Raw genomic sequence first — 42,390 nt, forward strand, 5'->3', positions numbered from 1 at the left:
CCCGCGCGGCCCTGGCTCTGGTCGACGCGAGCGATGCCCGCGCGCAGGCCGCCGCGCGCACCATGGCCACGGCCGAGGAAACCTATCGCCTTGCCCGCATCGCCTACGAAGCCGGCAAGGCCCCGCTCATCGAATTGCTGGCCGCCCGCCATGGGCTGGGTGTCGCGCGCGGGATCGTTCTCGACGCTGCCGCCGCCCGGCTCGACGCCCGCGCCCGTCTCGCCCGCCTCCAGGGCGTCACCATCACCGGAGAACCGGTCCAATGAACGACAGATCCCGCCTCTACACCGGTGTTGCGGCCGGTCTCCTCGCCGCCGCCGGTATCGGCTTTTCCGCCGCCCGCCTGACCCAGCCTGTCCCCGCCGTTCCTGAAGAAGACGCCGCGTCCGAGGCCGTCCCCAGCGACAGCCTGGCTCTCTCCACCAAGACCATCGCGCGCTCGCAGATCACGGTCGCTCCGGCTGCCGCTGGCGCGCTCGACGCCGCCGTGTCCGCCCCGGCTACCGTCGAAGCCACGCCCGACGCCGAAGCGCGGCTGACCGCCCGCGCGCCGGGCACGGTTTCGCGCATCTTCAAGCGCATCGGCGATCCGGTCCGGGCCGGAGAGACGCTGGCTCTCGTCGAAAGCCGCGACGCCTCGCAGATCGCGGCCGAGCGCTCGGCCGCTTCGGCCCGCGTGACACTGGCCCACCAGCAGGCCGAACGCGAACGCGCGCTTCTCGCGCAGGGCGTCTCACCGCGCGCCGACTACGAAGCCGCGCAGGCCAATCTTGCCGTCGCGCAGGCCGAGGCGCGCAGCGCCAGTGCCGCCGCCGGAGCCGTGAATCTTGCCAACGACGGCCGTTCAATTGCCATCGTCAGCCCGGTCGCGGGGCGCATTACGGCGGCTCCCGCCAGCCTTGGCCAGTACGTCGCACCCGAAACCGAACTGTTCCGCGTGGCCGATCCCGCCCGCCTGCAGATCACCGCCAGCCTTCCGGCGCGCGAGGCGGCGCGCGTGCGCGCCGGTGACCGGGTGGAACTGACCATCGGCGATGGCGAGACGATCGAGGGCCGCGTGCGTTCAAGCACCGGGGTCGTCGACGCCACCACGCGCGGCGCCACCCTCGTCATCGACCCGCAGGGGGCAGGCAGCCGCCTCGCGCCCGGACAGCTCGTCCAGGCGCGCATCTTCGCCAGCACCGCAGCGGCGAAGAGCGGGGCCATGGTTCCTGAGGATGCGGTTCAGACACTGGGAGACCGCACCGTGGTCTTCGTGCGCACCAAGACCGGCTTCAAGGCGCGCGACGTGCAGATCGCCGCGCGTTCGGGCGGGCTGGTGTCCATCACTAGCGGCCTCGCAGCGGGAACGCCGATCGCGACCACCAACGCCTTTCTCATCAAGGCCGAGATCGAGAAGGACAGCGCCGAATGATCGCCGGTATCCTCTCTTTCGCGGTACAGATGCGATGGCTCGTCGCCTTCCTCACCGTGCTCGTCGCAGGCTTTGGCGCCTGGCAGATCACCAGGCTGCCGATCGACGCCGTGCCCGACGTCACCAACCGGCAGGTGCAGATCAGCACCTTTGCCCCTTCGCTCGGCCCGGTCGACATCGAAAAGCAGGTGACCTTCCCGGTCGAGACCGCGCTGGCGGGCATACCCGGCCTCGAGATGACGCGCTCGTTCTCACGCAACGGCTTCAGCCAGGTCACGGCCGTGTTCACCGACGCGACCGACATCTACTTCGCACGCCAGCAGGTCACCGAACGCATCGCGCAGGCCAGGGACAGCCTGCCCGCCGGGGTCCAGCCCAACCTCGCCCCGCTCAGCACCGGGCTTGGCGAAATCGTCTTCTACTCGGTCGCCTTCCGCCATCCCGATGGCAAGGGCGCGCCGATCGCCGACGGCAAGCCGGGCTGGCAGTCGGACGGCAGCTATCGCACGCCCGAAGGCGAGCGGCTCACCACGCCGCTCGCCAAGGCCGCCTACCTTCGCACCGTGCAGGACTGGGTGATCCGCCCGCAGATGCGCACCGTGCCGGGCGTGGCCGGGGTCGATTCGAACGGCGGCTACGTCAAGCAATACGTCATCGAACCCGATCTCGCGGCGCTCGCCACATATGGCCTTTCGATCACCGAACTGGCCGACGCGCTGGAGAAGGCCAACGTTTCGGCCGGTTCGAACTACGTGCGCCGCGCGGGCGAAAGCTTCCTCGTGCGCGCCGATGCCCGGCTCCATTCGATCGAGGACATCGAAGAGGCCGTGGTGGCGACGCGCGGCGGGATACCCGTGCGCGTGCGCGATGTCGGCGATGTCGTGATCGGCGGCGCGGTGCGCACCGGCTCGGGCAGCCTGATGGGCTCCGAGGCGGTCATCTCCACCATCCTGATGCTGACCGGCGAGAACAGCCGCATCGTCGCCACGAACGTTGCCGACAAGCTTGGGGCGATCAACAAGACCCTGCCGCCCGACGTGTTCGCGCAAGCCGTCTACAACCGCTCCAAGCTGGTCAACGCCACCATCGCCACGGTCGAGAAGAACCTCGTCGAAGGCGCGCTGCTGGTCATCGCCGTGCTGTTCCTCATGCTCGGCAATATCCGCGCCGCGCTCATCACCGCGGCGGTCATCCCGATCACCATGCTGATGACGGCAAGCGGGATGAACGCCCTCAAGGTCTCGGGCAACCTGATGAGCCTTGGCGCGCTCGACTTCGGGCTCATCGTCGATGGCGCGGTGATCATCGTCGAAAACGCGCTGCGGCGGCTTGCCGGACGGCAGGAGCACGAAGGGCGTCTGCTCACCCGTAACGAACGCGTGGAGGAGACCACGCTGGCCGCGCGCGAGATGATCCGGCCGACCGTCTATGGCCAGCTCATCATCTTCCTCGTCTTCGTGCCGCTGCTCACCTTCCAGGGGGTCGAAGGCAAGACCTTCTCGCCCATGGCGATCACTCTGATGGTGGCGCTGGCCGCGGCCTTCGTCCTCTCGCTGACCTTTGTTCCGGCGATGATCGCCATGGTCATCACGGGCCGTGTCGACGAGACCGAAGTCAGGCCGATCCGCTGGTTCAAGGCGAAGTACGCGCCCGTGCTCCAGCGCGCGGTGGACCGGCCCGTGCCGTTCATCGCGGGTGGTGCGGGCGTGTTTTTCGCAGCCGTGCTGAGCTTTGGGTTCCTCGGCGAGGAGTTCATGCCCCAGCTCGACGAGAAGGACATCACCGTCACCAACTTTCGCATCCCCTCGGCTTCGATCGACCAGTCGACGCAGATGCAATTGCAGATCGAGAAGGCCTTGAAGACCCTGCCCGAAGTGGCGCTGGTCTTCTCCAAGAACGGCAACGCCGATCTGGGAACGGACCCGATGCCGCCAAATTCCTCGGACACTTACGTCATTCCCAAGCCCGAGAGCGAATGGCCCGACGAGGTCAGAAGCAAGGCGGACATCCTGCGCCGGATCGAGCAGCGGATGAAGCCGCTGATCGGCAATCGCACCGAAATCCAGCAGCCGATCCAGATGCGCTTCAACGAACTGATCGCGGGCGTGCGCTCGGACGTCGCGATCAAGCTCTATGGCGATGATCTCGACGCCATGACGGCTGAGGCGCGGCGCATCGCCAAGGTCCTGCGCACGATCCCCGGCGCCGCCGACGTCAGCGCCGAACAGACCGATGGCGCGCCGACCTTCGACGTCCAGATCGATCGCCAGGCCGCCGGGCGCTACGGGCTTGCGGTCGAAGAGGTCGCCAGTACCGTCGCGGCGGCACTGGGCGGGCGCGAAGCGGGCCTGCTGTTCGAAGGAGACCGGCGCTTCGACGTCGTCGTGCGGCTGCCCGATACCAAGCGGGACGACCTCGAAACGCTGGGCGCGATCCCGGTCATGCTGCCTAGCCCCGACGGCCCGGTCGCCCGCTCGATCCCGCTGCGCGAGGTCGCACGCTTTCGCTACACCCAGGGGCTCAACCAGATCAGCCGCGAAAACGGTAAGCGCATGGTCGTGATCCAGGCCAACGTGCGCGGACGCGATCTGGGTGGTTTCGTCGAGGACGCCCAGGCGAAGATCGGCACCATGGAACTTCCCTCCGGCATGTACACCGCCTGGGGCGGCACCTTCGAGAGCCTCCAGTCGGCCCGCCTGCGCCTGCTGATCGTGGTGCCGATCTGTTTCGTCGCGATCTATGCCCTGCTGACGATGGCGCTCGGCGGCTTCCTGCCCGCCGCCATCGTGTTTTCCGCCGTGCCAATGGCGCTGGCCGGCGGGGTCTTCGCGCTCCTGCTGCGCGGTATCCCCTTCTCGATCACGGCGGCGGTCGGCTTCATCGCCCTGTCCGGCGTTGCGGTGCTGAACGGACTGGTGATGATGAGCGCGATCCGCAGGCACCGCGAGGAAGGGGCGACACCGGCCCTGGCCGTGGTCAACGGCGCCATGGAACGCGTGCGCCCGGTGCTGATGACCGCGCTGGTCGCCTCGCTCGGCTTCGTGCCGATGGCGCTGGCCACCGGCACGGGGGCCGAAATCCAGCGGCCGCTGGCCACCGTCGTCATCGGCGGGCTGGTGACCTCCACGATCCTGACCCTGCTGGTGCTGCCCGCGATCACCGCCTGGACGGCGCGCCGGACCACCTGCGGGCACGGCTAAAGCGCAGCATCTGCTGCAAAACCGCAAACAACGGAACAAAATCCTACGCATCCTGCCTAGGCTCGCCCGGCGACACCCTTGCCCGATCGACCAACGGAGTCCTTCCATGCGCCTCAAGCTTGCCCCCCTCGCGCTGGCCCTCACCAGCCTCGTCCTCCCCCTCGCCAGCGCCGATGCGCACAGCATCTGGTTCGAACAGCGCGCCTACCAGCTGGTCATCGTCTACGGCATCGGCGCCGACGATCTCGAGACCGTCAAGCGCCTGCCGATGATGCAGGACATCAAGGCCTACGATGCCGACTACCAGCCCATCGCCGCCAAGGCGCGCGCCTTCGGCCCGGCGGTCGTCGTGGATACCGACGCGCAGGCGAGCGTTGCCACCGCGGTCATGCCCTATGGCGTCTGGTCGCGCGTGGGGGACGGGGAATTCGAGAAGAAGACGCTCGAGCAAATGCCCGACGCCACCGTCTCGACCAAGAACATGAAGTACGCCGTCTCCATCCAGGGCACACTCGCCAAGCCGATGCCCGCGCTGCCCGACCAGACGCTGCAGATCGTGCCCGTTGGCCCGATTCCGGCCACGCTGGGCACCGCGATGACCTACAAGGTGCTGTTCGAAGGCCATCCGCAGGCGGGCGTCAGGGTCATCAACGACCTCGTCACCGATCCCGATGCCACCGAGGTCCAGACCGGTGCCGATGGCACCGTGACGCTGCCGGTCCGCAACCAAGGCCTCAACGTGGTGCGCGCGGTCTACGAAGGGCCGACCGACAACCCGCGCCTCTACAAGCAGATCGAGCATAACGCGACGCTGTCCTTCGCGCTGTCCCACAAGCCGGAATGACCGCCCGAACCATCCTTCCCCCCTTCTTCTGCGGAGCACGATCCATGGCCAAGCACACCCTAGCCGCCGCTGTTGCCCTTGCCGGCCTCTCGCTCATCGCCCTGCCCGCCAGCGTGCAGGCCCACGGCGTGACCAAGCCGCAGCACGGCGGCGTCGTCCAGATGAACGGCGAGACGCTGTTCGAGCTGGTGCGCGAGCCGGGCGGCACCTCGCTCTACCTGATCGACGAAGACGAGCCGGTGGCCGCCTCCTCGATGAGCGCGAAGCTCGACATCAGCAACCACGGCAAGAAGTCCGAAGTCCCGCTGACGCCGGGCAAGGGCAACCAGTTCTTCAAGAAGGGCCTGACGATCGCCGCAGGCAGCAGCGTGGCGGTGCAGGTCGTCGATAAGGCCAGCGGCGTGCGCTACGGCACCACCTTCCTCATCAAGTGATGCCCGCGCGCGATGCGGGCCGCCGGGCGGCCCGCATCGCGCCCGCATCGCCCTTGCACGGGGGCTGCCATGACACCCAAGACCATCGGCCACAGAACGCTCGCCGCGCTGGCGACGCTGCTCGCCGGATCGACCCTGGCCGCAGGCGACGCCCTGGCGCACGGCGTCGCGCAAAGCGACAAGGCCTTCATCATCGCCAATCCGGGCCTGAACATCATTCCCTACATCTACCTTGGCGCGAAACACATGGTGACCGGCTACGATCACCTGCTGTTCCTGTTCGGCGTCATCTTCTTCCTGTACCGGATCAAGGACATCTGGGGCTACGTGACCCTGTTCGCGATCGGCCACAGCACCACCCTGCTCGCCGGTGTGCTGTTCAACATCCACGCCAACCCCTTCGTGATCGACGCGATCATCGGGCTTTCGGTCGTCTACAAGGCGCTCGACAATCTGGGTGCCTGGCGCCGGTGGCTCGGCTTCCAGCCCAACACCAAGGCCGCCGTGCTCATCTTCGGCTTTTTCCATGGCTTTGGCCTGGCGACCAAGCTGCAGGACCTCATCGCCTCGCGCGACGGCCTGTTCGCCAACCTCGTCAGTTTCAACCTGGGCGTGGAAATCGGCCAGCTGATCGCGCTTACCCTCATCCTCATCGCCATGACCGCCTGGCGCCGCACGTCCAGCTTCCAGCGCAGTGCGCTCGTCGCCAACGCCGTGCTGATGTGCGCCGGCTTCATCCTCACCGGCTACCAGCTCGCCGGCTTCTTCTCGGAGCAGACCGCATGACCGTTGCAACCGCCGAGCGCGATGGCCGACGGGAGGGCCACCTGAACGCTTCCAGCGCCTCGTTGTGCAAGGCCGTCCTGGGCGCGGCCGGTGCCGCCGGTGCGATCCTCGCCCTGTTCGTCCTGCCCGCCGAATGGGGCATCGACCCGACCGGGTTCGGCCGGGTCCTGGGGCTGACCCGGATGGCGCAGACCGGCGAAAACGACGAGAGCGACAGTCCCCAAGTCAGCGCACCCGCCGGAATGACCCTGACCGTGCCCGCGCAGACCAAGCTGACGATCGAGGCGCGCGAAGCGCTGCGCCGCGACGCGCGGACCCTGACCCTGCCGGCGCACTCGGGCGTGGAGATCAAGGCCCACATGGCCAAGGGCGATCACCTGATCTTCGAATGGAGCTCGACCGGCCCCGTGCGCATGGACATGCACGGCGAACCCAAGGGCGGCAAGGACGGCGAATTCACCTCGTTCTGGAAACAGAAGAAGATGACCGGCGCCAAGGGATCGTTCACCGCGCCCTTCGACGGCACGCACGGCTGGTACTGGCGCAACGGCGGCGAAACCCCCGTCACGATCCACCTGACCACCGCCGGCTTCTACAAGGACCTGTTCGAACCCGCCGAATAGCCGCGCCCCCGATCCACCCGGTGCGCCACGGCGCCCAGCCCCAAGCATCACAGGAAAAACCATCGCGATGAAATTCATCTCCGAAGAGCAATCCTCTGCCCTCATCACCCATGAACTGGCCTACGCCGCCGCCCGCGAGGCGTTGGTCGCGGCGGTGGAGGAGACATCGACGGTCTTTCCCGCCGTCATCGCGCACGGCTCGCAGGCGCACAACCGCTTCACCGTCAAATCCGGCGCGAGCGCCGATCTCGCCGGGCTCAAGGTCGGCTCGTTCTGGCCGGGCAACCCCGCCCGCGGGTTGCCACGGCACAATTCGATCACCCTGCTGTTCGACCAGGACGAAGGCCGGATCGCATGGGTGATCGAGAGCGGCACGGTCAACGCCTACCGCACGGCCGCCGTCGATGCGGTCGCCGCCGACCGGCTGGCGCGCGCCGATGCCTCCACCCTGACCCTCTTCGGAGCCGGAAACCAGGCGTTCTACGAATGTCTCGCGGTTTCGCGCGTGCGCCCGATCCGGCAGGTCCTGGTCGTGGCGCGCGATCCCGCCAAGGCGCAGGCCTTCATCGCAAAGCTCCGCGATGCTGGCCTCACCGCCAGCGCCTGCGCGGCGCAGGAGGCCTGCCAACGGGCGGACATCATCGTCACCGCCACCCCCGCGCGCGCGCCGCTGTTCGACGCCGAATGGGTCCGGCCGGGTACCCATGTCGCGGGCATGGGCTCCGATGCGGCGGGCAAGCAGGAACTGCCGAGCGCCCTGTTCGAGACGGCCTCGCTCTATTGCGACCTGCCCGAACAGGCGCGCGTCATCGGCGAATTCCAGCATTTTGGCGGCGATCCCGGCCGATTGACCGCGCTGGGCGCGGTGCTCACGGGCAAGGCGCCCGCGCGTACCAGCGAGAGCCAGATCACCGTCTTCGACAGTTCGGGTATCGCGTTGCAGGATCTCTACACCGCCCGCCATCTCATCGCGGCGTTCCAGGCGCGGAACCCGTAAAAAAGGGCGATGCGCCGGGCGGCCTGCCCGGCGCATCGCCCTTCCCGGTTTCCCCTGCGAGGGACCTTTAGAGCATTTTCCAGTCAGGTGGATTCACCTGGCGGTTCAGAAAATGCGTCAAAACAAAAGTCTAGAGCGGTAGAGCTGATGCAATCTGATCGAAAACCGCTCTAGAGCATTTTCCAGTCAGGTGGATTCACCTGGCGGTTCAGAAAATGCGTCAAAACAAAAGTCTAGAGCGGTAGAGCTGATGCAATCTGATCGAAAACCGCTCTAGAGCATTTTCCAGTCAGGTGGATTCACCTGGCGGTTCAGAAAATGCGTCAAAACAAAAGTCTAGAGCGGTAGAGCTGATGCAATCTGATCGAAAACCGCTCTAGAGCATTTTCCAGTCAGGTGGATTCACCTGGCGGTTCAGAAAATGCGTCAAAACAAAAGTCTAGAGCGGTAGAGCTGATGCAATCTGATCGAAAACCGCTCTAGAGCATTTTCCAGTCAGGTGGATTCACCTGGCGGTTCAGAAAATGCGTCAAAACAAAAGTCTAGAGCGGTAGAGCTGATGCAATCTGATCGAAAACCGCTCTAGAGCATTTTCCAGTCAGGTGGATTCACCTGGCGGTTCAGAAAATGCGTCAAAACAAAAGTCTAGAGCGGTAGAGCTGATGCAATCTGATCGAAAACCGCTCTAGAGCATTTTCCAGTCAGGTGGATTCACCTGGCGGTTCAGAAAATGCGTCAAAACAAAAGTCTAGAGCGGTAGAGCTGATGCAATCTGATCGAAAACCGCTCTAGAATTCGGCGACCTCGATCGCGGCCCCCCTGGCAAAGCGCGAGAGGTGATAGGGCCGCGGATCGACGATCGGCTCGGCCCCGCTGGCGATGTCGGCGATCAGATGCCCCGACCCCGGCCCGATGCCGAAGCCATGTCCGCTAAAGCCCGCAGCGAGGATCAGCCCGGGAACCTGCGGCACGTCACCGATGACCGGCACGCCATCGGGCGTGCTGTCGACATAGCCCGCCCAGGACCCCACCGTCGGCACATCGCCCAGCGCCGGGATCAGCGCGCTGGCCTTCTTGCGCGCCAGCCTGACCACGCCCTGATCGACTTTGGGATCGAGAATGCGCATCGCCTCCATCGGCGTTGGCCGGTCGAGCGACCAGCGCGTGCAGCTCTCGTGACCCGACATCAGCCCCTCCAGGCCGCCGGGCGACAGATTGCGCCAGCGCCGCGCGAACATGGGCAGGAACTCGCGCGAGAAACGGAAGAACTGCGGGGTCACATCGACCCGCGCCCGTCCGCTGACGGCGAGCGTGTGGCACCCCTCGCCGCGCCGCGTGATCGAGACCGACTTGCTGTAGAAAGCGTCGGGAATGTCGAGCGCGCCGGTCGCCACCGCCACGATCGACTGACGCACCGCCGCCTGGGGGAAACGCACCCCGTACTGATGGCAGAACGAGGAGGCCCAGGCGCCTCCGGCCATGATCGCGATCGGCGTGCGGATCGTGCCCTTTTCGGTCACGACGCCGCTCACCGCGCCCCCGCTCGTCTCCAGTCCGCGCGCCGCGCATCCCTGGTGGAGCGTTCCGCCCAGCGCCATCAGCGCCTTGGCCGCAGCCGGGGCGGCCAGTCCGGGGTTGGCAATGCCATCGGTCGGCGACCACACGCCCCCCTTCCACGTCTGTCCGGTGAAGTGGCCGCGCCGGGCCGCTTCCTCGCCGTTCAGCATATAGGTCTCGACACCCACGGTCCTGGCGAACTGGCCCCAGCGGGTCCAGGTTTCCAGCTCCTCCTCGCTGTTGCTGGCGTAGAACAGCCCGCAGCGCCGAAAGCCGGTATCTTCGCCCGTCTCGGCCGCGAAGCTCTCCCACAGGTCGAGGCTCTTGGTCGAAATCGGCAATTCGCGCGCATCGCGGTTCTGCTGGCGGCACCAGCCCCAGTTGCGGCTCGACTGTTCGCCGCCCACCACGCCCTTTTCGACCAGCGCGACACGCAGGCCCCGCCTGGCAAGATAGTAAGCCGCAAAGCTGCCCGCGATGCCCGCTCCGATGACCACGGCATCGGCGTCATGGGGCAGTTGCGGCGAGGATTCGATGAAGCGCAGGGGCGCAGGCATGATCGTTTGACCTTCTCTGTTCGTCGTAAGCGGTCAGGCGAAACCCAGGATCGCCTTGGTTTCCAGATATTCCTCGAAGCCGAAGACGCCGTATTCGCGCCCGTTGCCCGATTGGCGATAGCCACCGAAGGGCGCGCTCGCATCCCAGGCCGGGTGGTTGATGTGGACCTGCCCGGTGCGGATGCGCAGCGCGATCGCGCGGGCCTGCGCCAGGTCGGTGCCCTGCACATGGCCGCCAAGGCCAAAGCGGGTATCGTTGGCAATCGCCACCGCCTCGTCGAGATCGTCGTACGCCAGGATGCACAGGACCGGGCCGAAGATTTCCTCCTGCGCGATGCGCATCGCGCTATCGACATCGCTGAACACCGTGGGGCGCACGAAGAAGCCCTGCGCCAGCTCCTCGGCCAGCCCCGCAGGGCGGCCCGGACCGCCGCAGACCAGCCGCGCGCCTTCCGCCATACCACCGGCGATCATCGCCTCGACCCGCGCGAACTGGGCGGCGTTGGCGATCGGACCAAGCACGGTCTCCTCGCGGGCGGGATCGCCGATCACAATCGCCTCGACCGTTGCCCGCACGATCGCTTCCACCCGCGCCAGTTCGCCGCGCGGCACGATCATGCGGGTCGGCGCGCTGCACGACTGGCCGACATTGCGAAACGCGGACATCACGCCCAGCGGAACCGCCGTTTCGAAATCGGTATCGGGCAGCATGAGGTTGGGCGACTTGCCGCCCAGTTCCTGCGTCACGCGCTTCACGCTGGGCGCGGCGGCCTGCGCCACCAGCACCCCGGCGCGGTTCGAACCGGTGATCGAGATCATGTCGATGTCGGGATGTGCCGCCATGGCCGCACCGATCTCGGCCCCGGTGCCGTTGACGAGGTTGAAGACCCCGGCCGGAGCGCCCGCATCCGCCACGATCTGGGCGAACAGGAGCGCGCTCAGCGGCGAAAGTTCGCTCGGCTTGAGCACCACGGTGCAGCCCGCGGCCAGCGCCGGAGCGACCTTGGCGGTGATCTGGTAGAGCGGCCAGTTCCACGGCGTGATCAGCCCGCACACCCCGATCGGCTCGCGCACGATCGCGCTCGTCCCCTGCAGGGTGAGGAACGGATAGCCGCGCAGCACGTCAATCGCGGTCTGCACGTGGGCGGCGGCAAACGGGACGTGCGCCGCGCGCGCGTGGCTGATCGCCGCGCCCATTTCCTGTGACAGCGTGCGGGCCAGCGGTTCGGCGCGTTCGAGGATCAGCGCGTGGATCCGCTCGAGCAGCGCCAGCCGGCTTTCCACGCTGGAAGCGGCAAAGGCCGGAAAGGCCGCGCGCGCGGCGGCGACCGCCCGGTCAAGATCCGCAGCCACCCCGGCCGTGACCTGGGCAAAGGCGCGTCCCGTCGCCGGGTTCACCACGGGCAAGCTCTCCTGGCCGCTCGCCGCCTGCCAGGCGCCGTCGATATAGGCCGCATCGCGCAGCCCCGCGGGCAATTCGGCCACTTGAATGCTCATTTCACGAGATCCTGATAACGGTAGTAAGCGCCGACGAACGGCAGGAACCACGGCGTCCCGAAATAGCCGGGGATCGCGGGCCAATCGAAATCGGCCCAGGGATTGAGATCGGCCCGACCATCGAGCACCTCGGCCATGATCGCGCCCATGTAGGTCGCCATGTGGGTGCCATGGCCGCTGTAGCCCATCGCGTAGAACACGCCCTCGCGCTCGCCCGCGCGGGGCAGGCGGTCGCGGGTCATGTCGACCATGCCGCCCCAGCAATAATCGATCCGCACCCCGGCAAGCTCCGGGAAGACCTTGCCCATCGCCGCGCGCAACACCGCCCCGCTCTTCGCGTCCGACGCCGGATCGGACCGGCTGGAGAAGCGCGCCCGCCCCCCGAACAACAGGCGGTTGTCGGGCGATGTGCGGAAATAGTTCACGAAATTGCGCGTATCGGTGGTGTTGCGCCGGTTCGGCGTGAGGCGATCGAGCAGTTCGACGGGCAAAGGCTCGGTCGCGATGAGGTAGGCCCCGACCGGCACGATACGCCGCCGGAACCAGCCCAGCGGACCGATCCGCGAGGTCCCTGTCGCCAGCAGCACCTGCTGCGCCTCCACGCTGCCGTGCGGGGTCGTGAGCCGATGGCCGCGCCCGCCTTCAAGCTGCGCCATCGCGATCATCGGGTTGTTTTCGTAAATCCTCGCGCCATGGCGCACGGCCGCTTCGGCAAGCCCCTGGCCAAACAGGCCCATGTGCAGCGCCGCGCTCTTCTTGAACAGCATGCCCCCGAAATAGCGGTCCGAGCCGATCTCGGCGTGCATGTCCGACGGCGCGACCATGCAAGTATCGGGATCGACTTCACGCGCGAGCAGTTCCTGCGCGCGGGCGATCTTGTCGTAGTGGTGCGGCTTGGCCGCCAGTTTGAGCTTGCCCACGCGCTTGAAATGGCAGGCAATGCCTTCCGCCTCGATGATCGCCTCGACCATGTCCACCCCGGCATCGAAGGCGCGGTAGAGCCGGTTGGCGCGGTCCGTCCCGAGCGCGGCGGACAGGCTGGCATAGTCCTGCGCAAAGCCGTTGTTGCACATGCCCCCGTTGCGCCCCGAAGCCGCGCTGGCCACGCCTCCGGCCTCCAGCACCACGACGCTGGCGCCCTTCCTGGCCAGCGCCAGCGCGGCCGAAAGGCCGGTAAAGCCCGCGCCGACGACGGCAACGTCGAAGCGCCCTTGCGGCTCCCCCGCCTGCCCTGCGGCAAACGGGATCGCGGTATCGAGCCAATAGGGCTTCATCTGCATTGACCACACTCCATCGCGTTTCCCCTCGGCCCGCGGCGAACCGTTACCAGCCCCGCATCCGCGGCCAGATGGCGGACACCGCGTGGCCGCGCCCTTCGACGATGCGATAGGCCTCGTGCTGGGCACCCGTCGCGCAGGCGTGATTGGGAAGAATGCGCACGCGTTCACCGATCGCCAGTTCGGGCAACGTCGCCTCGCTGCCCGCCCGCAGCGCGATGATGCCATGCTCCTGGCTGGCATCGTCAACGATCAGATCGGCAAAGGGCCTGCCCTCGATGTCGCAGACGAGACCATAGCCCTGATCGACTGGATGGCGCTGCGTCCCCCGATCGCGCGACAGCGCCATCCACCCCGCATCGATCAGGATCCACCCCTTTTCCGGGCGATGGCCGATCACCGTGGCGAGAACCGACAGCGCCAGATCGTCAATGGCGCAGACCCCGATGCCGTGCATGACCAGATCGAAGAACATGAAGACCCCCGCGCGCACTTCGCTCACCCCGGTCAGGTCGCGGGCGAAATGCGCCGTCGGAGTGGAACCGACGCTGACCACCGGGCAGGCATGCCCGGCATCGCGCAGCCTCCGGGCAGCCTCGAGCGCGGCATCGCGTTCGGCATCGGCCGCTTCGGGCAGGCCTATGCCATCGCGGCAGGCATAGGATTCGCCCGCATGGGTCAGTACGCCGCGCAAGCTGACCCCGCCGGCCTTGAGCCTATCGGCAATCGTGACAAGCCTGGGATCGGCAGGCAGGAGGCCGCCGCGATGGCCGTCGCAATCGATCTCGATCAGCACGCCCGGCATCGCCTCGCCACCCCTGGCATGCGCGACGAGCGCGTCGGCCTGCTCGGGCGAATCGATCAGTACGCCAAGGTCCACACCCCCGGCGACCAGCGCGCAGGCGCGCGCGATCTTTTCGGGCGCCAGACCGACGGCATAGGTGATGTCGGTAAAGCCGCCGCTCGCGAAGTATTCCGCCTCAGCCAGGGTCGAGACCGTGATCGGCCCCGTGCCTTCTGGAAACAGGCGGCGCGCCACATCGAGCGACTTGGCCGTCTTGACGTGCGGCCGGAAGGCGACGCCCAGATCCGCCAGCCGCCCGCGAAGGCGCGCCACGTTGCGGTCAAGCCTGGCGCTGTCGAGGATCAGGGCGGGCGTTTCGACCGTCTCCAGTGACGGCGCTGCGCCCTGCGGAAGATCGGTAGTCACAAAGGCAGTCATGCGAAGTTATCCCAAGAACAAGAATGAAAAGCCGGCCGATCAGCCGAGCGATTGGTTGGAAAGGGCAAAAAGCCGTGCCTCACCCCGGCTTTCGGGCGGCGGCCCCAGGCTCATCGCGGTCACCGCACCCACCTGCGGCAGGCCGATCGCCTCGAGCCAGGGCGACAGACCGCTGGCGCGCGGCACGTCGATGCGCACGAACGCGCCTTCCAGCCCTTGCGCCAGCGCCGCGATCAGGGCCTGCGCCGCCTCGGCGTCGGGCGCGACCACCGGCCCGATCACCCAGCCACGCCCCCACGCCCGGCGGCAGCCATAGCCACACACCGCGCCCGCGCGCTCGATCACCTGGAATGCGCCAACCGCCGCCAGCGCTCCGACCAGATTGTCGCGCTCCATCGCGCTGGCATCGCGATCCAGCGCGCGCAGGATCGGCCAGTCGGCCGCCTGCGGATCGCGAATGCGCCAATCCTTGGCCGGTTCGGGCGCCGGGCCGAGCACGGCCTGATGCTGGTGGACCGCGCCATACGGCACGAAGCCAAGCCGCGCATAGAGGGCATAGCCCTCCTCGGTCGAATTGAGCACCCGGCAACGCCCTGCGGTCTGGCGCAGCAATTCGCCCATGAGGGCCGCGCCAATACCCTGGCGCTGGGCCTGTTCGGCGACGATGATCATGCCGATCGCGGCAACGTCGTCACCGTAGGGCCACCACAGCGCGGTCCCGCACAGCTGCCCGTCCCGCACAACGGCAAGGCCATGCCCCAGCTCGAGCGCGAAGGCCCAGTCCTCGAGCCGGTAGGGCCAGTGCAGCGCCTGCGACAGGCCAAGCGCCTGACCCAGCAGCGCATGGTCCAGCGGCTGGACCGATACCGGCTGCGATTTGCTCGACGTTTCCATGCCTTGCGCCCCTGACTATGCCGACCGGTTCTAACCCCGGCGCGGTGATGTTTGCTGCCGCATTCAGGGGATGTGCCGCATAAAATGCCGAAGTCATCCCCTGTCGCGAACAGGCCCGGTCAGAAGTACTTCAGCCAGGCGATATCGCGCCGCCGCTTCTTGAGCCGCGAGAACCAGGCCGTGGGAATGTAGAGCGGAACGATCAGGCCGACATACCAGGCCAGCACCCAGCCGTAGCTGCTGACGCCGAACAGGGTGTCGTGGTTGGGCCCGAAGATGGCGAGCGCCGAGTGGTAGAGGATGCGCAGGACGCTGAGATGGAACAAGTAGAAGAACATCGGCGCGCCCCCGAAAATGGCCAGCTTTTCGGTCAGCCAGCCGCCCTGAAGACGTTCGAACAGCACCAGCAGCAGGCAGCCCAGCCCCAGCGTGGGCATCAGGAAAAGCAGCGAGGCGGGATATTTGGTGAGCGAAATGAACCCCAGCGCCGTGCGCAGCGGATCGCCTTCGACCACCGACCAGGGCTTGTCGCCATAGCCGTTCATCGCGCGCAGCACGACGAAGGCGACCAGAAGCCCCAGCCCCAGCTGAATCAGGCGGCGCTGGCGCGTGGCTGCGGGAACATCGGACACGAACCAGGGGCCGATGCCATAGCCAAGCACCATCACGCCGATCCACACCAGGATCGGGTAGCTGGTCTTGATCTGCAGGCCCGCCACGAACGGGAAGATCGCGTTCTGGTGCAGCTCTGCCCAGAGGGGAAACAGCGCATCGCCCGGCGCAAGCTGGATCGGATCGAGCAGATTGTGCCCGCATACGATCACCAGCCCCAGCCCGATCAGCGCCGGGCGCGGCAGGCGGATCAGCGCGGCCAGGATGATCATGCACAAGCCAATGCACCAGATCACCTGCAGCCACAGCGTGGGCTTGGCGATGCCCCAGTAGAGCGGCGAAAGGAAGAACACCTCGATCGCCATCAACAGGAGCCCGCGCTTGAGGAGGAAGCGGGTGGTCTCCTCGATCGTATGCTTGCTGTGGAAGAGATAGACGCCAAGCCCGGTCAGCGCAACGAAGATCGGCGCACACAAACTGACCAGGAAGCGCGCGAAGACCACGATCGGCAGCGAGACGCGCACGTCCATCGGGTCCTGCACGGGAACGTAGAGGAACCAGGTCTCGCGGATATGGTCGAGCAGCATGAGGACCATCACGAAGCCGCGCAGGGCGTCGATGTTCTGCAGGCGTGCGACCGCCTTGACCTTATCGGTGACGGTGCGCCCATCCACCCCCGGCTGGCGTGCGCTATCTAACGGAACGGCGGCGCTGGCGACCATCTTGAACCCCTTGCAATGGACGAATAACCATGAGCGTCCATTAAACGCGATCCCGCTGGCAGGATATACTGTATCGTCGATGGCCACCGTCGGGACCTGCGAAAGATGCGCCGGGTTTCAGCAAGAAATGCTGCCGGCACAGCCCCGGCGCCCGGACGCCGCGATCGGGCAAGCGGGGAGTCCGGTGCGCCGCAGGTGCGGGGGAGGCAGCAGGTGCGAAGGAGGCAGGCCAGGCTGCATCAGGCCGGATTGCATCAGAACAGACTGGCCCAGCCGGGCACACGGCGGCAGGGCCTGCGGTGGCGGGCGATCCATTTGGAATAATGGCCGGGCCCGAACGGGCGATTCGGCAGACATGGCTTGCGCAAATCCGCCATTGTGGCCAGCCATCCGCAACGCCCGGCCCGGCCCGGTCGGGCTCTTCGCCGGGATCGAAAGGAAACCATCACAATGAGCGGCGCAATGTTTGACAGGCGTGGTTTCCTCGGCGCGAGCGCCCTTGGCCTGGCCGCCTCGGGATGCTCGTGGCTGCCCCCGCGCCGCGCCGTCGCGGGCGGCCAGATACGCGTTGCGGGGGCCACCAGTTCGATCGCGGACACGCTCGATCCCGCCCGCCAGATGGCGGTGATGGACTATTGCCGCTGCAACATGTTCTACGATGGCCTCACCCGTGCCGATGCCCAGCAGCGCGCGCAGCCCGCGCTGGCCGAAGCGATCGACACGCGCGATGCGAAGACCTGGACGATCAAGCTGCGCAAGGGTGTCCGCTTCCACGACGGCAGGCCACTGACCCCGCGCGATGTCGTCTATTCGATCCGGCGCCACACCGATCCCGCGGTCGGCTCGAAAGCCCGGACGTTCATGGACCAGTTCGCCGATGTGCGCGAATGGGGCGAGGACGCGGTGCGCATCGAACTGGTCGGCCCCAACGCCGATCTTCCGGTGATCCTCAGCCTGCCGCAGTTCAAGATCATCCGCGACCAGACGCGCCGGTTCCACACCGCGAACGGGACCGGGCCGTTTCGCTGCGCCGAATTCGATCCGGGCGTGCGCTCGCTGTCACAGCGCTTCGATGACTACTGGCGCGGGCCGGTCCGGCTGGGCGAAGTGGAACTGTTCGCGATCAGCGACGAAAGCGCCCGCATCAATGCCCTGCTTTCGGGCGACGTGGACCTCATCGCCGAAGTCAATCCACGCATTGCGCCGCGGCTGGTCGAACAGGGCGTGAACCTGCTGGTCTCCCGATCGGGCGGCTATACCGACCTTGTCATGCGGCTTGATCAGGCGCCGGGCCGCTCGCCCGAATTCGTGCGCGCCATGAAGCTGCTGCTCGATCGCGAGGCGATGAACCGCGTCATCTTCCGCAATTACGCGACGATCGCCAACGATCATCCGATCCCGCCTTACAGCCCCTACTTCAACGCCGATCTGCCCCAGCGCCCCTACGATCCCGACGAAGCACGATCGCTGATCCGCAAGGCGGGGCTGGCCGGAAGCCGCGTGCCGATGGTCGTCTCCAGCGCCGCGCTCAAGTCCGAGGACATGGGCGTGCTGATTCAGGAAGCGGCCAGCCGCGCCGGGTTGCACATCGACCTGCGGCGCCAGCCCCCCGACGGCTACTGGGCCAACAACTGGATGAAGGACGCCATCGGCTTCGGCAATATCAACCCGCGTCCCACCCCGGACATCATCTTCACGCAGTTCTTCGCATCCACCGCATCGTGGAACGAATCGGGCTGGTCCGACGCCCGCTTCGACCGCAGGCTGCTCGAAGCGCGCGGTTCGACCGACGAAGCGTTGCGCAAGGCGATCTACGGCGAGATGCAGGCCATGATCCACGCGCGTTCGGGCGTGGGCATCCCGCTCTTCCTGAGCATGCTCGATGCCTACAATCCGCGCGTCAAGGGGCTCAGGCCCATGCCGCAAGGCGGGCTCATGGCCTATGACTTCGCCTCCCACGTCTGGGTCGAAGACGCCTGACGGACGCGCGCGGCCCCGTCACGCGGCATCCCGGCCCAGCGGGCGCTGCGGCCAGCCCCGGCCTTGCCCGCCCGTGCCCGCCCGTACCCGGACACGGAAAAGGGGCGGCCGCATCCAGCGATGCAACCGCCCCTTTTCAGGGCTGGCGGAGTTCAGGCAACCGCGCGCTGGGTCGCATAGATCTTGCGAACATAACGCTCGCTGATCCAGGCACAGCCCTCCCCGCGCACGAACAGGCACACGTCGCCGGCGCAAAAAGTGATCTGCCCCGCCGCATCGGCGAAGGTCACCGCGCCGTCGAGCAGATACATCAGCTCGACCTGGCGATAGGGGATCTGGATGCGGTGATAGGGCGTGGAGTCCCAGACACCGGCAACGAATTCCCGGTTCGCCGACCAGTAGTCGGAATGGTTGCGGCACGACGGCACCGGTCCGACGAGGTTTTCGACGAGCGGCGCGCTGGAGGGTTCCAGCTCGGCCGTCTGGTCGATCAGGACCGGGATTTCGCGCGTGCCCACCGTTTCGGTCGGGGCGGCATAGACGATTGCCAGGGCGGCCTCGCTGGCGCGCCAGGTAAAGCCGGTGCCCAGCGGCAGAACGCACGCGCTGCCCGCTTCCAGCACCAGCACGCCCGCCGCGCTCGCGATCTCCAGCCGGCCGCCAAGCAGCAGCACGCACTCATCGCTCGCAAGCCGCTCGACCCGGCCTTCGCCGCGCGGAGCGAGCGCGCTGACCACCGCCTTGTCGTCGGCAAAGGCCGGCACCGCGCGCCCGTCGAACCACGAGGTCGAGGGGCGAGCGCCCCGTGCATAGGCGCGCATGTCCAGCACCGCCCCGACCGGACTGGCGCCCGGAACCTCGCGCACGACCTCGTTCACGACTTCGCTCACGATCTCGTTCACAGGCCGACCAGACCCGGCAAGCCGCCGATGTCGGGAATTTCGTTCACTTCGTAATAGCTGTTGAGTGGCTCGTGCCCGCGATTGACGAAGGCCTTCATCTTGAAGCCCATGTCGTAGGCGGTCATCAGGTCGTAGCGGAAGCTCGAGGACACGTGCAGCACATCCTCCGGTCCGCAGCCCAGCGTATCGAGCATGAACTCGAAGCCCTTCATCCGGGGCTTGTAGGAATTGGCCTCCTGCGCGGTGCAGACGGTGTGGAACGGCGCTTCCAGCTTTGCCACGCTGAACGGGATCAGATCGATCATCGAGTTCGACAGGATCACCAACGGGATTTCGGCCGCCACCCGCTTGAGCGGCGCAACAACGTCGGGATGCGGGTTCCAGGTCGGGATCGCGGCATAGAGAGCCTCCCCGTCGCTGTCCCTGTACTCAACCCCGTTGCGCTTGCAGGCGCGCTGCAAGGCTTCGGCGACGACTTGGGCGTAAGGGCGAAACGCCCCCAGCACGGCGTCGAGCCGATAGGCGGAAAAATCGCGGCAGAACTGCTCCAGCGCCGCCCCACCAAGGCGATCCGCATAGACCTGGCGGGCGACGGGGGCCATTTCGAAATTGATGAGTGTTCCGTAACAATCGAACGAGATGAATTTCGGCTTCAAGTGCGACATAGACGCCCCATTTGTGGACTAAGCAATTCGTGCAGGAAAAGAGGAGCGAGGGCCGCCCGCAACTCCGGGCAAGTCCGCTCAGGCGGGTTTCACTGCGCCGTGCAGACTAGACCGCAAGGCCCGAGCGATGGCGCCTTTTTGCGCCGGAAAACCGGCGAAGCGCCGCTTCCGCGCGCGCCCTGGCAGCATAACATGCCGCTCCTCGGCAGCGCCGCGATCGCACAGGCTCATCGCCGGGCTCCGGCGAGCAGGGCTTCGAGCTCCAGATGGCAGGCAATCGAACGGTCCTCAAGCGCCTGCAGCGGCGGCACCACGGTTTGGCAGGCCGACACGCGCCCTGCCGTGCAGCGCGCGAAGAACCGGCAGGCCGCGTCGCCGTCGAACGGCCGGCGGTCCTGCTGCGTGGTTCCCGCCGGCGTCTCCTCAAGCCAGCCGGGCCGCAATTCGGGCACCGAATCCATCAGCAGGCGGGCGTAGGGATGATGCGCGCCCGTGCCCAGCGCCTCGCGCTTCGCCAGCTCGACCGGCACGCCGCCATAAAGCACCATCACGTCATCGGCGATGGCCCGCACGATGCCGATATCGTGGGTGATGAACAGGAAGGCCAGCCCCAGCTCGCCCCGCAGCTCCACCAGCAGGTCGAGCACCGCTTCGGCCACCACCGGATCGAGCGCGGAGGTCACTTCGTCGCACAGCAGGAGGTCCGGGCGGGCCGCCAGGGCCCGCGCCAGATTGACCCGCTGCTTCTGCCCGCCCGACAGTTCGCCCGGACGGCGCGTCATGAGGCTCGCGGGCATCTTGACCAGATCGAGCAGCCGCGCGACTTCGGCGCGCTTTTCACGCCCGCGCAGGCCATGGAAGAAGGTCAGCGGACGACCGATCGATTCGGCGATCGACACCGCCGGGTTGAGCGCGGTGTCGGCGTTCTGGAAAACCATCTGGACCCGGCGCAACTGGTCGCGGCTGCGCTCCTTGATGGTCCTGGGCAGCGCCAGCCCATCGAGCGTGAGATAACCCGAGGCCGGGGCGTGAAGGCCCGCGATCGCCCGCGCCAGCGTGCTCTTGCCGCTGCCCGATTCGCCGATCACGCCCAGAATCCGCCCCCGATCGATCTGGAACGACACATCGTCGAGGATGCGCACCTGAGGGTTGTCCTGGGCATCGACCCGGCCATAGCCCGCCACGACCTTGCGCAGCGCCAGCAAGGGCGCCTCACCCTGTCCGCGCGCGCGTTCGGGCAGCGCCTGCGCTGGCGGGCGCGGCGCGGCCGCGGTCACCAGCGCCTGGGAGTAGCCATGCCCTGGCGCGAACAGGATCTGGCCAACCGCGCCGATTTCCTGGATCGCGCCCTGGCGCAGCACGCAGATGCGATCGGCGATCTGGGCGACCACCGCCAGGTCGTGGCTGACATAGACCGCCGTCGTACCCAACTCGCGGACCACCGCCTTGAACGCCTTGAGCACTTCGATCTGGGTCGTCACGTCGAGCGCGGTCGTCGGCTCATCGAAGATCACCAGCGCGGGATCGGTAATCAGCGCCATCGCGGCCATCAGGCGCTGCAACTGTCCGCCCGAGACCTGGTGCGGGTAGCGATCGCCCACCCCATCGGGATCGGGCAGGGCCAGCGCCCGAAACAGCGCGCGCGCCTTGTCCTGCGCCTCGCCGCGGCGCATCAGCCCGTGGATCAGCGCGGGCTCGATCACCTGCTCCATGATCGTGAGCATCGGATTGAACGCTGCTGCCGCGCTTTGCGCCACATACGTCACGACTCGCCCGCGCACGCCGCGCAATTGCGGTTCTGCGTACTGGTCGAGCCGATGCCCGGCGACCTCGATCACGCCTTTCGAGATCCGGCAACCGCGCCGGGCGTAGCCCAGCAGCGACAAGGCGATGGTGGTCTTGCCCGACCCCGATTCGCCGATCAGCGCCAGCACTTCGCCGGGCTGGAGATCGAAGCCGATATCGTGGACGATCGCGCGCGCCGCGCCATCGGCGCCGGTCGCGCAGATCTCGAGCCCGGACAGGCGAACGAGCGGCGCGCTCATCGCGAACCTCCCGCGCGCGGCGTACCCGATGCGGCATCGATCAGTAGGTTCATCCCGATCGTCAGCGATGCGATCGCAACGGCTGGAACCAGCACCGCCGACGATCCGAAGCTGAGCCCGGCGATGTTTTCCCGGACCAGCGACCCCAGGTCCGCATTGGGCGGCTGCACCCCGAGCCCGAGGAAGCTCAGGCCACTCAACAGCAGGGTGACGAAGACGAAGCGCAGCCCGAAATCGGCCGCGATCGGCCGGATCACGTTGGGCAGGATCTCGCACAGGACGATATAGCCGATCCCCTCCCCGCGCGCCCGCGCGACGGTCACGAAATCGAGCGCGGTCACGTTGAGCGCCAGCGCGCGCGCCGTCCGAAAGGCACCGGGCGTATAGACCAGCGCCAGCGTCCCGGTGAGAACCGCGCTCGACGCGCCAAGCGAAGCGATGACAACGAGGCCGAACATCAGCGAGGGCACAGCGTTGATCGTATCGAACAGCTTGCTCAACACCGCATCCAGCCACCCTCCCGACGCTGCGGCCAGCCCGCAAAAAATACCGGTCATCGCGGCGATCAGCGTGGCCATCAGCGAAATTCCCACGGTAAAGCGCGCGGCCACCAGCACCCGGCTGAGCACGTCGCGGCCCAGGTAGTCGCTGCCCAGCGGGAACTGCCGGCTGGCCGGGCTGAACACGTCGAGATCGACGACCTGGCCGGGCGAATACGGCGCGAGCATCGGACCGATCACCGCGATCACCAGCCAGAAGCCGACGATGGAGGCGCCCAGGATCAGGCTGAAGTGCGCGCGCACAAAACGCAGCGCAGCGATCGGGCGGCGCGAAGCCGCCGGAGAAAGGGGGTAATTCATCGGTGGCGCAGCCTGGGATTGGAAAGGATCGCGACGATATCGGCAGCCGTGACGAGCAGCAGATAAGCCGCGGAAAAGATCATGGCGACGGTCTGGATCATCGGCAGGTCCCGGGTGCTTACCGCGTCGACCATGAGCCGGGCGACCCCCGGATAGTTGAAGATCACCTCGATCACGATCACCCCGCCGAGCAGGACGGAAAGACTGAGCGCGATCGCGTTGGCGATCGGGCCAACCGCGTTGGGCAAGGCGTGGCGCAGCACCAGCCGGGCGGGCGATACGCCCTTCAGCCGCGCCGCCTCGACATAGCTGCTGTCGAGCGCATCGCACACCGCGGCGCGGGTCATGCGGATCATCTGGGCGACCACCACGCAGGCCAGCGTCATGACCGGCATGGCGAAGGTGCGCACCAGATCGAGCGGCGTCTCGATCGTGCGCCCCGAAGACAGCGCGGGCAGCCAGTGCAGCGTAACCGCAAAGATCAGCACCGCGATCGTCGCGATCAGGAATTCGGGCACCGAGACGACCGCGATCGTCGCCATGCTGATCGCCCGGTCGAGCAGCGAGCCGCGCCGGACCGCCGCGAGGATGCCCAGCGCCAGCGCGAGAGGAACCGAAACCAGCGCGGTGAGCCCCGCCAGTTGCAGCGAACTGGCGAGCCGGGGCAGGACCGTCGCCGAGACCGGCATTCCGGTGATCAGCGAAGTCCCCATGTCCCCGCCCAGCAGATCGCGAGCCCATTCCAGATAGCGCAGATAGGCGGGCTGATCGAGGTGCATCGCCGCGCGCAGGCCCGCCAGCGCCTCGGGCGTGGCGCTCTGCCCCAGGATCGCCTCGGCCGCATCGCCGCCCATCAGCAGCGAGATCGAGAACACCGCCAGCGAGACGAGGAACAGCGTCAGCAGGGCTCCGCCAATCCGGCGCGCCACCAGCGCGAGCAGCCAGCGATCAGGCATGGTCGCAACGCAGGCAGGCATTTATGCCGGCGCACATTCGCGAATGTGCAAGAACATGGGTCATGACGCGCCGCTTCCTCCCGAAATCGCAGGCCTGAAAGGTAACAGGTATGGGCAGCATGAAATTTCGGAATAGGCATCATATCCAACGCAAACGACCATGCGCAAATTGAAGCGCAGCACCGAATGCCATGCGAAGCGGTGTAGAGCCTGTGCAAAGACGAGCAATTGGACAGACCCTGTCCGGAAGGAAATCACGATGGCGACACTGCCGGACAATCGGCTCACGCTGCGCGCGATGGAAAACGACGACATCCCCACGATCCAGGCCATGGCCCAGGCCGAGCAATGGCCCCATCGCAAGCAGGATCTGGCCGCGATGCTCGAACTGGGCGCGGGTATCATCGCCCTCGTGGAAGGCAAGGTCATCGGTTCGGCGATGTGGTGGCTCTGGGGGGAAACCCAGGCCACGCTCGGAATGATCCTGGTCTCCCGACCGTTCCGGGGCGGCGGCATCGGACGCATCATCATGGAGACCGCGCTCGACCAGATCGGCGCGCGCACGATCCAGATGTTGACCACCGAAAGCGGCCTGCCGCTGGCGCGCAAGTTCGGCTTTCGCGGCGTGTCCGAAGTGCGCCAGCATCAGGGCACTTCGTTCACCGCGCCGCTCATTCCGCTCGCCCCCGACGAACGGATCCGGCCGATGGGGCAGAGCGACATCGCCCCTGTGGCGGCGCTTGCCAAGGCCGCCTGCGGGCTTGATCGCCAGGCGCTCGTTCCCGTCCTCTTCGAAAAAGGGCACGCCGTCGTGCTCGATCGCGGCGGCGAGACGATCGGGTTTGCCTTCTTCCGCCGGTTCGGACGCGGCTATGTCATCGGCCCCGTCGTCGCGCCTGACATTCCGCGTGCCAAGGCCCTCATCGCGCAGTGGCTGGGCGCGCGCAGCGGGGAATTCACCCGCCTCGACATGATCGGCGAATGCGGTCTGCACGACTGGCTGGAAGACCTCGGCCTGATCCGTATCAACCGCTTCGTGACGATGGTGCGCGGCGAGGAGCCCAGCATCGCGCAGCCCGGACAATCCTTTGCCATCACCAGCCAGGCCCTGTTCTGATGACCCTTGCCGAGCACCTCCAGGACCCCGCTCTCTTCGTCGAGGCCTGTCTCATCGATGGCCAGTGGCGCACCGGCCTGCCGGGCGGAACACTGACCGTTCGCGATCCCGCCACCGGGCAAACGGTCGGCGCGGTGCCCTGCTGCGACAGCGCGGCCACAGCCGAGGCGATCGACGCCGCTGAGGCCGCGCTGGCGCCGTGGCAGGCGCGCACCGCCGATGACCGGGCCAACCTTCTCGAAGCCTGGCACGCGCTGATCCTCGCCGCCGTGCCCGACCTCGCCCGGATCATGACCGCCGAACAGGGCAAGCCGCTGGCCGAAGCGCAGGGCGAGATCCGCTACGCCGCCTCCTTCGTCAAATGGTTCGCGGCCGAAGGCCGCCGGGTCTCGGGCCACGACATCCCCGCGCCCACCCGCGATCGCCGGGTGCTCGCGCTCAAGCAGCCGGTCGGCGTGTGCGGCATCATCACGCCGTGGAACTTTCCCGCCGCCATGATTACCCGCAAGATCGCTCCCGCGCTTGCGGCGGGCTGCACGGTGGTCATCAAGCCGTCCGAACTGACCCCCTTCACCGCGCTCGCGCTCGCCGTCCTGGCCGAGCGCGCCGGGATTCCGAGCGGCGTCGTCAACATCGTCACCGGCCTGCCCGAAGCCATCGGCAACACGCTGACCGCGAGCCCTCTCGTGCGCAAGATCTCGTTCACCGGATCGACCCGCGTCGGCAGCCTGCTCATGCGCCAGTCGGCCGATACGGTGAAGCGGCTGAGCTTCGAGCTGGGCGGCAACGCGCCGTTCATCGTGTTCGACGACGCCGACCTCGAAGCTGCGGTCGAAGGCGCCATGGCCAGCAAGTTCCGCAACGCCGGGCAGACCTGCGTGTGCGCCAACCGCATCTACGTGCAGGCCGGCATCCACGATCGCTTCGTCGCCGCGCTGGCGGCCAGGGTCGCCGCGCTCAAGGTCGGTGCCGGGCATGAGCCGGGGGTGACCATGGGTCCGCTGATCAACGCCGAGGCGGTGCGCAAGGTTGCCGCCCATCTCGACGATGCGCTCGCCCATGGCGCGCGCATCGTCGCCAGCGCGCCCGCTCCCGAAGGCCCGACTTTCGCCCGCCCGGTGCTGCTGACCGGCGCCGACCAGCGGATGCGTCTTGCCAGCGAGGAAACCTTCGGACCGCTCGCGCCGATCTTCCGCTTCGAGCACGAAGCCGAGGCGATCGCGCAGGCCAACGCCACCCCGTTCGGGCTGGCCAGCTACTTCTACACCAACGACCTGCGCCGCGCCTGGCGGGTGGGCGAAGCGTTGGAATTCGGGATGGTCGGTCTCAACACCGGCCTCATTGCAATGGAGATGGCGCCCTTTGGCGGCATCAAGCTTTCCGGGCTCGGCCGGGAAGGGGGCCAGGAAGGAATCGAGGAATACCTCGAGACCAAGGCTTTCCACTGGGCCGGTCTCGAGGGGATGACGGCATGAATGCGAAGCGGGAATACACGATCGCGGTGATCGCGGGCGACGGAATCGGCCAGGAAGTGATGCCCGAGGGTATCCGCGCGCTGGAAGCCGCCGCCCATCACCATGGCTTCACGATCAACCAGCAATGGCACGATTTTTCCAACTGCGACTACTACCTCAAGCACGGCACGATGATGCCCGAGGACTGGAAGGCGCAGATCGGCGATGTCGATGCGGTGTTCTTCGGCGCCGTCGGCTGGCCCGAAACGGTGCCCGATCACGTCTCGCTGTGGGGGTCGATCATCCAGTTCCGCCGCGAATACGACCAGTATGTCAGCCTGCGCCCCGCGCGGCTGATGCCGGGTGTCCCCTGCCCGCTGGCCGGGCGCGCACCGGGCGATATCGACATGATGATCGTACGCGAGAACACCGAGGGCGAATACAGCGCGATCGGCGGCATCTCGTTTCCCGGCACCGAGCGCGAAGTGGTCGTCCAGGAAACGATCATGACCCGCCACGGCACCGATCGCATCCTCAAGTACGCCTTCGACCTGGCGCAGCGTCGCCCCAAGAAGCACCTCACCTCGGCCACCAAGTCGAACGGCATCGCCATCACCATGCCCTGGTGGGACAGCCGCGTCGAGGCGATGGCCAGAGCCTATCCCGAAATCCGCACCGACAAGTACCATATCGACATCCTGACCGCGCAGTTCGTGATGAACCCCGATCGCTTCGACGTGGTCGTCGCCTCGAACCTGTTCGGTGACATTCTCTCGGACCTTGGCCCGGCCTGCACCGGCACGATCGGCATCGCGCCTTCGGGCAACATCAATCCCGACGGCGCCTTTCCTTCGCTGTTCGAGCCCGTCCACGGCTCGGCCCCGGACATTGCCGGGCAAGGCATCGCCAACCCGGTCGGCCAGGTCTGGGCCGGTGCGATGATGCTCGAGCATCTGGGTGAAACGCAGGCCGCGGCGAGCCTGATGCGCGCGATCGAGACCACCTTGTCGACCCCTTCGGCGCGCACCCGCGACCTCGCCGGGCAGGCCTCGACGCAGGACTGCGGCAAGGCACTGGCCAGCCAGATCGGCTGAGCCCCCGCGCCGCGCAGCATATTATGCCGCGCGGCGCGGCGAATTGGCAGGTGCGGCCAGATTCGCGTGCCAGATCGAAACCACGTGCACCCGCGCCGCGCTAGACTGGCCGGTACTGGCTGCTGAGAGGTCACATGTATCTGAATTCCCTCATCGAGAGTGACCGTCGTCACCTCATCCACCCGGTCTCGGCCTACCGCGCGCACGAAGCGCGCGGGGCAACCGTGCTTGCCAGCGCGCAGGGCATGTACGTCACCGACCAGTCGGGCCACGAACTGCTCGACGCCTTTGCCGGCCTGTGGTGCGTCAACGTGGGCTACGGGCAGGAAAGCATCGTCTCCGCCGCCGCCGAGCAGATGCGCCGCCTGCCTTACGCCACGGGCTATTTCTCGTTCGCCAGCGAACCGACCATCCGCCTCGCCGAACGGCTCGCCGACCTCTCCCCCGAAGGGCTGACGCGCGTCTATTTCACGCTCGGCGGATCGGACGCGGTGGATTCGGCGATCCGGTTCATCGTCCACTACTTCAACGCCACCGGCCGTCCCGCCAAGAAGCAGATGATCGCGCTCGACAAGGGCTATCACGGCTCGTCGAGCACCGGCGCGGGGCTGACCGGCCTTCCCGCCTTCCACCGCCAGTTCGACCTGCCGCGCGCCTGGCAGCACCACATCCCTGCCCCTTACGCCTATCGCAGCGAGGTGGGCGCCGATGATGCGGCGCTGATCGCGCAATCGGTCGCCCAGCTCAGGGCCAAGGTCGAGGAACTCGGCGCCGAAAACGTCGCGGCGTTCTTCGCCGAACCGGTGCAGGGCTCAGCCGGCGTACTCGTGCCGCCGCGCGGCTGGCTCAAGGCGATGCGCGATACCTGCCGCGAACTCGATATCCTGTTCGTCGCCGACGAGGTGATTACCGGGTTCGGGCGCACCGGCCCACTCTTCGCCTGCGAGAGCGAAGGCGTCAGCCCCGATCTCATGACCATGGCCAAGGGGCTGACCGCAGGCTACGCGCCGATGGGCGCGGTGCTGATGAGCGAGGCGATCTACGCCGGTATCGCCGATGGTCCCGACAATCACCTGCCGATCGGCCATGGCTTCACCTATTCGGGCCACCCGGTCAGCGCCGCGGTCGGCCTTGAAGTGCTCAGCCTCTATCTCGAAGGCGGTATTCTGGCCAACGGCCAGGAGCGCGGCGGACAGCTCCAGGCCGGCCTTGCAGGCCTCCTCGATCATCCACTGGTCGGCAACGTGCGCTCAGCCGGGATGCTGGCGGGCATCGAGCTGGTCTGCGACAAGGCCGCCAAGACCCGCTTTGCCGGAGAGATCGACATTTCGGGCAAGCTGTCAGCCGCCGCCTATGCCCGCGGGCTGATCTTCCGGGCCTTCGCCGACGGGACGATCGGGCTTGCCCCGGCGCTGAGCTGCAGCGAGGCGGACATGGGCCATCTGCTCGAGCGCCTGCGCGCCACTCTCGACGATGTTCTCGAAGACAAAGCTGTCAGGTCCGCTCTGGTCTGATATGCCCACCGGCCAACTCCATCGCAAGTGACAGCCATGCCATGATCGCGGACCCGAAACTCGACAGACTGGACTTCCGAATTCTCGCGCAGCTCCAGCGCAACGGCAGAATGACCAACGTCGATCTTGCCGATGCCGTGGGGCTGTCGCCGAGCCCCTGCCTGGCGCGGGTGAAGCGGCTGGAGAAGGCCAACTACATCACCGGCTACGGCGCGCACATCGCGCTCGCCAAGCTGGGGTCCACGCTGACGGTTTTCACGCAGATCACGCTCAAGGACCACCGCACGAGCGACTTTTCACGCTTCGAACAGCGCGCGCGCGGCGTTTCCGAGATCATCGAGTGCCATCTGGTGAGCGGCGGCTACGATTACCTGGTCAAGTTCCTGACCCGCGACGTGGCGCATTACCAGGAAGTGATGGAAGCGATCCTGGAAGGCGATTTCGGGATCGAGAAGTACTTCAGCTTCATCGTGATCAAGTCGCCGATCGTGAAGCGGCACGACCCGATCGAAACGATCTTCGAAGACCGCATGCGCTAGGGCGTAAACTCATAAAGGATGCCATCGAGGTTTGAAGCAAAATGGCTCAGGGCAAGGAGGCAGGGCGTAGGAATATGTCGATATTTCAAGACCTGCCGACGCCGCACTGGGCTATTTTGATCAAATCCCTCTGGGACGCCGGAATGGCGTCCTTTATGAGTTTACGCCCTAGTGGATTGACTTTGACATTTGCAGACCCATCCCCTCCGCCAGGGGATGCAAATGGCAAAATCAATCCACGAGCGCCGTCGGCCGGGCGGTCTCGGCGGACATGCCCGTAGCCCTTTGCGACCTGCCGCGTTTCTTCGCAGCCCCGACCCGCGTGCGGCGACGCGAAGACCCGTCGGGACGCGCCTCGACAGGATAGACCCCATGCTTGATGAAACCGCCATCGCCGCCCTGCTCCCCGACCTCATCGCGCTGCGCCGCGACATCCACGCCCATCCCGAACTCGCCTATGCCGAACACCGGACCGCCGCGCTCGTCGCCACCGCGCTCGAGGAACTCGGCCTGGAAGTGACACGCGGGGTCGGCGGCACCGGCGTGGTGGGCGTGTTGCGGCGCGGGACGTCCCCCCGCTCGATCGGGCTGCGCGCGGACATGGACGCGCTGCCGATCCAGGAGGAAGGCGGCCCGGCCCACGCCAGCCGCCACGACGGCATCTTCCACGGCTGCGGCCACGACGGGCACACCGCGATGCTGCTGGGCGCCGCGCGCTACCTGGCCCGCGATGCCCGTTTCGAAGGCACCGTCAATTTCATCTTCCAGCCCGCCGAGGAAGGCGAGGGCGGCGCGCGCGCGATGGTCCGCGATGGCCTGTTCGAGCGCTTTCCATGCGACCGCGTCTTCGCCCTGCACAACTGGCCCGACCTTCCCGCCGGCAGCCTGCGCACGCGCCCCGGACCGATCATGGCCTCGGCCGACAAGTTTCGCATCACCCTCCAGGGTCGCGGCGGCCACGCCGCACTGGCCCACCAGACCCCCGACGTGCTGCTCGCCGCCGCACAGCTGGTGCAGCAGCTCAACACCATCGTGTCGCGGCGCGTGGCGGCAACGCAGGCGGCGGTGCTGTCGGTGACCCGGATCAGCGGCGGCCATGCGCACAACGTGCTGCCCGCCAGCTGCGAGATCGTGGGCACCGTGCGCACCTTCGATGCGGCGGTGCAGGACCGGATCGAGGCTTCGCTGCGCGCGATGTGCCAGGGCGCAGCGCAGGCCAGCGAAACGCGCATCGAGGTCGAATACGACCGCTACTATCCCGCCACGATCAACGATGAGGCCGCCGCGCTGGCCGCGCTCGAGGCCGCGCGGCGGGTCAGCGACGACGTCGCGCTCGCCCCCGACCCGGCGTTCACCTCGGAAGACTTCGCGTTCATGCTGCAGGAACGCCCCGGCGCCTACCTGTGGCTGGGCCAGCGCTCCGAAGAGCACCAGGCACCGCTGCACCACCCCCACTACGACTTCAACGACCGCATCATGGCAACCGGCATCGGCGTCTTCGTGGCGCTTGTCGAAACCCACCTCGCCCCGCAATAGGATCGCAGCGCGGCCGGGCTCCTGCCCCGAACGCGCGCCGCATCGTGCGAACAGCTCCAGAAACGGCCAAGAAAGCGTTCGTGTGCAAACCGCATTTCCTGCTTTCCGGGATCGGCTTTTCAGTGTTCGCACGGAGTGGATGGCAGAATATCGAAATCTAATGCCTGCGCATCCATCCATACTTCTCATCGCCAGAATGGTTGATGGGACCAGGGCGAACGATTGCGGCTACGGCCGGCGATCCAGGCCGTGACTGATCAATTTCTCCAGGCGAAGCCATTCATCACAAGAACATGAGGGTAAACATGCGCTTCACCAGCACCTCGCTACGGGCCTCTCTACTGGCTGCGACCGCTCTCGTTTACGCTGGATCGACGGCCGCCCACGCCGAAACCGACGACAGCGCCCCGGTGGAAGCGGGCGATACCGTCACCTCTGCCGACGGCACCGCGATCACCGTCAAGGGCCAGCGCCAGGCCTATCTGGGGGCGACCCCGATCAAGGTCCTGCCCCAGGTCGTCCAGACCATGGACGCCACCACGCTGCACGATGCCGGGATCACCAAGCTGCAGACCGCGCTCGATTTCGTGGCGGGCGTCTCGCGCCAGAACAACTTCGGCGGGATGTTCGACAGCTACGCCATCCGCGGCTTCTCGGGCGACGAATCGCAGTCGAGCAATTACCTGCTCAACGGCTTCAACGCCTCGCGCGGGTACGGCGGTGCGCGCGATGCCTCGAACATCGAGCGTATCGAGGTGATCAAGGGTCCGACCTCGGCCCTGTTCGGGCGCGGTGATCCGGGCGGCGCGGTCAACATCGTGACCAAGCAGCCCTATTTCGAACCGGGTGCGAATTTCGAATTCGCGCTGGGCAGCTACAACAACTACCGCGGCCAGGGCGACGTCAACCTGCCCGTCACCGAGGACCTCGCCGTGCGCGTGACCGGCGCCTACGACGAAGGCGACAGCTTCCGCGACTACGTCCACCACCGCACGATCACGGTCACGCCCTCGATCATGTGGAACATCGATGCCGCGACCAGCCTGTCCTACAACTTCGAATTCGTCGACCAGCGCATGCCCTTCGACCGCGGCATCGTCGCCCTCGACGGCGACGTCTACGCGGTCTCGCGCAAGACCTTCATGGGCGAGCCGGGCGATGGCCCGATCCGGACCCGTTCGTACAACCAGCAGGCCCAGCTCCAGCACGATTTCGACAACAACTGGTCGATCCTCCTGGGCGCGGCGTACCGCACCTCGAGCTTCAAGGGCTACAGCACCGAAGCCGAAAACGCGGCCAGCCGCCAGCCCTTCTTCAGCGACGGTACGACGCTCTCCCGGCGCCGCCTCTACCGCGACTATTCGAGCACCGACCTGACCTTGCGCGGCGAACTGAGCGGTTCGCTCGATACCGCCGGGATCACCCACAACCTGCAGATCGGCGCGGACTGGAACTACTTCACGCTTCCCACCGTCCAGAACCGCTGGCGCCCGCCCTCGGTTGCCTCGCAGACGAGCCTCGCCGCGGGCAACGCAATCAACGTCTATGATCCGGTGTATGGCAACCTGCCCACGCTCAGCGCGCTCATCGACAGCGATGAGACCGACGAATCGAGCGGCGTCTACGTCCAGGACATGATCGACATCACCGACTGGCTCAAGCTGCGCGGCGGCGGACGCTACGACATCTTCAAGCAGCACGTCGTCAACAACCTGACCGGTGTCATCTCGCAGCAGTACAAGACCGCGTTCAGCCCGCAAGTCGGCCTGAGCGTGCTGCCGACCAGCGCGCTCACGCTCTACGCCAGCTTCGGCAAGGGCTTCCGTCCCAACATCGGCACCGACTACGCCAGCAATTCGTTCGAGCCCGAGAGGACCACCGCCTACGAAGTCGGGGCCAAGTATTCGGCCTTCGGCGACCGGCTGCTGGCCTCGCTCGCGCTGTTCTCGATGAAGAAGACCAACGTGCTGACCGCCGACCCGGCGCACGGCGGCTTCTCGCTCGCGCTCGGCGAGGCGCGCAGCAAGGGCGTGGAATTCAGCGTGTCGGGCAAGCTGCCCGCCGGCTTCAAGATCGACCTGAACTATTCCTACATCGACGCCGAAAACGCCAAGGACGCGACCGATCCGGACTGGGGCTACACGCTGGCCGAAGGCGATCCGCTGATCAACATCGCCAAGCACAGCGCCAGCCTCCTGCTGTTCAAGGAGTTCGACGTGTTCGCTGCCAAGGCCAACCTGGGCCTGGGCGTGAACTACGTCGGCAAGCGGCTGGGCGAAACCGGCTACCGCTTCGACGACGGCTCGTTCTTCTGGCTGCCCAGCTACACGCTGACCCGCATTTCGGGCGCGATCTCGCCGACCGACCACCTCAAGATCTCGGGCGAGGTGACCAATCTGTTCAACGAGGAATACTTTACCAATTCCTATTCGCGCGTCTGGCTCATGCCCGGCGCCCCGCGCCAGTTCACGGTGCGGGTCGGATACACCTTCTGATCGCCACGATCGCGGCCGTGCCTGGCAACGGGCACGGCCTTTTCCTTTGTCAAGCAGGCCCGGTTTCGGGTATGGACCAGCCCCCGATGACGACGCCAAAGCCTCCCGTTCTCCTGCATTTCGGTTCGCCCCCGCGCGGCGCGCGATGGGCCCAGATCCTGCCCGCGCACGTACCCGGCATCGAGGTGCGCCAGTGGCCCGATGGCGGCGACCTGGCTCAAGTCGATTACCTGGCCGCCTGGACCTTGCCCGAGGACATCTTCGCGCGCGTGCCCAACGCGCGCTTCGTGATGTCGGTGGGGGCCGGGGTCGATCAGCTCGACATCAGCCGGATTCCGCCCCACCTCCCGCTCCTGCGTACGGTCGATCGCACCATGGCGCAGGACATGAACGCCTTCGTCGCCGCGCATGTGCTCGCGCTTCATCGCGACTTGTACGATTACCGCGAGAGCGCTGCGCAGCGCGAATGGCAGCCGCGGGCCGACATTCCCGCCGCGCAGCGCCGAGTCGGTGTGATGGGTCTGGGCCACCTCGGCAAAAGCGTGCTGCTGGCGCTCGCCCCCTTCGGATTTGCGCTGTCGGGCTGGGCCAGCAGCCAGCACGCGATCGAAGGCGTCACCTGCTTTTCCGGGCCGGACGGCCTGCCCGGCTTCCTCGGCGATCTCGACATCCTGATCTGCCTGTTGCCGCTGACCGAAGAAACCCGCAGCGTGCTTGGCCGTACGCTGTTCGATGCTCTGCCGCGCGGCGCCTCGATCATCAACGTCGGGCGCGGGCCGCATCTGGTCGAAGAGGATCTTCTCGCCGCCCTTGAGAGCGGCCAGATCGGGCGCGCCATCCTCGATGTCTTCAACGTCGAACCGCTGCCCGCCGACAGCCCGCTCTGGGCGCATCCCCGGATCGAGATCACCCCGCATATCGCCTGCTCCTCGCATCCCGAGGCGAGCGCCCTGTGCGTGGCCGCCGCCATCAACGCCGACCTGCAGGGCCTGCCGCTGCCCGACCGGGTCGACCGTTCGCGATCCTATTGATCCTGGCCCCTTGCAGACCGGGGGGCGCGGCCTGCGGATCGGCGCCCGCCCTGGCGTACCCTGCCCCTCACGCCGCGAAAAAAATGATCGCCAAGGATGAGGGATAGCCTCGGCTGGCTGCGTATTTCCGCTTGCAAGTCCGGGCGAGATGCCCTCGCCCGGCAGACAACGGAGCCCCCATCTCGTGCGCAAGACCCTTCTCGCCAGCTGCACCGCCGTTCTTCTCGCCACCCTTCCCACCGCCGTGTTCGCGCACGCGCATCTGGAAAAGGCCAATCCCGCCCCGGATTCGACCGTGGCCAAGCCCCAGAAGCTCACTCTCGACTTCAGCGAGGACCTTGTCGCCCCGCTCTCGAACGTCGAACTGGTGATGACCTCGATGCCCGGCATGAGCGATCACAAGCCGATGCCGATCAAGGGCTTCCAGACCAGCGCCAAGGGCAAGACGATGACCGTCGCGCTGCCCCGCCCGCTTCCCTCCGGCAGCTACACCCTGACCTGGCACGCGGTGACCGCCGACCAGCACCGCGTCGAAGGCAGCTACACCTTCACGGTGCGCTGATCGCGTGATCGACACCGGCCTTGTCCTTGCCCGAAGCGCCTGCCTGGCATCCCTGATGGTGACGACGGGGCTGGTGCTCCACGCCCTTATCGACGGCGCGGCGCCCCTGTCCGCGCCCCGACGAAAGGGCGTGATCCTTACCGCGCTGGCCGCCCTTCCCCTCAGCCTGTGGTGGGCGCTGGCGAGCGTCGCCTCGATGACCGCAACGCCGCTCGGTGCGCTAGACCTGACCACGGTCCGCCTGGTGCTCGGCGCAACGCCGCTTGGCGCCCTTCTCGTTGTGCGCGGCCTTGCGCTCGTCCTGCTCGCCATGCTCGCCTGGATGCGGGTGGGCCGGACGCGAGCGGGAGGCGCATGGCTGGCGCTTGCGGCTCTCGTCGCGCTCCTGAGCAGCGCCTGGTCGGGCCACGCCAGCGCGCTGGACGGCGGCCCTGGCTTGACGCTGCGCGCCAGTGACATGCTGCACCTGGCCGCCGCCGCCGTGTGGCTGGGCGCACTCGTCACCTTCTGCGGCCAGTCCTGGCGCGCGTGCGCGGACCGGCGCGCGCCGCCGCTCGACAGTCTGGCGCGGTTCGCCCGGACAGGCACCCTCGTCGTGACCGTGCTGATGCTCACCGGGGCGACGAACGCCGTCCTGATCCGGGGCACCACGCTCCTGCCGTTGGGGGCCTGGGGGGGACTGATCGCGACCAAGATCGTCTTGTTTGGAGCCATGCTGCTGCTGGCCGCGAACAACCGCTGGCGGCTGGTTCCCGCCGTGCAGAGGAACGCGCAAGGGGCATCCTCGCGCCTGCTGCGCTCGCTCCTGCTCGAAACCCTCGCCGCGATCGCGATCGTGCTGGTCGTGGGCCTGGCCGGAACGCTCGACCCGAGTTGACCCCGCTCGCCTTGAAGGCGGCGCCATCGCCTGCGCGCAGCGCCCCGATGCAGCCCGTCAAATACTGGCCGCCCTCGACGCTCAGACCCGCGTCACGAGCCGCGTCTCGACCAGCTCGATGACCGGCACTTCCCAGGGATGCAGGGCGACGATTTCGTCAATCGCCGCCGACACCGCCGCCTGCGGCGCGTCGGCGGGAATGTAGATGGTCACGATCGCGGTGGCCGAAACAGCCTCGGCGCCCGCTTCGCCCAGCGTGGGGCGGGCAGCGGCGCCGGGGGTGAAGAGCTCCAGCCCCGTCGCCAGTTCCATCACCGATTGGTACGGCCCGAAATCGCCGAGCGGGTTTTCATCTCGGACAAAGGCGATCAGCCGCGCCAGTGCGCAGTCCGGATCGATGGACATGACCGCGCCACGGGCAAGCAGGGCCTGCGTCGCAGCGTCGATCGGACAGTAGACTTTCAGAGCGCTGACCGGGCGCGTGGCGTGCTTTTTCAACATGACTACGCCTTAAAGCCTGCGGCAAAATTCAGCGAGCGCCAAATGTGGCGCCACCGCCGATCGGGGCCAGGCGCTGGATGCCCCAGGTGCAGCGACAGGGGGCTCGACCCGGCCGCCGCGCCCGATTACCAGCAGGGCGATGCTGCATCTGGTCCATCATCCCGGCTATGTGGTCGAAGCCGCGCGTTCGGGCACCTTCCCGCACGACAAGTACGCGCTGGTCATGCGCGCGCTGGCCGCAAGCGGGGTGCCGATGACGGTCCACGAACCCGAAGTCCTGCCGCTGGCCTGGCTCGAGGCCGTTCACGATCCCGCCTATGTCGAGGAGGTGGTTCGCTGCACCGTGCCCCCCGCCAAGCAGCGCCGCATCGGCTTTGCGATCGACGAGCGGATTTCGCGACGCTCGCAGCTTTCGCCCGGCGGAACCTGGCTCGCGGCAAAGCTTGCTCTCGAACACGGCTACGCCGCCAACAGCGCGGGCGGCAGCCACCACGCGCTGGCGGACAGCGGCGCGGGATACTGCGTGTTCAACGACCTCGCCCTCGCCGCGAACCGGCTGATCGAGGAAGGCGACGTCGCGCGCATCCTGATCCTCGACCTCGACGTCCATCAGGGCGATGGCACCGCCGCGTTGACCGCAGGGCGCAGCGACATCTTCACGCTGTCCGTGCACGCGGAAAAGAACTTCCCTTCGCGCAAGGCGCGCTCCTCGCTCGACATCGCCCTGCCCGACGCCACCGGCGATGCCGACTATCTGGAAGCCCTGGGCGGTTCACTCCCGCCGGTGCTCGACCATTTCGCGCCGCAGCTCATCCTCCTGCAAGCCGGCGTCGATGCCCATGCCGACGACAAGCTCGGCCGCCTCGCGCTTACCGACGAGGGACTGGCCGCGCGCGACCGCATGGTCGGCGGCGAGGCCCGGCGACGGGGCATTGCCCTGGCGAGCACGCTTGGCGGAGGCTACGGCGCGGATCGGGAAGCGGTGGCCTTGCGCCACGCGCGCACCATCCTGACGCTGGGCGCAGCCATCGGCGGGACCCATCCCCAAGCATCGCCCCCCAGCCCTTGCCCTTAGAGACCGTTTGAAAAATGCCTTTTCAGGCATTTTGATTCCGGCACCAGCCCACTCCCCCACCCGACCACCCGCAGGATACTGGCAATGGGTGGTCGGGTGGGGGAGTGGGCTGGTGCCGCAAAATTCGCATTTCGCGAATTTTCAAACGGACGCTTAGATCCCTGCGCGGGCGTACTGACGGGCGTGTCGACAGGTGGGCCCGCCAGGGCCCACCTGTCGCCCGATCAGGCCTCCACCCGCCCCGCGCGCGCCGAGAGATAGGGTTCGGGGCGGTAGGCGAAATCGTCCGCCCACGGGAATTTGCGCCCGCGCCGGGTGTTGGTGATATGCGGGATGTCCTGATCGATCGCGCCGGGCGACAGCGCCATGAGATGCGGGTTGGCGAGCGGCTTCATCGTCGGATTGAGATAGCCGCACTTGAGCACCACGATCTTGAAATCGGTCGGCTCGACGTGAAGCTCGCGAAAGGCCTCCGCAGCGTGGAAATTGCGCCGGGTGGAGGCCAGCGTCGCGGTGATCCCTGCAAACGTGACCACCGCCGTGCGCTCGGCCGGGGTCGTCGCCGGGGCCAGATAGACCACTTTCGCCGCGGCGACCTTGACCGGGTTGCACATGACCGGGTCGAGCGTGGCGCCGATCGAAAGCGGGATCGTTGCCCCGACGCCCGCCGCGTAGCAGGCATCGGTCGCGGGCTGATCGGTCATTCCGCCCAGCAGCACGTTGCTCGCCCCGGCTTTCAGCAAAGCTTCGAGGAAGAAGGTCTGGTCGGCGTTGCCGCCGCCGCCGGGGTTGTCGCCCGAATCCGAGATGACCACCGGATGGGTGGTCGCGGCCATCGCTTGCGCCAATGTCTCCTCGATCGTTCCGGTCGGGCTGCCGAAGCGGAATTCGTGCCGCGCGTCCCAGTAGCGCTGCGCCAGCTCGCTCGCGATCGCCTTCTGCGCGGCCGGCCTGAACCCGGTGACGACGACCGAAGCGGCCGAACGCGGCTCGTCCGCCCAGACATAGCCGACCAGCTGCGAGACATCGAGGATGCCATCCAGACGGTTGAATTCGCTGAGATCCGACCAGAGGCGGCGCCCCGGCTGCCATTCGGTGCTGCTCTGCTCGCCCGCCAGCAGGACCGGAACGCTGGCCCACACGATCGAGGGGCGCAGGCCATAGCGCAGGCAGTGGGTCAGCATGTCGGTCGCGCGCATCCAGTTCTCGACCCGGTCGACGTGGGGCGCGGTGCGATAGGCGGTGAAGGCGTCGAGATTGTCGACGATGCGCTGCGACAGGTTGCCGTGCAGGTCGTAGCTGGCCGACAGGATGCAGTCGGGGCCGACCACCGCGCGGGTGGCCGCGTACCAGTCCCCCTCTGCATCCTCCATGTCCTCGACGAAGAGCGCGCCGTGCATGGAGAGGTAAACCCCGTCGAGCGGCAGGAACGCGCGCAGGCGGTCAAGATATTCGGCCTTGAGCGCCTCGTAGGCGGCGCGCTGCATCGGGCCGCCCGATCCCGCCTGGGCGACCAGCGTGGGCAGGAAGGGCACGTCGTAGCGCTTTAGGAAGGCAAAGCGCTCATCGTCGAGCAGCGCCTGCCCGCGCACGACCTCGATCGTGTCGAGCGTCGAGCGGATCCGGCTATAGGTGCTGCATTCGGACGCGATGCCCCCCACCGCGATGCGCGGCGTGCGCGCGAAGGGCGGGACAAGCCCCTTGGCCCAGGCCCCCGGCGCGGTGGCAGCCAGAACGGCAAGAGTGGATACGGACTTAAGGAATACGCGGCGCTTCATGAACTCACCCTGTTAACAAGCCATGGATGATAAAGCGAAATTTGAATTACGAAAGCGAAATTGGGCCGCCGTTCCAGGGTCGGTGGGAATGGTGATCCGGTGTCTCTGCGAAGGGTGCCTTGTGAGAACGGGCGCGCCGCCTGCGGTGTGGAGGTGAGCACCGCGAGCGCACCAAGCCGCCTTTGACCCCCACAGGTCCCAGGCGGCGTGGACAAGTGCAAACGTCCGGTTTCGCCCCATGGCAGACGAAGAAGGAAGGGGTCGAAGCAGGGGGCCATTGCCCCCTGCACCCCCGAAAACTGGCGGCGGTGCGCTTCACCTCAACGCTGCGCTCGGGTTCGTCGGGAGACATTCTAGAGCCTGCGGCGCCAATCGTGCCGGACGGATGGGGCGTGCCCAAACATCGACATTTCGAGGGTCCGGGGGATCATCCCCCGGAAAATCTTGTCTGTTCTTTTACACTCCCGCGCGGCGGCTTCCCACCCAATTCAGTCGCTCCAACGACCACCAAATTCGTCCAGGCAGCNGCGGCGGCTTCCCACCCAATTCAGTCGCTCCAACGACCACCAAATTCGTCCAGGCAGCCTAAGCTCATCCCTCATCGCCCTTCGCGAGCCGGTAGTTGAGCTGGCTGCGGCTGATCCCCAGGAGCCGCGCGGCGTGGGTCTTGTTGCCCTCGCACAGCACAAGCGCGGTCTCGATCATGCGCCCCTCCACCGCCTCAAGGCCAAGCCCGCCGCGCAGGAACTGCTCGATCGACAGGTCGTTGACGAAGCCCGCAAGGTCGAGCGGATCGCGCCCCTCGACCTTGCCGCTCGCCCCCAGCCGCAGCGTCGCCATGGCCAGCGTCTCGCCGCCCGCGAAGAGATGGTGGAGCCTGAGCGGCTCGCCCGGCGCGGCCATGATGACACCGCGCTCGATGATGTTCTCCAGCTCGCGGATATTACCCGGCCAGTCGTAGCTGAGCATCGCGGCAACCGCGCGCTCCTCAATACCGGGCACGGTCTTGCCGTAACGCGCGGCATAGCGGTGGAGGAAGTGCTCGATCAGCAGCGGCAGGTCCGCACGCCGCTCGCGCAAGGGGGGAATGCGGATCGGAAAGACGTTGAGACGGTAGAACAGGTCCGAGCGAAACGTCCCGGCCTGAACGGCGGCGCGCAAATCGACGTTGGTCGCCGCGGCCAGCCGCACGTCGGCCTTGCGCGTGCGGTGCCCGCCCACCCGCTCGTATTCGCCTTCCTGGATCGCGCGCAGCAGCTTGCCCTGCGCGGCGAGCGAAAGCGTGCCCACCTCGTCGAGGAACAGCGTGCCCCCCTCGGCTCGCTCGAAACGCCCCGGACGGGTCGAGGTGGCGTCGGTGAAAGCCCCCTTCTCGACCCCGAACAGTTCCGCCTCGACCAGGCTTTCGGGTATCGCGGCGCAGTTGACCGCGACGAACGCTGCCTCGCGGCGCGTGCCCAGTCGGTGCAAGCTACGCGCGAAGACTTCCTTGCCGACCCCGCTTTCGCCCAGGAACAGGACCACCGCATCGGTGTCCGCGACATGGTGCAGCATGTCGAAGGCGACGTTGAATCCCGCCGAAGCGCCGACGATCGGGCGCAGCCCCTCCTGGCGCGATCCTCCCGCCGATCCACCTGAAGCCGCCCCGTCGGGCTGCGCCGCGCCGCCAGCCCCCCCCAGCGTGCGGGCGATCTGGTTGAGCTGCTCGCCGCGCATGTAGCGCAAGTCCGCCTCGCCATCGGTCCAGTCCTCCGCCGGACGCCCCACGATCCGGCAGTGTTCATGCCCCATCGCCACGCATTCGACTTCGCGAAACTGGATCGGGCGGCCCAGGAACACGCTGGCATAGCCGCTCGCATAGCCGATCTGCGACCAGCCGCCCGGACTCGAACCGATGCCGAAGGCCTCGATATGCGCGCTGCATTCGCACGACCCCTTCCAGAGGTATTCGCCGTAGTAGCTGCCGCTCGCGGTATCGAACGTGACCCGCACCGGCTCGGACAGCACCAGCCCCTCGACCGCGTGGAGTTCGGGGCCGACCGCGAACATCTCTTCAAGCGGGGCGCCGGGCCGGATTCCGGCGGCGGCCTCGGCGTCCATCGCGCCCGAATTATAGCCCTGGCGGGTAAAGATGCCGCGCGCCTTTTCCTGCCCGATCATGTCGACCAGCTCGCGGCGCAGGAGCCCGAAGGCCTTGGCGTGGAGAAGCATCATGCGGCGCCCGGCAAGCCAGATATGCGCCTGCGCCGGATCGAAGTGCAGCTGTGCGACCAGATCGTTGGCCATGGTCCTCCCCCGTAGCGACCGTCGAATTTCAGGCACCTTATCCACACGCACCGCACGAAATCAAACACCTGTGCGCAAGCGCAAACCGGGGTGCACCGCATCGGCCAAACCAACCCCTTGAATTTCCTAGAATAGAGAAATTTTCACAAGAGCGAGCCTCCCTTGGCACGCCCCATGCAGAAAGGCGCGCACCAGGAAGACCGGGCGCGCTTCGCGACGATGCGGCCCGGACAACGACACCAGAGGAGAGGACCCATCGACCCCGGCCCACCCCCCGCTTTCGCGCGGGCGCCTTTGCGCCCCGCGCCCCCGCGCCGCCCCTTCCCCCGGACTGGAGACATCCCCTCGTGACGGCTCAATCCTTCATTTCGCGGCGCGCGTTCATCGCCGCGGCCACCACCACCTCGACCCTCGCCGCCGCCACGCTCGCGCTGCCCCACGCCGCGCACGCGCTCGGCGCGATCGGCCAGGATTCCTCTCTCGCGCT

At 67.1% G+C, this 42,390-nt stretch carries 34 protein-coding genes; 20 read left to right on the forward strand and 14 right to left on the reverse strand.

Annotated features, from left to right (window positions below; translation table 11 throughout):
- The 8 genes from MTR62_RS09520 to MTR62_RS09555 all read left to right on the forward strand — a co-directional run.
- Positions 1-266: TolC family protein (locus MTR62_RS09520; RefSeq protein ID WP_327194394.1), on the forward strand; the 266-nt coding region annotated here is incomplete at its 5' end.
- The gene (locus MTR62_RS09525) at positions 263-1,414 is read left to right on the forward strand and encodes an efflux RND transporter periplasmic adaptor subunit (RefSeq protein ID WP_244019754.1); all 1,152 of its coding nucleotides are present in this window, start codon (positions 263-265) and stop codon (positions 1,412-1,414) included. The genes MTR62_RS09520 and MTR62_RS09525, both read left to right, overlap by 4 nt.
- Entirely contained in the window at positions 1,411-4,614 is a 3,204-nt protein-coding gene (locus MTR62_RS09530) for an efflux RND transporter permease subunit (RefSeq protein ID WP_244019756.1), read from the forward strand. The genes MTR62_RS09525 and MTR62_RS09530 overlap by 4 nt, the downstream gene beginning before the upstream one ends.
- 106 nt (positions 4,615-4,720) lie before the next feature.
- Positions 4,721-5,458 carry a DUF4198 domain-containing protein gene (locus MTR62_RS09535; RefSeq protein ID WP_244019758.1) on the forward strand — a complete coding sequence of 246 codons (738 nt, stop codon included), beginning with the start codon at positions 4,721-4,723 and terminating at the stop codon, positions 5,456-5,458.
- Between the two features lie 44 nt (positions 5,459-5,502).
- Entirely contained in the window at positions 5,503-5,892 is a 390-nt protein-coding gene (locus tag MTR62_RS09540) for a hypothetical protein (RefSeq protein ID WP_244019760.1), read from the forward strand.
- Between the two features lie 69 nt (positions 5,893-5,961).
- Entirely contained in the window at positions 5,962-6,678 is a 717-nt protein-coding gene (locus tag MTR62_RS09545) for a HupE/UreJ family protein (protein ID WP_244019762.1), read from the forward strand.
- The gene (locus MTR62_RS09550; protein WP_244019764.1) at positions 6,675-7,301 is read left to right on the forward strand and encodes a hypothetical protein; all 627 of its coding nucleotides are present in this window, start codon (positions 6,675-6,677) and stop codon (positions 7,299-7,301) included. Before MTR62_RS09545 ends, MTR62_RS09550 begins: the two co-directional genes overlap by 4 nt.
- A gap of 67 nt (positions 7,302-7,368) precedes the next feature.
- Positions 7,369-8,298 carry an ornithine cyclodeaminase family protein gene (locus MTR62_RS09555; protein ID WP_244019766.1) on the forward strand — a complete coding sequence of 310 codons (930 nt, stop codon included), beginning with the start codon at positions 7,369-7,371 and terminating at the stop codon, positions 8,296-8,298.
- 788 nt (positions 8,299-9,086) lie between these two features.
- Here MTR62_RS09555 and MTR62_RS09560 read toward each other — a convergent pair.
- The 6 genes from MTR62_RS09560 to MTR62_RS09585 form a co-directional block, all read right to left on the reverse strand.
- Positions 9,087-10,412, reverse strand: coding sequence for an NAD(P)/FAD-dependent oxidoreductase (locus tag MTR62_RS09560; protein ID WP_244019768.1), 1,326 nt, complete (start codon positions 10,410-10,412; stop codon positions 9,087-9,089).
- Between the two features lie 33 nt (positions 10,413-10,445).
- Positions 10,446-11,909 (reverse strand): aldehyde dehydrogenase family protein, encoded by a 1,464-nt coding sequence (locus MTR62_RS09565; protein WP_244019770.1) that lies wholly within the window; start codon positions 11,907-11,909, stop codon positions 10,446-10,448.
- Entirely contained in the window at positions 11,906-13,189 is a 1,284-nt protein-coding gene (locus MTR62_RS09570; RefSeq protein ID WP_244019772.1) for an NAD(P)/FAD-dependent oxidoreductase, read from the reverse strand. Before MTR62_RS09570 ends, MTR62_RS09565 begins: the two co-directional genes overlap by 4 nt.
- 43 nt (positions 13,190-13,232) lie before the next feature.
- Positions 13,233-14,408: an alanine racemase gene (locus MTR62_RS09575; RefSeq protein ID WP_244019774.1), complete on the reverse strand. Its 1,176-nt coding sequence runs from the start codon at positions 14,406-14,408 to the stop codon at positions 13,233-13,235.
- A gap of 39 nt (positions 14,409-14,447) precedes the next feature.
- On the reverse strand, positions 14,448-15,302 hold the full coding sequence (locus tag MTR62_RS09580; protein ID WP_244019783.1) for a GNAT family N-acetyltransferase: 855 nt from the start codon (positions 15,300-15,302) through the stop codon (positions 14,448-14,450).
- 119 nt (positions 15,303-15,421) lie between these two features.
- Positions 15,422-16,636 (reverse strand): DUF1624 domain-containing protein, encoded by a 1,215-nt coding sequence (locus MTR62_RS09585; RefSeq protein WP_244019785.1) that lies wholly within the window; start codon positions 16,634-16,636, stop codon positions 15,422-15,424.
- A 450-nt stretch (positions 16,637-17,086) separates the two neighbouring features.
- On the opposite strand from MTR62_RS09585, the gene MTR62_RS09590 reads away from it, so the two are divergent.
- Positions 17,087-18,616, forward strand: a complete 1,530-nt coding sequence (locus MTR62_RS09590; protein WP_244019787.1) for an ABC transporter substrate-binding protein — start codon at positions 17,087-17,089, stop codon at positions 18,614-18,616.
- 152 nt (positions 18,617-18,768) lie between these two features.
- Here MTR62_RS09590 and MTR62_RS09595 read toward each other — a convergent pair whose 3' ends face one another.
- From MTR62_RS09595 to MTR62_RS09615, 5 genes are all read right to left on the reverse strand, one after another.
- Positions 18,769-19,506 (reverse strand): cupin domain-containing protein, encoded by a 738-nt coding sequence (locus tag MTR62_RS09595; RefSeq protein WP_244019797.1) that lies wholly within the window; start codon positions 19,504-19,506, stop codon positions 18,769-18,771.
- A gap of 8 nt (positions 19,507-19,514) precedes the next feature.
- Positions 19,515-20,183 (reverse strand): haloacid dehalogenase type II, encoded by a 669-nt coding sequence (locus MTR62_RS09600; RefSeq protein WP_244019807.1) that lies wholly within the window; start codon positions 20,181-20,183, stop codon positions 19,515-19,517.
- A 227-nt stretch (positions 20,184-20,410) separates the two neighbouring features.
- Complete coding sequence (locus MTR62_RS09605) at positions 20,411-22,228, reverse strand: ABC transporter ATP-binding protein (RefSeq protein WP_244019809.1); 1,818 nt, start codon at positions 22,226-22,228, stop codon at positions 20,411-20,413.
- Entirely contained in the window at positions 22,225-23,088 is an 864-nt protein-coding gene (locus MTR62_RS09610; RefSeq protein WP_244019811.1) for an ABC transporter permease, read from the reverse strand. Before MTR62_RS09610 ends, MTR62_RS09605 begins: the two co-directional genes overlap by 4 nt.
- Positions 23,085-24,044: an ABC transporter permease gene (locus tag MTR62_RS09615; RefSeq protein WP_244019813.1), complete on the reverse strand. Its 960-nt coding sequence runs from the start codon at positions 24,042-24,044 to the stop codon at positions 23,085-23,087. The genes MTR62_RS09610 and MTR62_RS09615 overlap by 4 nt, the downstream gene beginning before the upstream one ends.
- A 259-nt stretch (positions 24,045-24,303) precedes the next feature.
- On the opposite strand from MTR62_RS09615, the gene MTR62_RS09620 reads away from it, so the two are divergent.
- The 10 genes from MTR62_RS09620 to MTR62_RS21475 all read left to right on the forward strand — a co-directional run bounded on the left by MTR62_RS09620 (position 24,304) and on the right by MTR62_RS21475 (position 36,263).
- Positions 24,304-25,161: a GNAT family N-acetyltransferase gene (locus MTR62_RS09620; protein WP_244019815.1), complete on the forward strand. Its 858-nt coding sequence runs from the start codon at positions 24,304-24,306 to the stop codon at positions 25,159-25,161.
- Positions 25,161-26,636 carry an NAD-dependent succinate-semialdehyde dehydrogenase gene (locus tag MTR62_RS09625; protein ID WP_244019818.1) on the forward strand — a complete coding sequence of 492 codons (1,476 nt, stop codon included), beginning with the start codon at positions 25,161-25,163 and terminating at the stop codon, positions 26,634-26,636. Before MTR62_RS09620 ends, MTR62_RS09625 begins: the two co-directional genes overlap by 1 nt.
- Complete coding sequence (locus MTR62_RS09630) at positions 26,633-27,709, forward strand: tartrate dehydrogenase (protein WP_244019820.1); 1,077 nt, start codon at positions 26,633-26,635, stop codon at positions 27,707-27,709. The genes MTR62_RS09625 and MTR62_RS09630 overlap by 4 nt, the downstream gene beginning before the upstream one ends.
- Positions 27,710-27,843: 134 nt before the next feature.
- A complete protein-coding gene (locus MTR62_RS09635) occupies positions 27,844-29,223 on the forward strand; it encodes an aminotransferase class III-fold pyridoxal phosphate-dependent enzyme (protein WP_244019823.1) in 1,380 nt (459 codons plus the stop codon).
- A 41-nt stretch (positions 29,224-29,264) separates the two neighbouring features.
- Positions 29,265-29,762: an Lrp/AsnC family transcriptional regulator gene (locus MTR62_RS09640; RefSeq protein WP_244019825.1), complete on the forward strand. Its 498-nt coding sequence runs from the start codon at positions 29,265-29,267 to the stop codon at positions 29,760-29,762.
- Between the two features lie 372 nt (positions 29,763-30,134).
- Positions 30,135-31,298: a M20 aminoacylase family protein gene (locus MTR62_RS09645; protein WP_244019827.1), complete on the forward strand. Its 1,164-nt coding sequence runs from the start codon at positions 30,135-30,137 to the stop codon at positions 31,296-31,298.
- Positions 31,299-31,603: 305 nt separating this feature from the next.
- Positions 31,604-33,793 (forward strand): TonB-dependent siderophore receptor, encoded by a 2,190-nt coding sequence (locus tag MTR62_RS09650; protein WP_244019830.1) that lies wholly within the window; start codon positions 31,604-31,606, stop codon positions 33,791-33,793.
- 86 nt (positions 33,794-33,879) lie between these two features.
- Entirely contained in the window at positions 33,880-34,824 is a 945-nt protein-coding gene (locus tag MTR62_RS09655; protein ID WP_244019832.1) for a 2-hydroxyacid dehydrogenase, read from the forward strand.
- A 184-nt stretch (positions 34,825-35,008) separates the two neighbouring features.
- Positions 35,009-35,386 (forward strand): copper homeostasis periplasmic binding protein CopC, encoded by a 378-nt coding sequence (gene copC / locus MTR62_RS09660; RefSeq protein ID WP_327194395.1) that lies wholly within the window; start codon positions 35,009-35,011, stop codon positions 35,384-35,386.
- A gap of 4 nt (positions 35,387-35,390) precedes the next feature.
- Positions 35,391-36,263, forward strand: coding sequence for a CopD family protein (locus MTR62_RS21475; protein ID WP_244019847.1), 873 nt, complete (start codon positions 35,391-35,393; stop codon positions 36,261-36,263).
- Positions 36,264-36,344: 81 nt separating this feature from the next.
- On the opposite strand, the gene MTR62_RS09670 is transcribed toward MTR62_RS21475, so the two are convergent.
- Positions 36,345-36,764: a hypothetical protein gene (locus tag MTR62_RS09670; RefSeq protein ID WP_244019849.1), complete on the reverse strand. Its 420-nt coding sequence runs from the start codon at positions 36,762-36,764 to the stop codon at positions 36,345-36,347.
- A gap of 139 nt (positions 36,765-36,903) precedes the next feature.
- Here MTR62_RS09670 and MTR62_RS09675 point away from each other — a divergent pair, with 139 nt between their 5' ends.
- Positions 36,904-37,839, forward strand: a complete 936-nt coding sequence (locus tag MTR62_RS09675) for a histone deacetylase family protein (RefSeq protein ID WP_244019858.1) — start codon at positions 36,904-36,906, stop codon at positions 37,837-37,839.
- 224 nt (positions 37,840-38,063) lie between these two features.
- On the opposite strand, the gene MTR62_RS09680 is transcribed toward MTR62_RS09675, so the two are convergent.
- A complete protein-coding gene (locus MTR62_RS09680) occupies positions 38,064-39,617 on the reverse strand; it encodes a M81 family metallopeptidase (RefSeq protein ID WP_244019860.1) in 1,554 nt (517 codons plus the stop codon).
- 591 nt (positions 39,618-40,208) lie between these two features.
- A complete protein-coding gene (locus tag MTR62_RS09685; RefSeq protein ID WP_244019862.1) occupies positions 40,209-41,903 on the reverse strand; it encodes a sigma-54-dependent Fis family transcriptional regulator in 1,695 nt (564 codons plus the stop codon).
- Positions 41,904-42,390 lie beyond the last annotated feature (487 nt).

It is taken from the genome of Novosphingobium organovorum, assembly GCF_022832435.1.
Taxonomy (GTDB): domain Bacteria; phylum Pseudomonadota; class Alphaproteobacteria; order Sphingomonadales; family Sphingomonadaceae; genus Novosphingobium; species Novosphingobium organovorum.

Excerpts from the sequence above, each read along its gene's own strand:
- MTR62_RS09525 (WP_244019754.1), top strand. The coding sequence starts at position 263 with ATGAACGACAGATCCCGCCTCTACACCGGTGTTGCGGCCGGTCTCCTC.
- MTR62_RS09550 (WP_244019764.1), top strand. The coding sequence starts at position 6,675 with ATGACCGTTGCAACCGCCGAGCGCGATGGCCGACGGGAGGGCCACCTG.
- MTR62_RS09615 (WP_244019813.1), bottom strand. The coding sequence starts at position 24,044 with ATGCCTGATCGCTGGCTGCTCGCGCTGGTGGCGCGCCGGATTGGCGGA.
- MTR62_RS09555 (WP_244019766.1), top strand. The coding sequence starts at position 7,369 with ATGAAATTCATCTCCGAAGAGCAATCCTCTGCCCTCATCACCCATGAA.
- MTR62_RS09650 (WP_244019830.1), top strand. The coding sequence starts at position 31,604 with ATGCGCTTCACCAGCACCTCGCTACGGGCCTCTCTACTGGCTGCGACC.
- MTR62_RS09625 (WP_244019818.1), top strand. The coding sequence starts at position 25,161 with ATGACCCTTGCCGAGCACCTCCAGGACCCCGCTCTCTTCGTCGAGGCC.
- MTR62_RS09630 (WP_244019820.1), top strand. The coding sequence starts at position 26,633 with ATGAATGCGAAGCGGGAATACACGATCGCGGTGATCGCGGGCGACGGA.
- MTR62_RS09530 (WP_244019756.1), top strand. The coding sequence starts at position 1,411 with ATGATCGCCGGTATCCTCTCTTTCGCGGTACAGATGCGATGGCTCGTC.
- MTR62_RS09655 (WP_244019832.1), top strand. The coding sequence starts at position 33,880 with ATGACGACGCCAAAGCCTCCCGTTCTCCTGCATTTCGGTTCGCCCCCG.
- MTR62_RS09645 (WP_244019827.1), top strand. The coding sequence starts at position 30,135 with ATGCTTGATGAAACCGCCATCGCCGCCCTGCTCCCCGACCTCATCGCG.
- MTR62_RS09600 (WP_244019807.1), bottom strand. The coding sequence starts at position 20,183 with ATGTCGCACTTGAAGCCGAAATTCATCTCGTTCGATTGTTACGGAACA.
- MTR62_RS09580 (WP_244019783.1), bottom strand. The coding sequence starts at position 15,302 with ATGGAAACGTCGAGCAAATCGCAGCCGGTATCGGTCCAGCCGCTGGAC.
- MTR62_RS09605 (WP_244019809.1), bottom strand. The coding sequence starts at position 22,228 with ATGAGCGCGCCGCTCGTTCGCCTGTCCGGGCTCGAGATCTGCGCGACC.
- MTR62_RS09570 (WP_244019772.1), bottom strand. The coding sequence starts at position 13,189 with ATGCAGATGAAGCCCTATTGGCTCGATACCGCGATCCCGTTTGCCGCA.
- MTR62_RS09670 (WP_244019849.1), bottom strand. The coding sequence starts at position 36,764 with ATGTTGAAAAAGCACGCCACGCGCCCGGTCAGCGCTCTGAAAGTCTAC.
- MTR62_RS09585 (WP_244019785.1), bottom strand. The coding sequence starts at position 16,636 with ATGGTCGCCAGCGCCGCCGTTCCGTTAGATAGCGCACGCCAGCCGGGG.
- MTR62_RS09635 (WP_244019823.1), top strand. The coding sequence starts at position 27,844 with ATGTATCTGAATTCCCTCATCGAGAGTGACCGTCGTCACCTCATCCAC.
- MTR62_RS09540 (WP_244019760.1), top strand. The coding sequence starts at position 5,503 with ATGGCCAAGCACACCCTAGCCGCCGCTGTTGCCCTTGCCGGCCTCTCG.
- MTR62_RS09640 (WP_244019825.1), top strand. The coding sequence starts at position 29,265 with ATGATCGCGGACCCGAAACTCGACAGACTGGACTTCCGAATTCTCGCG.
- MTR62_RS09680 (WP_244019860.1), bottom strand. The coding sequence starts at position 39,617 with ATGAAGCGCCGCGTATTCCTTAAGTCCGTATCCACTCTTGCCGTTCTG.
- MTR62_RS09560 (WP_244019768.1), bottom strand. The coding sequence starts at position 10,412 with ATGCCTGCGCCCCTGCGCTTCATCGAATCCTCGCCGCAACTGCCCCAT.
- MTR62_RS09685 (WP_244019862.1), bottom strand. The coding sequence starts at position 41,903 with ATGGCCAACGATCTGGTCGCACAGCTGCACTTCGATCCGGCGCAGGCG.
- MTR62_RS09610 (WP_244019811.1), bottom strand. The coding sequence starts at position 23,088 with ATGAATTACCCCCTTTCTCCGGCGGCTTCGCGCCGCCCGATCGCTGCG.
- MTR62_RS09535 (WP_244019758.1), top strand. The coding sequence starts at position 4,721 with ATGCGCCTCAAGCTTGCCCCCCTCGCGCTGGCCCTCACCAGCCTCGTC.
- MTR62_RS09590 (WP_244019787.1), top strand. The coding sequence starts at position 17,087 with ATGAGCGGCGCAATGTTTGACAGGCGTGGTTTCCTCGGCGCGAGCGCC.
- MTR62_RS09565 (WP_244019770.1), bottom strand. The coding sequence starts at position 11,909 with ATGAGCATTCAAGTGGCCGAATTGCCCGCGGGGCTGCGCGATGCGGCC.
- MTR62_RS09620 (WP_244019815.1), top strand. The coding sequence starts at position 24,304 with ATGGCGACACTGCCGGACAATCGGCTCACGCTGCGCGCGATGGAAAAC.
- MTR62_RS09545 (WP_244019762.1), top strand. The coding sequence starts at position 5,962 with ATGACACCCAAGACCATCGGCCACAGAACGCTCGCCGCGCTGGCGACG.
- MTR62_RS09575 (WP_244019774.1), bottom strand. The coding sequence starts at position 14,408 with ATGACTGCCTTTGTGACTACCGATCTTCCGCAGGGCGCAGCGCCGTCA.
- MTR62_RS09675 (WP_244019858.1), top strand. The coding sequence starts at position 36,904 with ATGCTGCATCTGGTCCATCATCCCGGCTATGTGGTCGAAGCCGCGCGT.